The organism is Kiritimatiellia bacterium, assembly GCA_028715905.1.
Taxonomy (GTDB): domain Bacteria; phylum Verrucomicrobiota; class Kiritimatiellia; order JAAZAB01; family JAAZAB01; genus JAQUQV01.
Window position 1 is genome coordinate 57,177 of the sequence record JAQUQV010000003.1, and the last position, 57,671, is coordinate 114,847.

A 57,671-nucleotide genomic window follows, 5' to 3' on the forward strand; every position below is an offset into this window, starting at 1 on the left:
CCTGGATGTTTATTGCCAGGATTGGTTCAGAATTTACTCGCCCGGTTGTCCCGCTCCGGCCAGCCATGGCGCGGGCATCATTTCCGATGAAAATGATTATGAACGGGTCCGGCCGTATCTTTATCCCGCCAACGCCGTGGATTTGGGGATGTGGAAAAAATGGGCGGATGAGCAAAAAACAGGCCGGGTTGTCCTGTGGTTTACGGTGGATGGCTTTTTCTGGTTTCCAAGGCAGTTGCTGGGCATAGAAAGGCATCTCTACGCCTTTTACGATCAGGCCGGCCTGATGCATCGGATTAACGCCGACCTTGTGGAATGGATGTCGCGCATGATTGACGATGTCTGCTCCGTCTGCGAGCCCGACTTCATGACCTTTGCCGAGGACATGAGCTACAACAAGGGCCCGATGCTTTCAAAAGAGCATTTTGAACAGTTCGTGGCGCCGTATTACGCGCGGATCATTCCAAAACTGAAGAAACATAACGTCATTCCCATCGTGGATTCGGACGGCGATGTTTCCGTCCCGGCGGCCTGGTTTGAAGCGGCCGGCATAGAAGGCATTCTTCCCCTGGAACGGCAGGCGGGGGTTGACGTTTCGCAGTTGCGGCGGGAACATCCGGAAATGAGGTTCATCGGCCACTTTGATAAAATGACCATGAACAAGGGCGAGGCGGCCATGCGCGCGGAGTTTGAACGTTTGCTTCCCGTGGCGGCCAAAGGCGGATTCCTGCCGGCGTGCGACCACCAGACCCCGCCCGGCGTTTCCTGCAATGATTATCGGCTCTATATTTCGCTTTTCAACGAGTACGCGCGCGAGGCGGGGCTTATGTCGCAGAGCGCGGCCGGGTTGTCTTGAAACTTGAATATGACGTCAAAAGAAAGAGTGTTGACGGCGTTCGCGAGTCAGGAGCCTGATCGCGTGCCTGTCAATTATCTTGCCAACGCCGGCATAGACCGGCGCTTGAAGGAACATTTCGGACTGGGAGAGAATGACGGCGAGGGGTTGCGCCATGCGCTCGGCGTTGATTTTCGCGGGGCAGGTGCGCCGTATAAAGGCCCCAGACTGCACGCGGATATTCCTGAACGCAGCATCAAGGTGGATGATTGGGGAATTCGCCGGCGATGGATTGAGCACGAAACAGGCGGTTACTGGGATTATTGCGAATTTCCGCTGCAAAGCGCCACGGAAGATGAGGTGGCCCGATGGTCCATGCCGTCGCCGGATGATTTTGATTACAGCGTTGTGGCGGGAAATTGCCGGAAAAACCGGGAATATGCGGTCTCTGCCGGTGGACCCGGGGTCGGCGACATCATCAACAGCAACGGCATGCTGCGCGGCATGGAACAGACGCTGGTGGACCTGATAACGGACGATCCTGCGGGAATGCTGCTGGCCCGGCGCCGGACCGATATTTATCTTGAAATCATTCGCCGCACTCTTGAAGCCGCAGAAGGCGGGATTGATTTTTTATGGATGGGCGAGGATTTGGGCACGCAGATAGCGCCCATTATCAGCCTGGACTTTTATCGCCGGCAAATCCGTCCGTTGCATCAGAAGTTCGTTGATCTGGCAAAGAGCTTTGGCCTGCCGGTGATGATCCACACCTGCGGTTCCAGCAGTTGGGCGTATGAAGATTTTATCCAAATTGGCATTAAAGTTGTGGATACCCTCCAGCCGGAGGCAAAAGACATGGCTCCGGAATATCTGAAGAAAAAATTCGGCGGCCGGCTGGCGTTTCACGGCTGCATTTCCACGGCCGGTCCCGTTGCCACGGGAACAGTGGAGGATACCGCAGCCTATTGCAGGCACACGCTTGAAATCATGATGCCGGCCGGCGGGTATTGTTTTGCGCCCACGCATTCCCTGCAGGACAACTCTCCTGCGGAAAACGTGGTTGCCATGTATGAAACCGCAAAAAAGTATGGAAAATATTAATGGTGAAACCGCTGCAAAATACATGAATAAAACGTCATTGATGGAACAGGCCTGCTGGATCTGGCCCGGCGCTCTTCATGAAAATGGCAGGAACGTGTATGCTGATTTCCGGCACGATTTCCAGGTCAAGCGCCGGAAGGGAAAAGCCCGGCTGTTCATTACGGCCGACCAGTGTTACATGTTGTATTTCAACGGCGAATATGCGGGGCGCGGTCCGGCGCGCGGCTATCAGGCAAGCTGGCCATGCGATGAATTTGACCTTTCAGAATATGTCAGGCCCGGGCACAACTGGATCAGCGTGCGGGTTTACAATGCCGGTTGCAGCACCTTTCAGTATCTTCATCAGAGCGCCTGCGGCCTGATCTGCGCGGGCGAAGCGGGCGGGGTTGAAATTTTGAGCGGTGAAAAATGGCGGGGAAGACTTTCGCCCGCCAATCGCCGGGATACGGCCAGATTGAGCGTGCAGCTTAATTACCAGGAATGGATTGACGCGCGTCTTGATGATCAGGCCTGGATTAATTCGGCCCGCCGGCCCGCCGGCTGGAAATCTCCCGCGGTCAAACGCCCGTTTGGATGTATGCCCTGGCATTCCCTGGAGCCGCGCGGGATACCAAATTTAGGCCATGAAGTATTGGCATATCAGCGCCTTGCCGCGCGCGGCCTGGGCCGGGCTGATGCCCGCTCCGAAAATGACGCCAATTTGACCCTGCCCTGGTTCCGGGAGCTTGCCCGCATAAGATGGGAACGGCTGAACGCCGCCGGAGATTTTACCATTCTGCCGGCCCTCGCGAACGATGGGTTGCAGGCGGTTGTTTTTGACATGGGCCGGCCGGCTGTCGGAACGTTAATCGTGGATGCGGCGGGCGCGCGCGGCGGCGAGATTCTGGACTTTTTTTATTGCGAAGTTCTTTCGGCCGCCGGCGCGCCCGTTCTGGCCGATCCCGAAAAAGGAAGCGCTATGGCAATGTCAGGCCGGCTCATTTTACGCAAGGGAAGAACACGGCATGAGTTTTTCCAGATGATGGGGCATCGTTATGTAACGGTAATCGCGCGGAGGAACGCCGCGGCGTTGAAAATCGGCCTCCGGCTGCGGGAGACGATTTATCCGATGGCGGTCAGAGCCTTTTTTTATTCGGGCGATGAGAAACTGAACGCGATTTACGGGATTTGCAGACAGACCCAGCGGGTCTGCGCGCTGGATAGTTACGTTGACACGCCGTGGCGCGAACAGGCGCAATGGTGGGGCGACGCGCGCGTGCAGGCTCAGAACACCTTCCATTTGAGCGCCGATACCCGTCTGCTGGCCAGGGGCATTCGTTCAATCGCCCGCCAGGAGGTTCCGAACGGCCTGACTTACGGCCATGCTCCGACCGCGGCGCATGGCTGTATTCTTCCGGATTTTTCGCTGACCTGGCTCCTCACGATCTGGGATTATTATTTTCAGTCCGGAAACGTCTCGCTCTTCCATGAACAATACGCGCGGATTGAAAAAGTGCTGGATTATTTCCGCGGTGAAGGACGCTCCGCGAACGGATTGCTTCGGTTTGACCGGCGTTACTGGCTGTTTCTGGACTGGAGCGATCTTGACAAGGCCGGCAATCCGGCGCTTTTGAACTTGTGGTACGTCCTGGCGCTTGAAAAAACGGCAAAACTGGCCGGCCTCGCCAAAATGCCCGCTGAACAGCGAAAACTGGCCCGCGAATATGACGGGTTTTGCCGGAAAGTTATTGGCGCGTTCTGGGACGGCAAACTGGAAATGTTCTGCGACGGTTTGGACGAAAAAGGCCGGCGGGTTGGAAAATATTCTGTTCATGCCCAGACTTTGGCGATATTGTGCGGCCTGAAAAAGCGGCGGCACAAGGCAATGTTTGAAAAACTGCTCCTGCCTTATGCGCGCGGTAAAAATATTCCCGGATCAAAACCTTCCAGCTACTGGGTGAATTATGTGTATGAAGTTTTGAAGCGGGCCGGTTATGGCGCGGAAGCGGTGCGGCATATCCGCAAGAACTGGACGCCGATGATTCCCTCCGGCGGAACATGGGAGGTGTTTGCAAGCCGATCCGGCGTGCATTCGGTCACGCATGCCTGGGCGGCGCATCCCTTGTATCACCTGGCCGGAACCCTGGGGGGAATTCTGCAGAAAAGCGCCGGTTGGAAGGAAATAATCTTCCGGCCGGTCATTATGCCGGAATACGGGTTCATTGATTGCGCCGTGCCGACGCCGCTCGGGATAATTAAATCACGATGGGAAGCGAGCCGTAACAAAGCCGAAGTCGCGTTGGAATTGCCCGCCGGTGTCAGGGCCGGCGTGTTTCTGCCGGGCATAAAAGAACAATGCGGCGGAAAAAACAAGTGGCGGGTTGCGCTTGATAAACAGGCGTTCCCTTTTGCATAGCGCAGACTTCCGCGCGGGGCCGGGCCGATTTGCCGCGGAAGGCGGCTTGCGGCGCGGTTATTCTTTCCTGGCCTGTCCCTCTCCCTGAAATTTAGCTTGCGCCGGACCGGGCACGGTGCTAAACAATTTCCCGGTCGTTACATCGCAAATTGCAGGAAAGGCGGCGCGTATGGCGCATAATTTGATTGCCCGGAATATTGATTCGTTCAATCCGCAAAACCGCCTCGCGGCGCTGGCGGATATTTTGCGTGATTTGAATCTGCAACCGAATGCTTCCGCCGGTCCTGGCAGACTCGTTCCCGGCCTGATAAACATGCACATTCATTCCTTTTATTCCTACAATGCCCGGGGCTATTCTCCGGCGCATATCGCCCTGGAATGCCGGAGGAATAATTTTTATGCGGCCGGTCTGTGCGATTTTGACGTTCTGGACGGTCTGGAGGAGTTTTTCACGGCCGGTGAAAAGCTCGGCCTGCGCGTCGCTGTGCATCTTGAAACCCGCGCGTTTTTGCGGGAATACGCGGAAATGGATATCAATTCTCCCGGAGAGCCGGGCGTCGCTTATATCATGGGCGCCGGGTTCGGCTCGTTGCCGCCCGGAAATTCGCCGGCCGGGGAGTTTTTGCGGGAATTGCGCCGGCGGGCCAACGCGCGCAACCGCGCGCTGGTCGGAAGAATCAACGCCCGCCTGCCGGAAATAATGATTGATTATGACGCGCAAGTCCTGCCCCTTTCGCCCGGCGGATGCCCTACCGAGCGGCACATCGTGCAGGCCTACCGCGCGAAAGCGCAAGACGTTTTCGCAGACCGCGAAAAATTAACCGCATTTTGGTCAAAACTGATGCGTAAAACCGCGCCGGAAACCGCGGCGCTCCTCAATGATCCGCCGGTTATGGATGATAAAATCCGATCGCTCCTTGCAAAATCCGGCGGCATTGGATACGCGCAGCCGGATGAAAAAACGTTTCCTCCGGCCGATGATTTTATCCGCTGGGTCCTGCAGTGCGGCGCCGTTCCCATGGCAACCTGGCTGGATGGAACCAGCCGGGGCGAAACAAACATGCTGAAAATACTTGAATGTCTCCAGGCCAAAGGCGCGGCCGCGCTCAATATCATACCGGATCGAAACCACAATATAAAAAATCAGGACGAACGCCGCGTCAAACTGCAAAAATTGAACGAAGTGATATCGGCTGCCCGTAAATTGCAGTTTCCCGTAAACATCGGCACTGAAATGAACAAAAACGGACAGCTGTTTGCCGACGATCTGGATTGCGCCGCCCTGGCCGATTACCGGCATGATTTTCTGGAAGGGGCCGCGATCATGGTCGGGCAGGGCGTTTTGACCCGTTACGCCGGCTTTTCCTATTGCGGACCATCGGCGCAAAGCGAATTCGGCCGCGATACCGCGCGCAAAAACAGATTTTTTGCCCAGGCTGGTAATTTGCCGCCCTTGTCCGTCCGGCAAGCGGATTGCCTCCGGAATATGCCCCGCGAAAAGGCCTTCCTGGCCATCCGCGATTCGGCAAACCAGGGAAAGTGGCAGGTATAGCCCGCATATATGTGCGGCGTAATGTCTCTCTTGTTTTGGCCAGAGAGCGGCATATTGCCTCGCTTTCTGGTTTCCAAGCAAGCGTATTGTTATTTCCTGAATTTTGCGCGCAAAATTCAGGTGATATCTATATTGATGGACGGTTAATATTTTTTGGCATATAATCTGCTCTTTTTACAATTGAAATAAATTCTTTCCCTGCCGGATTGTTTTTTGATGGAAGTCTCAGAAGGAAAACCGAAATGGATTTAAACAAAACCACCCAGAAGGTCCAGGAAGCCGTGCAGGCGGCCCAGGCGCTGGCCGCCCGGCATGGTCATCAGGAGGTTGACGGCGAGCACTTTTTATCCGCTTTGCTGGAACAGGACGAGGGCCTGGCCCCGCGCCTCTTTGAGATTATGGGGGTCCCGGTTCCGGAACTGAAGGCGCGTGTCGCCCGTGAACTTGACAAAAGACCGCATGTCAGCGGCAGTGCGGCAGAATCCGGCAAGTTTTACGTTACCCAGCGTCTAAACCGTCTTTTTGTCAGAGCTGCCGATGAAGCCGCGCGGATGAAAGACGAATATCTCTCCGTTGAACATCTCCTGATGGCTTTCGCCGATGAGGGCAAGCCGACCCCGGCCGGAAAAATACTGCATGAGTTCGGCGTGACGCGCCAGAAACTCCTGGACGCTTTGTCGTCCGTGCGCGGCAACCAGCGCGTTACCAGCGCCACCCCCGAGGCGTCTTACGAGGCTCTCAAAAAATACGGGCTTGACCTCGTGGAACTGGCGCGCAAGGGCAAGCTGGACCCGGTCATCGGGCGCGACCAGGAAATCCGCGGCGTCATCCGCATCCTTTCCCGCAAAACGAAAAACAACCCGGTCCTGATCGGAGAGCCCGGCGTGGGAAAAACCGCCATTGTAGAGGGCTTGGCGCACCGGATTCTCCGCGGTGATGTGCCCGAAGGTTTGAAAGACCGCACGATTTTCGCGCTGGACATGACTTCCCTGCTGGCCGGCGCAAAATACCGCGGCGAGTTTGAGGAGCGCTTGAAGGCGGTCCTGAACGAAATCAAATCGGCCGGCGGCCGCGTCATTCTCTTTATTGACGAATTGCACACCATCGTCGGCGCCGGGCGCACCGAGGGCTCGTCCGACGCGGGCAATATTTTAAAGCCGATGCTGGCGCGCGGCGAACTGCATTGCATCGGCGCCACCACGCTTGACGAATACCGCGAGCACGTTGAAAAGGACGCGGCTTTGGAACGCCGCTTTCAGCCGGTGCTGGTGGACGCGCCCTCGGTGGAAGACACCATTTCCATTTTGCGCGGCCTGAAGGAAAGATATGAGGTTCATCACGGTGTCCGCATCCAGGATGCCGCCCTGGTCGCCGCGGCCGTGCTTTCCAACCGCTATATCAGCGACCGTTTTCTGCCGGACAAGGCCATTGACCTCGTGGACGAGGCTTGCGCCTCCATCCGCACCGAAATTGATTCCATGCCGGCTGAGCTCGATGAAATCACCCGCAGGCAGATGCGCCTGGAAATTGAGGAGACGGCCCTTAAAAAGGAAAAAGACGCCGCCAGCCGCGGCCGGCTGGAAGCCTTGCGCAAGGAACTGGCGGAGTTGAAAAGCGCGGCCGGCGCAATGCGCGCCAAATGGGAGCATGAAAAAAAATCATTGCTGCGCAAGCAGGCGCTGCGCGAAAAAATTGAAAAGGCGCGCCGCGAATGCGAGGAGGCGGAGCGGGCATACAACCTTGAAAAAGTAGCGGAGATCCGGCACGGCGTGCTCCCCGCCCTGGAAAGGGAAATGAAAGAAGCCGATGCGTTTGACTCGTCGGCGCAGTCGCCGCTGCTCCGGGAGGAAGTTACCGAGGAGGAGATCGCCGAGGTCGTTGCGCGCTGGACAAAAATCCCGCTGACCCGCCTCCTGGAGGGCGAACGCGAAAAACTCCTGCGTCTGGACCAGGTCCTGCATGAAAGGGTCATCGGCCAGGATGAGGCCGTGCAGGCCGTGGCCGACGCGGTCTTGCGGGCGCGCGCCGGCATAAAAAATCCGCAGCGGCCCATCGGCTCCTTTATTTTTCTGGGCCCGACCGGCGTGGGCAAGACCGAGCTGGCCAAGGCCCTGGCGGCCGCGCTGTTTGACAGCGAGGAAAATATGGTGCGCATTGATATGAGCGAGTACATGGAAAAGCACGCGGTTTCCCGCATGGTGGGCTCGCCGCCGGGTTATATCGGCTACGAGGAAGGCGGCCAGCTGACCGAGGCCGTGCGCCGCAAACCTTATTCCGTTATTCTTTTTGATGAAATAGAAAAAGCGCACGCCGACGTCTTTAATGTTCTCCTGCAGATGATTGACGACGGACGTTTGACGGATTCACACGGCCGCACCGTCAATTTCAAAAACACGGTCGTCATCATGACCAGCAATATCGGCTCGCATCTCCTGCTGGAGGGCATTGACCGCGATGGACGCATCGCCGATCCGGTCCGCGATCAGGTCATCCAGGCTTTGCGCGCCCATTTTCGTCCCGAATTTCTCAATCGGGTTGATGAAACCGTGCTCTTCAAGCCCTTGACCCGCGAAGAATTGGGCCTGATTGCAGACCTCCAGTTGGAAGATCTGCGCAAGCGTCTGCAGGAGAACAGGGTTGCCGTGGAATTTTCGGAGGCGGTCCGGCAATATATTGTCAGCCGCGGATATGACCCGGTTTACGGCGCGCGCCCCATGAAACGGCTCATTCAACAAAAGATTGAAACGCCGATTGCGCGCGCGCTGTTGTCCGGTGGGCGTTCGGAAAACACCGCGCTCCGGCTGGACCTCGCGGCCGGTGATGTTGCCGTTAAAATCTGCGATCAGGCGAAAGCCCGGTCCGGGGCAGGCGCGGGAAAACGGGGCAAAACCTGATTGCGCCGCGGCTGAATTGGCCCGCCTTGCAGTTTGAGTTTGATTTTCATAATGCGGGGAGTATTCTTGAACAGGCCAAAATCAATGAAAGCCCGTTTTTTCAAATGGGCATAAACGCCTGGTCATGAGTCTCCTGTTTAAAAACGGCGGGAAACGCGTTCTGAAGCCGTCCTTTGAAGAGTTGCGGCAAATTTGTCCGGATGTTCCGGATGGTTTGTTGCGCGCTCATCTGGAAAGGCTGGGTGAAAATTATTACGGCATTTTTACACCGGCGCAGGCGGGGCGCCACCTCCGGGCGCTGGCCGGGTTGAACAGCGAAAATCCGGTCCATGTTTTGTTTGAAAACGAATCGGACGGAAAAACGGTGTGCACTGTTCTGGCCTGCGATTATCCGTCCGAATTTTCCCTGATCAGCGGGGTTTTAGCCGGCATGGGCGGCAACATTCTTGCCGGCAATGTTTTTACTTACCGTCCTCTTCTGCCGGAGGAGCGCGATAATCCGCAGTCGGCCGTTATCCGGAGGATGATCATTGACCGTTTTGTCATCGCGGTGCAATCCGATTTGCCAGCGGCGGTCTGGCGGGAAAAAATCAGCGCTGTCCTCGGCGAGGTCATTCGCAATCTGGAAATGGGCGGCGGCGGGTTGGAAAACGCGCGCCGGATGGTGAACGAAATGGTGGCCGCCCGCTTGGCCGTCTTGAAACTTCAGGCCGGGACGGTGTTGTATCCGGTGGCCATTGAAGTAACCGACACGCCGGAATACACCCGTTTGACGGTTATTTCGCAGGATACGCCGGCTTTCCTTTACACTTTGAGCGCCGCCCTGGCGCTCCAAAACCTATCCATTGAGCAGGTGAAAATAAGCACCGCTGCGGGAAAAATCCAGGATGAAATTGACATTCTTGACAAACATGGCCTGAAAATCAGCGACGCGGCGCGGCTGGACACCGTCAAAATCGCCATCCTGCTGACCAAGCAATTCACCTGCTTCCTCGGCATATCGCCCGATCCATACGCGGCCCTCTGCCGCTTTGACAACATGCTGAAATCGGTGCTTGCCGTCCCGAACAGGGAAGAATGGATAAAACTGCTTTCCACCCCGCAGGCTTTGCAGAATTTGGCCCGCCTTCTGGGAGCCAGCGACTATGTCTGGGAGGACTTCGTCCGTTTGCAGTACGAGACGCTTCTCCCCATTCTCAATGCGGGGGCGGATCCGAAAATCAAAAACAAAACCTTCGCCACGCCGCCGGAAGGACTTGAAGGCAAGCTTGCCCGGAAACTGAAAAAGGCGGAAGGGATGGATGAAGAGCGCCGTATTTTGAACGAGTTCAAGAATGACGAGCTTTACCTGATTGACCTGGAACAGATTCTCAATCCGGCGATTGACGTCAAGATGTTTTCGCGGCGGCTGACCCGTCTGGCCGAGGCGGTGGTGCGCGCCGCGGCTGAAATCATATTCCGCAATCTGCGGGAAAAACACGGCTTGCCCCGCACCATCGCCGGCTTTGAGGTCCAGTGGGCGATTTTCGGCCTGGGCAAATTCGGCGGCGAAGCGCTGGGCTACGCCTCGGATATTGAACTCCTGCTGGTTTTCGGCGATAACGGCAAAACCGATGGCGCGCGCGGCGTCGCAAATTCTGATTATTTCTGCGCGGCGGCGGGGATGCTTTCGGACGTCATTGCCGCGAAGCGCGAGGGCATCTTCCGGGTTGACACCCGTTTGCGGCCGTACGGCGAGAGCGGTCCGCGCGCCTGCAGTCTGGAAAGTTTCTGCCGCTATTACGGATCCAATGGCAAAGCCCATTCCTACGAGCGCCTGGCGCTGGTCCGGTTGCGCGCGGTGGCGGGCGACGCCGAAATGGGCGCCAGGGTCGCGCGCCTGCGGGATGAATTTGTTTACGGCGCTTCAAACATCAAGTTTGACGAATTGCGGGCCTTGCGCGAAAAACAGCTTGCCGAAAAAATTTCCGGCGGACGTTGCAACGCCAAGTTCAGTCCGGGCGCCCTGGTTGACCTTGAATATGACATCCAGCTGCTCCAGGTCATGCACGGCCGGCATGACGCGCGCCTGCGCACGCCCCGCATTCACGAGGCCCTGGAGGAACTTTCCGCGCTCGGTGTGCTTGGACGGGAGGAGAGCCGGCAGTTGACGGAAGCCTATTATTTTTTCCGGAGATTGATCAACGGTTTGCGGATGCTGCGCGGTTCGGCGCGCGATCTTTTCCTGCCCCCGGTTGGTTCGCCCGAGTTCGTCCATCTGGCCCGGCGCATGGGGTACCAGCGCGACGGACGGCTGGAGCCGGAACAGAGCTTGCGGGTTGAGTTTGAAACCCGCACGGCGGCGGTGCGCGCATTTGTTGAACGGCATTTCGGACGCGATTCCCTGCCCGGCAAGCCGCAGGGGAATATGGCCGACCTCGTCCTTTCCGATTTGGTTCCGGCGCCGCTGCGGGAAAGAATTCTCGCGCCCGTCGGCTTCAAGAACGCGGAACGGGCGTATTTGAACCTGCGCAAACTCCGGTCGGGTGAAACAGACGGGGGGGGCGGAGGGCAGGAGTTTGCCGTCTTGGCGGTTCTGGCGGGCGATCATCTCAGGCGCTCGGTTGATCCCGACCGCGCGTTGAACAACTGGGAACGCTACGCGCGCGCCGCCGGCGGTGGCGGGAACCATTTCAAGCTTCTTCTGGCGCAGCCCAAACGGCTGGAAATATTGCTGAACATTTTCGCGGCGAGCCAGTTTCTGGCCGATACGCTTGTTGCCAATCCTGAATTCCTGAACTGGGTGACGGCCGCGGAGGTGATCAACGGGGCGCGCCCGCGGGGGGCGCTTGAATCGGATCTCCGGGATTTCAGCGGCGGCCGCAATCTCCGCGACTGGCTGAACGCGGTCCGGCGCTTTCGGTCCCGGGAAATATTGCGGATCGGCACGCGCGATATCTGCCTGCACGCGCCGATTTCCGGGATTACCGCGGATTTATCGTCGCTGGCCGAGGTGATGATCCGGGCGGCCATGGAACGATTCGGCCTGGAAACGGGGCTAAACCTGTCCGCTGATTTTTGCGTCGTGGCTTTTGGCAAGTTGGGCGGGCGCGAATTAAATTACAGCTCCGATATTGATTTGCTGGGGATTTTCAACGCGGCGGAGCCGGCCGCCGGCGATATGTTTTGCCGGGCGATGCGGCAGGTCGGCAAATATCTTTCCGGCCATACCGAGGAAGGCCACGCCTATCGCGTTGACTTCCGTCTGCGCCCCTATGGCCGCGCCGGACAGGTCGCTTGTTCTCTGCCGGCCCTGGCGGATTATTACTGCAAGCGGTCGGCGCCCTGGGAAATCCAGGCCCTGTTAAAAGCCAGACCGGTCGCCGGCAGCGAAGAGCTGGGCGGGCGTTTTGTTGAAATGGCGCGCCGGGTCATCCGGGAAAGAAAGGACAATAAGGAAATCATCGCTTCCATTGAAAAAACGCGCCGCGCCGCCGTCGGGGAGGCGCGGAACAACGGTTTGCTCGCGCGCGACATCAAAAACGGGCAGGGCGGTATCCGTGACATTGAATTTCTGGCCCAGGGTCTCCAGCTTGTCCATGCTTCCGCAATTCCGGAACTGATCAACGGCAACACTTTGGACGCCTTGACCGTTTTGGGCCGGCGCGGGCTCATCCCCCCCGAAGCGGCCGAGCAACTGAAACGCGATTATGAGTTTTTAAGGCGCGTTGAGCATTGCCTGCAAATCTTTGAGGACCGCCAGGTCCATGTTTTGCCCGGGCCGGGGCCGGAGCTTGAGGGGCTTGCCCGGCGGGTCATGGGGTACACGGCTTCTCCCGGAGAATTGCTGAACGAATTGGCGGTCTGCCGCGCGCGCGCGGAAAATTATCTGAAAACACACCTGACGCTCCGGGCGGCCGGCTGAAAGCTTTGTCTCCCGCCGGCGGCGCCGCGGAAAAAAAACAGCAAAATCGCTTCCTGCGTTTTGCATTTCCGGGCTTTGGTTTTTCATCCCAACCATGTAAGCTGTCCTTATGACGGACCAAAACATTCCCTGCCGGAACGGCCCGATGCGCCGGCCGTTGATTGGCATTGCGTTCTGTTACCTGGCTGGCGTCTTGTCCGGCGCCGGTTTTGGCGGTTTCCATTTCCCGATCGTCATGGCGCTGTCCGGCGCGGTGTTGCTCGTTGCCCTTGTTTTGCATTGCCTTTGCCAATCTGCCGGCGATATGTCCGGTTTTATTCCCGTCCGGCCAATCTCTCGTTTCCAATCTGGGTGTGCGGCCGGCCTCGTTTATTTTGCCGTTTTCCTGACGGGATGGCTTACGGTCTGCCTGCGCCTCCAAAATCCTTCCGGCCGCGCCCTGGCCGCCTTGATGGACCGGCCACGGGAAGGGGTTGAAATCATTGGCGTAATCGCGGACGATCCGGCGTTGCGCAAGAACCCGGCCGGCGATCGCCGGTATTGGTCGTTTGTTATGGAAATTGAGGCCGTGCGCAGAACGGGAGCTTTTCAGAGGGCGCGCGGCAAAGTCATGGCGCGGGCGCCGGCCGATGCGCTTGGGCAGCCGCATTACGGGGAACGTTGGCGGGCGGGCGGGGTTTTAATTGACAATCTCCGCCTCGCGGACGTTTCCGGGCCGGAGGCCGTTCAACACCTTTTGCCGCGCCGGTTTGTATTCCAGTTTGACGGGCCGTCTCCGCCCGTCCTGCTGGACGGGGCGCCGCGTTGGAACTTGTTCAGCGCGTGTTTTTCCCTGAGGCAGAAATGTGCCGACCTGCTCGCGCGCGGCATAAATCATCGTCCCGAGGCGGCGGGCATTATTCAGGCGCTGCTGCTCGGCCGCCGGTATGAACTGCATGAGGAACTGCGCGCGGCGTTTATGGCCACCGGCACTTACCATATTTTCGCCATTTCCGGCCATCACGTCGCCGTGATTGCCATTTTTGTCGTGGCCGTTCTGCAGGTATATGGCGCCTCGCGCATGTGCTGGTTTTATTATCTGGCGCCGGCCTTGATTGTTTTTACCATCATGTCCGGCATGAGCGCCAGCGCGCTGCGCGGCTGCATTATGGCGTTGGTTTGTTTTCTCGGTCCGCTGTTCAAACGCAAAACCGATATCGCCTCCGCGATGGCCCTGGCCGCCCTGCTGATTGTCGGCGCGGACCCCCTCCAGTTGTTTCAGGCCGGTTTCATAATGTCTTTCGGGATCGTGGCGGGACTGATTGTGTTTTGTCCGCCGCTGGTTGCGGTGATTGAAAAAGCGCTGGAGTCCGACCCTTTCCGGCTGGAACCCGAAAGCCGCCTGAAGCGGAACGCGCGCGGCGCGCTCCGCTGGATTCTCTTCATTATGGCCGCTTCGCTGACCGCGTGGCTGGTGTCAATGCCGTTGACGGCGCGCTGGTTTAACATGGTTTCGCTGATCGCCCTGCCCGCCAATTTGCTCGTGATCCCCATGGCGACCCTTATCCTTCTGACGGGGTGCCTTTCCCTTGTTTTTGGGTGGCTCCTGCCGCTGGCCGGCGAAGCCTTCAATTTTGCCAATGTTTTTTTTGTTGCGCTGACAACCGGCGCGATAAAATCGCTGGCACAGTCGCCCGGCGGGCATGTTTTCGTCAGATCGCCGCCGCTTTGGTTTGTTTTTGCGTGGCTCGCCGCCCTGGTGGCGTGGCGCGGCATTTGCGCGCAAAACAACGTAAGTTGCAAGCGCATGGCGGTCCGGCTGGTCGCGGTCCTGGCCTTGCTGTTCTTGGGCGGCGCGCTTTTATGGCGCGCGCAAAGCAATCCGTGGGAAATCCACGCGGTTAATGCCGGCAATAGGGCGGTATGTTTCCTCAATACGGACGAAGGCGCGGTTTTGATCAATGCCGGGGATGAATATCAAAGCCGTTATGTCTTGAAATACCTGCGCCGGCAGGGCGTCAACCGTCTGCAACGTCTGGCGTTGGTTTTCCCCGGTCCCGAAGACTTCAGCGGGGCAAACCGCCTGATCGCCTCGCTGCCCGTCAAAGAAATAATCCTGGCCGGCGCAGGGGGGGGATCAAGCGCGGAAAAGGCGTTAATGCGCACGGCCCGGAAACAGGGGATAACCGTGCGCGCCCTGAAAACGGCGCCGGCCGATTTGTTGTTTTCTTCAAGGCAGGTTGATGTTTATGTCCGGGAAAATCCAGCGGCTCCGCCCGGCTTTGCCCGGGACTTGCGGCGGAAAACCCGGCTTGGAACGATCCGCGCCGTCGTGCATGCCGCCGCCTTTGCCGAAGCGTTCCCGGGGCTCATGCTTGCGGCAAGCCCCGAAAGCCGCGCGGAAATTTCCGGCAGGATGTTTGAATGTATAATCACGGAAGGAAATTACGGTCCGGAGCAAAATGCCCTTGCGGCTGTTTCCGATCCGGCGCCTTGCCGGATTGTTTGCCTTCCTTTTTCGGCCGCCCGCGACCGCCGGCCGCGTTCTATTCCGGAAACATTGCCGGTTGAGCGCCGATTTGCCTTGGGGCCCGGGCAGGGCATTTTTTTTACACCCGGCCGGAGAAAAACAAAAATACAGCCGGTCCATTTGTATTTGCGTTAGGCAAAGGCGGGAAAGTTCTTCGCAGAACCGCTCAGTTTTCCCCGTGAACGATCTGGAAAAAGCGCGGCTTGTGTGGTATTACTAATTTTGCGCATGCGAGTGCGCAAAATTAACCCGCAGGGCTGCCACGTGAGTCGCGTTCCGCGGGCCGGTCACCGTGATGATGCCCGCGTTTTTACGCGGCCAAACGGCGTGCATCACGCATGGAAAATTAATATGGCTGAGAAGTTTGACGAGGATGCAGGTCGGGCGCTTTTCCCTCCGTTGAATCGGGTGTGGAACGGCGGAACGCGGGAGACTGCGCCCTGTTTTCCGAAAATAAACAATGCCGCCCGCCGCAAAGCGGCAAAACCTGATCTGCGGCGCGTGCGCTTGCGGGTTGAAGGGCGGGTGCAGGGGGTCGGTTTCCGGCCTTGCGTTTACCGCCTGGCCCGGCGTTGCGGTCTGACCGGTTTTGTCAGAAACACCGGCTTCGGAGTTCTGATTGAAGCGCAGGGCGCTTCCGGCAATGTGAACCGGTTCATTTCCGCCCTGCAATCTGAAAAACCGTCCCAGGCCGTCATAGAGGTTTTGAACTCAGAGGAAATCAATCTTTGGGAAGCGGAAAAAGGTTTTGTGATAACAAAAAGCGTCCGGTCGGGCGATATGCGCGCCGGAATGCCGCCGGACCTGGCCGTTTGCGCCTTGTGCCGCCGGGATGTTTTTGATGCCAAAAACCGGCGTCGGCGGTACCCGTTCACCAATTGCACCGATTGCGGCCCGCGTTTTTCCATCATCCGCGCCCTGCCTTATGACCGGCAAAGGACAACCATGGCGTCTTTCAAAATGTGTCCGGAATGTCTGGCTGAATTCCGCGATCCAGGTAACCGGCGCTTTGAAGCCCAGCCCAATGCCTGCCCGGTCTGCGGGCCGCGGCTCCGCCTGCTGGATGCGCAAGGCAACCCGGTTGAAGGCGAGGCGCTGGATGCGGCCGTCCAGCTGTTGAAAGCGGGGAAAATACTGGCGGTCAAGGGGATTGGCGGCTATCACCTCTGTTGCGGCGCTTTGAATGAAAAAGCCGTCCGCCTTCTGCGAGAACGCAAAAACCGCCCCGACAAATCGTTTGCGGTCATGTTCAATTCGCTTCGGCAGGTCCGGAAATATTGCCGGGTGACCCCCGCGGAGGAGGCCGAGCTGCAAAGTGTTACCGCCCCCATTGTTGTCCTGAAAAAAAGGAAGGGAAAAAAACTGGCCGGTAATATTTCGCCAGACACGGCCGATCTCGGCGTTTTCCTGCCCTATGCGCCTCTCCATTGCCTCTTGCTTGAGGAAATTTCGCCGTTGATAATGACCAGCGGCAACCGGCGCGACGAGCCCATTGCAATCAAGGAGGAGGATTTGAAGGGCATACTCGGCGGCATTGCGGATGCGGTCCTGGTTCATGACCGTGAAATTATCCGGCGCTGCGACGATTCCGTCCTGAAATTATCCGGCGGGGAAAGGATTATGTTCAGGCGTTCGCGCGGCTTTGTGCCGGCCGCGCTTCCGCTGCCGGTTGATGGTCCGCCGGTCCTGGCCTGCGGCGCCGAACTGAAAAACACGGTTTGCGTCACGCGCGGCGGACGCGCTTTCCTTTCCGCGCATATCGGCGACATGGATGATGCGCGCAATTACGCTTTTTTCCGCGAAACGGTCCGCGATTTCCTGGAACTTCTGGAAATCAAGCCGGCTGTGGTCGCCTGCGATATGCACCCGGACTATGTTTCAACCCGCTATGCGCTCGGCATGGACGGCGTCCGGCTGGAAAAGATTCAGCATCATCATGCCCATGTCGCCGCCTGCATGGCTGAAAATTTGCTGGCGGAAAAAGTGATCGGCGTGGCCCTGGACGGCACCGGCTTCGGGCCGGACGGTTCCATCTGGGGCGGTGAAATTCTGCTCGCCGACCTGTGCTCGTTTCAAAGGGCTGGGCATTTCAAGCCGTATCCCATGCCGGGCGGCGCACGGGCGATCATGGAGCCGGAGCGCATGGCGATGAGCGTCATTTTATCGGAATTCGGACCGTCTGCGGAAAAGATAATCAGGAAATTTCTGCCGTCCATTCCGGCGCGCGCGCTTTCGCCCCTGATGAAAATAACGCGGGAGCGTCTGCATTCTCCGCTCACCTCCAGCGCCGGCCGGCTTTTTGACGCGGTTGCCGCCCTGTTCGGGCTGGGGCAGGGGGTGTCTTACGAGGGCCGGCCGGCGGTGCGTTTGCAGGCGCTGGCCGACCGGACCATTTTTGAAAATTATCCTTATGCGGTTCAGGAGGAAAATGGTATATTCATTATTTCATTTGCGAAAACTATCCGCGCGGTGATTGCCGCGTTAAAACGCAAGACCGCCGGCGGGCGGATTGCCGCCATGTTTCATAACACGCTCGCCGCGGCGCTGGCGGAAGCCTGCGTTTTGATCCGGCGGCGGGAGGGCTTGAACCGCGTGGCGCTTTCGGGCGGCGTTTTCCAGAATGATTTCCTGCTGGAAAGACTGCTTGTTTGCCTGGAAAAAGAAAAATTTGAGGTTTATACTCACCGGGCTGTTCCGCCGAACGACGGCGGGATTTCCCTGGGCCAGGCGGTTGTGGCCGCCGCCAGGAGTGTGAAAAAGAATAGCGCGGGGTGGAGAGCGCGATAAAATAAAAAAATACTTGTGTGTTTCACCCGAAAGCCGCCATCCGCGACGATCTTCGTCTGCAAATATAACGACAAAACCACGATGGCGTATGAATCGATTTACCGCGAGGGGGCCGGCATGATGCGCAAAGACCACGAACCGCCAATTGCGACGGCCCGCTGGGGCTGGCGTTATCACCACACGGGAATACCGACAAACCAGATACGGAGTGGCGAGCGTTATCTGCCGCGCTACAAGATGCACGTTTCCGGATTTCGGAAAAGTCCTTACGGCATTGAGTGGATGCGGTTCGAAGCGGACAGTCCGATATCCGAACTTGTCAGGACCGTCCCACACCTGGCATTTGAAGTTGATGACATCGAGGAAGCGCTTAAGGGGAAGAAAGTATTGTCATTTCCCGGCTCACCCTCGGCAGGTGTAAGGACTGCGATGATCGTAGACAATGGCTGCCCCATCGAACTGATCGAATTCAAAATAAATTAATTGGAGTCTTGGCATATGTCTGTAAATGAATTGTTTTACGCCTCCGCCGGCAGTCTGGCGCGGCGCATTCGTGACCGCCAAATCTCATCCGAAGAGGTTGTAAAAACACATCTCCGGCGAATTGAGAGTATTAACCCGTGTTTAAACGCGCTGGTTCAATCTGCGGCGAAACAGGCCGTTGACGACGCCCGTGAGGCTGACACGGCAATTGCGCGCGGCCAACCGCTGGGTGTGTTGCATGGAGTTCCGTTTACCGTGAAGGATTGGATTGATGCGGCCGGATTGCCTTGTACAGGCGGCGACCCTGCCTTCCGTAATCGCGTGCCGGCCGTGGATGCCGCTGTCGTTGCCAGAATGCGCAGGGCAGGCGCTATTCTGTTGGGTAAAACCAACGTCATGGCCGACAATAAAATCTACGGGCGCACCAATAATCCTTATAATCTGACGCACAGCGCCAGCGGCAGTAGCAGCGGCGAAGCGGCGCTGATCGCGGCTGGCGGATCCCCGTTGGGACTGGGATCGGATTCCGGAGGCAGCATACGCCTGCCAACCCATGCCTGTGGGATCTGCGGACTGAAACCAACCACGGGGCGAGTGCCGATCTCCGGTCATTTCCCATTCATCAGCGCCATGCAAGATCCCCGCACGGCGATCGGCGCCATGGCGCGATTTGTTGAAGATTTGGCGCTGGCGCTGCCAATCCTCTGCGGAATGGACTGGAAGGACGCAAGCGTGGTTCCAATGCCGCTCGCGGACTGGCAAACTGTCGATGTAAAGGGGCTTCGCATTGCTTATTACACGTGTCATGAGGGAGCTGATCCCACCCCTGAAACTGTAGAAACATGCCGGCAGGCCGCGCGAATTCTGGCTGACCTGGGAATGCATGTTGAAGAGATGCTGCCGCCGCGCATCACCGAAGCTTCCGCCATCACGCGGCAGTACTGGCAACGGCCTTCATCCTTTTCCGAAGAAGAGTGGGCGCCAAACGAGAAGGTTCGCCTGAACAGCGAGGAAGTGGAACGGCACCTGTTCATGTGGGATAGATTCCGCCGGGCATTGATCGGTTTTATGGCGCATTACGACGTAATCCTGACTCCCGCCGCCGAACGCCCTGCGCCACAGCACGGCACAAAAGACGGCTGGGTTTATACCCTGCCCTACAGCCTGACCGGATGGCCGTGTGTGGTCGTACGCGCAGGCACAGCTCCTGATGAACTGCCTATCGGGGTGCAAATCGTTTCGCGTCCATGGCGGGAGGATGTGGCGCTCGCCGTTGGACATGTAATCGAGCGTTCGCTTGGCGGGTGGCAGCCGCCAAAGGTATTTGCGTTGAATCAAAATCCGGCGATATTCGGCATGCTCTGAATTTTTCTCGCAGAAAAACCTTGCAATTCAAACTGGGCGGCATTACAAATTGCCGTAGCGCCGGCCTTTCTTTTTGTTTTCCAACTCCCTGCATTAAAGCGGGTTAAAAAGAAATCGCCGTTCTTTTTCGTGAATTTTGCGGACTATCCGCTAAATGCTATTTGCTACCCGCTAATTTTTATGTGTCTGGCAATTCCGGCCAAAATAATTTCTGTTAACGGCGCCGAGGCTGTCGCCGAGGTCCAGGGTGTGCAGCGCAGGGTAAATGTGGCGCTGGTCAGCGCGCCGCGCGCGGGGGAATACGTGCTGATACACGCCGGTTTTGCCATCAAAAAATGGACGGAGGATGATGTGCGCGAGTATAATGCAATCACGCGCGATCTGGAAAAATGAACTGCGCTGACAAGTTGCCATCTATGGACACGCTCGGAAAACTCAGGGTTTTATCGGCGGATTCGCAATATGACCTGGCTTGCGCCTGCGGGACCGCGGAACAGGAACACCGGCGGCGGGGCGCGGACGGCAATTGGCTCTATCCGGTAACTTTGCCCGGCGGAGGGACGTCCATCCTGCTCAAAACCCTGCTTTCCAACGCCTGCGTGAATGATTGCAAATACTGCCCGCTGCGCCGGGACACGAACGTCAGGCGCTGTGCGCTTTCCCCGGACGAAACGGCGCGGTGTTTTATGGATTATCTGGCCCGCCGCAATATTTACGGGTTGTTCCTTAGTTCCGCGGTGATCAACACTCCGGATCAGACCATGGAACGTATCAACGCGGTTGCGGAAATTCTCCGGCGGGTCTATCGGTTCAAGGGGTATATCCACCTGAAAATCATTCCCGGAGCGTCCGATGCGGCCATCGGGCAGGCGGTTGCGCTGGCAAGCGCCGTGTCCCTGAACATTGAGACGCCCGGTGAAAAGTATTTCCGGAAATTGTCCGTCCGCAAGCGCTTCATGGAAGATATTGTCCGTCCCCTGAAACTTATGGCGCGCCTGACCGCCAAAGGCGAACAGTATGCGCGGGTCAAAACAACCACCCAGTTTGTCGTGGGCGCCGCGGATGAAACCGATGCCGAGATTGTCCGCTACATGTTCGGATTATACGACCGCCTGCGCCTGCGCCGGATTTATTTTTCGGCTTACCAGTCCGGTTTGGGCGCCCCCGATATTCCCGGCGAGGCGTCCGGCGCGGCCGCGCCGGACGCGCGTTGCCTCCGGGAACACCGGCTCTATCAGGTTGATTTCTTGATCCGTAAATACGGTTTCAGGGCGGACGACTTTAGCTTTGACGCGCGCTCCAACCTGAGCCTTGACCTGGATCCCAAGGAGTGCTGGGCCGCGCGGCATCCCGATTTTTATCCGGTCAATGTCAACTTGGCCGGCCGGGAAGAGCTTCTGCGCGTCCCGGGAATTGGCCCCCGGACGGCGGAATTGATGCTTATCCGCCGCCGCGCGGGGCGCTTGTCTTCTTTGCAGGAGCTGAATTTGCGCGGTAAACTGCTCCGGAAAGCCATGGCATATATCCGCTTTAATTGAATATTTTTTTATGGAATGGTCTGCAAACAGCAACCTGAAACAGCGCCTGGATCGCATTCATGACTTCATGAAACGGCTGGCGCGGCCGGTGCGGATCATGGAAGTCTGCGGGACTCACACGGTCACGGCCTGCCGTTCCGGATTGAGGGCGTTATTGCCGGACAACCTGGCATTGCTTTCCGGTCCGGGATGCCCGGTCTGCGTTACGCCGGCCGATTTCATTGACCGGGCGATTCTGCTTGCCCGCCGGCCGGACGCGGTTATTGCCACTTTCGGGGATTTACTGCGCGTGCCGGGTTCATTGGGCGCGCTGGAGCTTGAAAAGGCAAAAGGCTCCCGCGTGCGGATTGTTTATTCCGCGCTGGATGCGCTGGAGCTTGCCGCGAAAAACGGGGAAAGGAAAGTGATTTTCCTGGCGGTGGGGTTTGAAACGACAGCGCCCGGCATTGCCTGGGTGGTCCGGCAGGCGGCCGAACGGGGCGTTAAGAATTTCAGCATATTGGGCGCGTTAAAAACCATGCCGGCCGCCATGGCCGCCCTCTTGAGCGCCGGCGACGCCGATATAGACGGCTTTCTCTGTCCCGGCCATGTCAGCTCAATAATCGGAACGCATCCCTACGAATTCATCGGCCGGGATTATCAGCGCCCGTGTGTGATCGCCGGTTTTGAGCCCCTTGACATGGTTCTGGCAATAGAGATGCTTCTGGAGCAGATCGTTTCCGGCCGCGCGAAAGTCCGCAATGGATACCGCCGGGCCGTGGGCGCGGAGGGCAACCGGCCGGCGCGGGCTATTATCGCGGAAGTTTTTGCGCCGGCGGACGCCGAATGGCGGGGGTTAGGGCTTGTGCCCGGAAGCGGTCTGAAACTGAAAAAAAGATTTAAAAATCACGATGCGGAAACATTGTTTCCCGGTCTTGATGTTCCTCCCGGCGTTGATGATCCTGAATGTTTGTGCGGCGCGATCCTGCGCGGGCGCGCCGTGCCGTCCGCCTGCCCGTTGTTCGGCCGAAAATGCACGCCGTCCTCGCCGGTCGGGGCGTGCATGGTCTCGGCCGAGGGGGCTTGCGCGGCATATTACAAATATTGCAGATGTGGCGGCATAGCCAGAAAGGAATTGTTCTCAAGCGCACAGAGAGGGGCGAAAGCCGATAGATGCGGCCTGTAAATTATTTGATCGGAAAATGCAAAACAACAATATAATCCTTCTTTCCCACGGCGGGGGAGGTTTGCGCTCAAAGGAACTCATCCGGGACGTGATTGTCAAATATCTGGGCAATCCTTTTCTGAATGGACTGGATGACGGCGCCTGCCTTTCCATCCCGGAAAAAAATATGGTTTTCACGACCGATTCTTTCGTGGTCCGGCCGTTATTTTTTCCGGGCGGCGATATCGGGAAGCTGGCGGTTTGCGGGACGGTTAATGATCTGGCGATGATGGGAGCCGCGCCGCGCGCGCTCAGTTTGGGCCTGATTCTTGAGGAAGGGCTTCCGCTGGCGGACCTGGAGCGCGTGCTTTTATCCATGCGGAAAACGCTGGATGCGGTCGGGACATGCGTCGTTACCGGCGATACCAAAGTGGTGGAGAAGGGGATGGGGTTCGGCATTTTTATCAACACGGCCGGCATCGGCGTTCGCCTGCCGGGGGCGGATACCCGCGTCGCGAATGCCCGGGCCGGCGACGTTGTAATTGTTACGGGCCGGATCGGCGACCACGGGGCCGCCGTGATTTCCCGCCGGGAGGGGATCAGCCTTGCGTCCAAACTGGTCAGTGACGCCGCCCCTCTTTGGGGCTTGGTGGCGGCTTTGCTTAAGGAACGCGGCGCGGTGCATTGTTTGCGCGATCCGACCAGGGGCGGGTTGGCGGGGGCCGTTTGCGATATTGCCGAATCGTCGGAAGTCGGCATCCGCTTGTCGGAAAAGGCGCTTCCGGTTGGGAAGGAGACGGCGGGAATCTGTAATCTGCTCGGGTTGGACCCGCTTAACATGGCCTGTGAAGGATGCGCGGTTGTGGTTTGCGCCGAGAAAAACGCCGGCAATATTTTGAATTTACTGCACAACCATCCGCTCGGCAAGAATGCCCGGGTTGTCGGGCGCGTCGTTGCGCGGCCGGCGCGGCTGGTTGTGCTTGAAACCGGAATCGGGGGCGAGCGGATTATTGAGACGCCGGCCGGAGAAGAACTGCCGCGCATCTGCTGATCCCCCAAAAAAAACAAAAATATGCTTGTGTTTTTTAAACTGGACGGGTAAATTCAAACAAAACCCTATCAGGAGAATGGTTCATGAAAAAAATCGGTTTGTTTTCTTCCCTGCTTTTCGCGGCTGCTCTTCCATTGCTGGCCGAATCCGAATCCGTGCGCTCGCTCTTCTGCCGTGAAAACAGGTTTCCCGAACTCGGCAAGTGGGAGGTCGGCGGCTATGCCAGCTATCGGCAGTTGGATGAATATTACATCAATCAGATTGATCCGAAATGTTTTGAGGGGCGCTACGTTGATAAGAAAGACAAACGCTCGGAGACAACCTTTACGCCTTACGCCCGTTACGGGGTCTATGATAATCTTACCCTTTATTCAAAAGTGCCGATTGATTTTGTAAGCTCCGACGTCAAGGGCAGTCAGGCCGGTTTCAACGATATCGCGGTGGGCATGGAGCTTCTGGCCTATGAATACACTTATCGTTACCCCTGGGTGGTGCCGTATATTGAAGTGACTTTCCCGACCGGCAATGACCGGAATTACATGGGGCTCGGCAAGGTTGATCCGATTTTCGGCATCGCGGTCGGCACCACGACCTTTGACGTTTATCACTGGATTTTGGACGGACGTTACGACGCAAACGCCATCAATGACGGCCGCTTTGAAGGCGCGGCCGCCTTTATCTGGGACTTGAGCGACCAGTTCTCGGTCCTGGCCGAGGCGAAAATAATGGAAAAAACTCCCGGTTCAACCAAGGATGTCCCGGCTTATTTTAACGGAGGCATTTCTTACAGGCCGAGCGAGATGTTGACCGTGAATTTGTACGGCGGCACTTCCGTCAATGCGGATGAAAACGGGCGCGGCACGGTGAAGATTGCGTATAATTTTTAAGGCGCCGCCGTTATCCCAATCTTGCCGTTGACGGTTTGCGGGTCTGGTAGAAAAGCGGTTTGAAGTCTGGAAATTTTAAAAATGGCAATCACCTTCAATGCCGATGAAATTCTGCAGATAGCCGAACGGATAGAGCGCAACGGCGCCGCGTTTTATTCGCTGGCGGCCGAGCGTTTGAAAAATTTCAGGGATATTTTCCACCAACTGGCCCGCCAGGAGGAGGAGCACCTGGCCGTTTTTTCGGGCATGCGCGCCAACCTTTCCGCGGCCGAGCGCGAGCCGACCGTCTACGATCCGGAGCAGGAATCAGCGCTTTATCTGCAGGCCCTGGCCGACCGCGAGGTTTTCTTGCCCGGCCAGCATCCGGACGAGTTGTTTTCGCCGGACGTTTCCTTGGCCGATATCATCAAGATTGCCGTCGGCAAGGAAAAGGATTCCATTGTTTTTTATACCGGCATGAAACAGGTCGTTCCTGAAAAGTTTGGCGGAGAAAAAATGACCCTGATCATCCGGGAGGAATTCAGGCATATCACCGTCCTGCGCGGGATATTGAAAACCGGATCCTGATCGGTCCGGGCGAGGCGGAGCGGCTGTCTTCCGCAACCTGCCGGGCGGAGAGCAAAAAAGGATGCGCAGATCATGAGCAAAAAGTTTATTCTCGTCGGCATGCTGGCCGTGTTCGTCTTTTCCCTTTCCGGTTATGCGCGGGCCGCGGAACTGAAAATGGCGCCGCTCAATCCCGAGTTTGCGGAAATGATTGAAACCAGCCGCCGCGGCGTAAAAAAACCGCTTGCGCGCACCGTGGATGGCCACGGGCTGGGCTTACTGCCCGCGCCGCTGGATTTTTCGCGCCTTACTTCCGGGCGTGAGCCGTTTCCAGGCGCCTTGCGCGCGGTTACGAACGTTTCCTACGACCTCCGCGAGTTGGGCCGGCTCACTTCCGTAAGGGACCAGGGCGATTATGGCACCTGCTGGGCTTTTGCAACTTATGGATCGCTGGAGTCGTGTCTGTTGTATTCGGGCGGCGGCTCCAATGATTTTTCCGAAAACAACCTGGCCAACCTGGCCGGGTTTGACTTTGGATTTGACGACGGCGGGTTTGCCGAAATGTCCATTGCCTACCTGGCGCGCTGGGGCGGGCCGGTGAATGAAGCCGATGATCCCTATCCGAATCCCGGCGGCAGTTCGGTGCTCCCGCCGGTGAAACACGTGCAATCGGTTGAAATAATCGGCCGCCGCATATCGTCGCTTGCCAATGACGCGATCAAGGCGGCAATCGTGGACCGCGGGCCGCTCTGGGTGGGAATGAGCGCGAATAATTTTTACTTTTATTATAATCCCGAAACTTATGCTTTTTTCAAGGCGACTCCGGAAAGCACCGATCATGCCGTGGCGGTCGTGGGATGGGATGATGCCTTTTCCCGCACTAATTTCGCCGAGCCTCAGCCGAGCAATGACGGCGCCTTTATCGTCAGGAACAGCTGGGGCACAAACTTCGGCGACAACGGGTACTTTTATGTTTCCTATGACGACCGGGTTTTTGCACGCAGCGCCAGTTATCTTTTCCTGAACGGCGAAAGCACCGGTATTTACAGCCAGGTCTATCAATATGATCCGCTCGGCTGGGTTTCCAGCATGGGCTATTCAGCAGACACCGCCTGGGGGGCAAATGTTTTCACGGTTACGAACAGCGGAGAATTGAAGGCGGTCAGTTTTTACGCTTCCTCAACCAATGCCAGCTACGGCATCTACATTTATACGGACGTTGCCGCAAGCCAGCCGCGTTCCGGTACCCTGCACGCCTATCAGACCGGATCGCTGACCAATGCCGGTTATTACACGGTCGTTCTTTCCAGCCCGATCGGCCTGGCCGCGGGCCGGAACTTTTCCGTGGCGGCCAGGATTTACACGCCGGACTACACCGCGCCCGTGCCGGTGGAGTACGCCCTTGATGGATACAGCAGCCGGGCCGCCGCCTCGCCGGGAGAAAGTTTTATGAGCGCCGATGGCGCGGTATGGCTGGACACCACCGATTACGAGGCCACCATGAACGTGTGCATCAAGGCGTTTTTGCAGCCGGCGAGCGCTTACCCATATTCGCCTCCGGCCACATTCACGGCGACCGACGACGCATATTCCAATAAAATTTACCTCGCCTGGTCGCATGCGCACAGTGCAACCGGTTACGCGCTTTACCGCAACACCAGCGACAGCCTCCTGACTGCCAGCCGGGTGGCGACACGCGGGGAACGTTATTACGAGGATTATGCGGTTACCCCCGGCGTCGTGTATTATTACTGGATAAAAACGCTCGGCGCTTCCGGGAGCAGTTACTACAGCCTGCGGGAGAACGGTTCCGCCAGCCTCCTGCCGCCTTCAGTGGTGTCGGCTTCGGAAGGCGCCAGCGCGGACAAGGTGCAGTTGAGCTGGAACGCCGCCTCTGGCGCCGCGGGCTACATTGTTTTCCGGAACCAGACCGACAGCAGCAATTCGGCATCCGAGCTGGCCCGCTCAACCGCGCTGGCTTACAACGACACCTCCGCCGCGCCCGGCAGTATTTATTATTACTGGCTTAAATCCTATTCGCCCGCGAGCACAAGCTCTTTCAGTTCCGGCGCCGCGGGTTACCGCAAGTTTGCGGCGCCAACCGGCGTGGCCGCTTCCGATGGGGCTTATGCGACGGGGGTCAGGATATCATGGAATGCGGTCGGCGGCGCGCTAAGTTACCGCATCCTGCGCGGCCTGCAGCCCGATTCGTCTTCGGCCGTTGTCGTCGGCGAGACGGCGGACGCCTCTTATCTGGATACGTCGGCCTCGGCCGGCGTTCTTTATTACTACTGGGTCCAGGCCAGGAAGTGGTCCGTCACCGGATCGATCAGCGCCGGCGTTTCCGGCTGGCGGCGGAGCATGGCCGCCGGCAACAACGCAAGAGGAGATTTTGACGGCGACGGGCTCATGGACCTGGCCGTTTACCAGCGGTCAACGGGCAGATGGCTTGTGCGCTTTTCCGGCAGTTTTTATGCGACCGGCACATATCAGCTGGATGCCGGTTGTCTGCCGGTGCCCGGCGATTATGACGGCGACAGCCGCACGGACCCGGCGGTTTATCAGTCTTCCGACGGCAAATGGACGGCTTTGCTTTCCACCGGCAGCTATTTGCCTCTCTCGGCTTTCATGGGCGGAGACGGTTTTGAGCCGGAACCCGGCGACTACGATGGCGACGGGTTCTCCGATCTGGTCGCTTATCAGGAAGGAATGGGGCTCTGGAAAGGAATGCTTTCCGGACGGGGTTACGCCCTGATATCCACTGTTTACGGCGGCCCGGACCGGAAAGCCGTCGCGGCGGATTATGACGGCGATGGATTGATTGACCCGGCTTACTACTACGAGTTGCCGGCTTATGACCTTGGATACTGGTATATGGCCTTGTCCGGCAGCGGTTATGCTTCCTACTGCAAGACCACGACCGGCGTGGGATATGTTCCCGTGCCGGCGGATTATGACGGCGACGCCAAAGCTGATCTGGCTGTTTACGACCACGCGGCGGGCGTCTGGAAATGCTGGTCTTCGGCCTACAACTACCCCTTGCCGGTGTCTTTTAATCTGGGCGGCGAGGGATATACCGCTGTTCCCGGCGACTATGACGGAGACACCTGCGCCGATATCGCCGTTTATCACGAGGCTTCCGGCTGCTGGCGCTTCCTGCTTTCTGCCTATAATTACGCTCCTAATTCCCTTGAGCTGGGCGGTCCCGGTTACGAACCGGTCGGCGCCGCCCGATAGGCGCGGTCCCGGCGTGAATCAGCGCGCTTAATTTTTTCAGAATTTCGTCCTTGATGCTGAGCGCGCCGTCTCATGTTGTGCTGATAACCGTCATGACGGCCTGCGGCCGCCTCTTTTGCTCTGCCCTGGCGCTGGGACTGGGGGGGGGGGCGCTTATAGGGGCCTTAATTTTGCGTTGGGTCAGTTTGGCGCCGATGCAAGGCGGCAAGGGGCCCGGGGTATTAGTATACTCCAAACCCTTGCCAACACAACAGATGCGCCAAAATCACGCAACCACTTGCTCTGGCGAACATAAGCGTTTTTGCTTTTGGCATTCATAACCCGTTGGGTTAAAAACAAACATGATGCAAAAAATTGTTTGCACGTTGCAGGCATTGAAAAAAAATGATTTTAACGCTTATGTTCGCGCAAAATTAAGGTAGGGACTTGGAAGATGCCGATCCTGCCGCGTTTGATGCTCGCCGGCGGAAGAAGAGAAGTATTCCCGCGGTTAATCCCAGAGCGGCCGGCCATAGAAACGAATGCGGCGATGTGTAGAACATTGAGCGCGCCAGATGGCCCAGCATCCCCCCGAGTATGCCGCAGGCGGCCATTCCCGCCATGGTCCAAAAGGAATATCGGCCGGCCGCACCGCGTCCGATTTGGTGTCCGAATCCGACGCCGGCCGCCGTGAGGCCGAGGCAAACCGATATGCCCATGGCTGAAACCGACAGCGGAAGCCCCCTGATGCCGGCGATGGCAAGCCCCGCCAGCAAGCCGGCGACCCAGCCCGCCAGGCCCCAGCGTCCGCCGGCCGCCAAATGATTCGTCAGGCGGTTCAACCACAGCAGAAGGCCGATCAGCATCATAAGCAGCGCAAAAAACACGGGCACATAAACCGGAGACTGCCAGACGCAGGGAATATAAAAAAGCGTGTCCATGGTTGCCAGGCTTTCCGGCCATTTCAGCCATGTCCACAGGCTCACGTAGTAAATGATGTCCCAGAGTCCGAAAACCCACAGGAAAGCTCCGACGCGTTCGCGCCGGTTCCGGCCGGCCGCGGCCGCAAAGGCGATGAGCATTATCAGCGTGGCGGCCTCGCGCGTGATTTCAATCGTTTTCCAGTCGGGCCGGCGCAAGAGGATGGTGCGCAGGTAAACTACCACCACGCCCTCCAGCCAGCCCATTGCCGCCGCAAACAACGTGGAATTGACAATAAAAAACCAGATTCTTTTCATTTTTCCGGCGTTGTGGCCGCCGGTATTTGCGCGATGCGCGAATTTTCCGGCGGCGGGGTGTTAAAATTGTTTTCAAAACGCGCCGCATCTGCTTTATACTCCCTCGCCCTGCTTTTTCAACAAAATTTTGCTTGCATTTTTAAATAATACATGTAGTATACAAGTTATAAATAAATGGCGATGTTGGAATTTTCGGGCGGGACGGTAAAAAAATGTCTCTTAAAAAGAACAGCGAATACGTATCGGCGGCCATGGAGAAGGAACTGGCGGAACAGATCGGCCGCGGCGCGCTCCGGCCGGGAGACTGCATTCTCTCCGAAAACGAACTGTGCCGGAAATACGGCATCAGCCGCGTGTCGGTCCGCCGGGGCTTGGCCCGGCTTGTGCAGCGGGAATTGTTGCAGCGCGCGCCGGGCAAAGGAACTTTCGTGGCCGATCCGAGCGCGAAAGAAACATCTTTACAAGGGAAGAAAACGTTGACCTTCATTGTTCCCGACATTGAGGATATTTTTATTTCCGAGCTGCATCGCGGCATGGAAGAGACCTGCGGCCGGATGGGGTACGAGTTGATCGTCCAGACCTGCGACTGCCGCCCGGAGAAAGAGAATCAGCATCTCATGCGCCTGAAGGATCAGCCGGTGGCCGGGGCTATAATTTTTCCGAATTGGGGCAGGTCCAACACGGACGCCGTTTTTAATTTAAAGCAGAGCAATATGCCGTTCGTCCTGATTGACAGATATTTTCGCGACATAGACACGGATTACGTCGTGGTTGATAATCGGAAAGGCGCCTGCGCCGCGGTGACCCATCTGGCAAAACTCGGGCACAAAAGGATCGCCCATGTCTGCGGGGTGCCCTGCAGTTCAAATGAGGAGCGCGACGAAGGTTACAAACTGGCTCTGGCAAAGGCGAAAATATTCTATGATCCGGAACTGGTCAGACGGATTGAGCCGTGCCGCACCGCCGGAAGCGCCAGATTTGAGCCGGATGATGTGGGCGGTTATGTTGAGACCAGAAAGCTTCTGGCGGCGAAAAAACAACCGACGGCCATATTCGCCGACAACGATTGTCTGGCCATCGGCGCGTTGAAGGCCATAAAGGAGGCCGGGCTGCGGGTGCCAAAGGATATCGCCGTGGTCGGTTTTGACGATCTGAAGATTTCCGCCATGCTGGAAACGCCGCTGACGACTGTGCGGCAGCCCAAGCGCGAGATCGGAAGAAAGGCCGCTGAAATTTTGATTGAAAAGATACGCTCCGGACGGAAAAACGCGGCGGCCGCGTTCAGGCACGTCGTGTTGAAGACCGAGCTGGTGGTCCGGAAGTCCTGCGGAGCCGGCTGACAAGGCGCGCTATCCAGGGGCGCGTGTTTTTTTATTTTCGCGAATAATACAGGTATGATACAGGTAGACAAAATATGGAGGGAAAATGAAGGCGGTTATATTGTCGGCGGAGTGGTCCCCGAAAACTGATTTCACGCTCGGGAAAAAAGACATGGACGGAAAGCTGACCTATCTGGGCAGCAAGGTGTGGCGGCATCCCCGCGTTGAGATTGCGGAAATTGGGAAGCCGGCGATAAAGGAGGACGAGGTGCTGGTGCGCGTCAGGGCCTGCGGCATATGCGGGAGCGACGTGCACATGGCCCAGGCCGACCGGGACGGCTATATATTTTATCCCGGCCTGACCGCCTTTCCGGTGGTTCTGGGACATGAATTCGCCGGCGTTGTGGCCGAAGCCGGGAAAAATGCGGTCAGCAAACGCACCGGCAAAAGATTTTCCGCGGGCGAGCCGGTCTGCGCCGAGGAGATGATCTGGTGTTCGTATTGCCGTCCCTGCGCGGACGGATATCCGAATCACTGCGAGAATTTGCAGGAACTCGGCTTCAGCGTCGCCGGCGCCTTTACGGAATACGTGGCGATTAACGCGCGATATCTGTGGAGTCTGGATGAGATGAAGCGAATGTATGGCGAGGGAGACGAGCTTTTCGTGGCCGGCAGCCTCGTTGAGCCGTGTTCGGTTGCCTACAATGCGGTCATTGAACGGGCCGGCGGTATCCGCGCCGGAGACAACGTGGTGATTCTCGGCGGCGGGCCGATCGGCCTGGCCGCCGCGGCCATTTTGAGGCGCTCCGGAGCCGCCAGGGTGATTCTTTCCGAGCCTCAGCCGGAAAGGGCGCACATGGCAATGAAGATGGGTGTGACAGATATAATCAATCCGGAAAAGGATGATTTTGCGGAACGGATTCTTGAATTGACGGATGGTTACGGCGCTAGTCTTTATCTGGAAGCCACCGGCATGCCGGACAGGGTGTTTCCCGGCATAGAGCGGGCATTGTGGGAGGGACGGGCGTTGAACGCCAGAGTGGTCATCGTGGCCAGGGCCGACGCAAAAATTCCGGTCACCGGCGAGGTTTTCCAGGTGCGGCGCGCCGCGATCATCGGCGCCCAGGGGCATTCCGGACACGGAACGTTTCCGCGGGTGATTGCGGTCATGGCCTCCGGCATGGACATGCGGCCGATTGTGACAAAGCGCATAAAGCTGGCCGATGTGCCCAAGAACATAATCGCCCTGCAGACCGACCGCAAGGAATGCAAGGTGACGGCGATAATTTAATGTATATCAAACAAAATACGGGAGAATTGAAATGCAGAAGAAGAATGTAAAGGCGGTTGTGATGGCAGGGCCGGGTAAAATAGAGGTACGGGAATTTCCGGCGCCCCCCCTTGAAAAGGGGGCGCTGCTGGTGGAGATTCTGCTCTCCGGCGTTTGCGGCACGGACAAGCACGGGTACAAGGGCGAGGCGGTTCAGTACGCCGGAACGGAACGGGAGATCAACGGGCCGTATCCAGCCGTTCCAGGACACGAGAATGTGGGGCGCGTGGTAGAGATCACGCCGGAAGCGGCGCGGCAGATGGAATTTTCGGGGAAGGAACTGAAGGTTGGCGACCGGGTCATCATAAGTCCCGATATTCTTTGCGGAGAGTGTTATTACTGCCGGAACGGATTCGGTTACACGTGGTGTTCCAATATCAGGAGTTACGGACATCTTCTCTCCTCCGAGGCGCCGCATTTGACCGGCGGCTGGAGCAAATACATGTATGTTTATCCGAAGAGCCACGTGTTCAAGATCGGGGACGACGTGTCGGATGAAATGGCCGTTTTGGCCGAGCCCATGTGCGTTACTTACGGCCTGGACATTGCCAAGGGGCATTCCTCGCTCCCCAACGAGGGTTTCATGGCGGGAGACACGGTTGTGGTGCTTGGGGTCGGGCCGCTCGGAATGTGCCATGTGATGAAGGCGCGCATGCTTGGGGCCGGCAACGTCATCGCCACCGACATGTCCGATTATCGTTTAAAAATGGCCCGGGAATTCGGGGCCGACCATGTCTTTAACGCCGGGTCTCAGAAACCGCAGGAAATCGGCGCGGTGGTAAAGGATATGACCGATGGCCGCGGCGCCGACGTGGTAGTGACGTGCACCGGCATGCCGAAATCGCTGATCGAGGGAATTGAGATGCTGCGCAAAGGCGGCACACTGGTTGAGGTCGGCAGTTTTGTTGACAAGGGGGAGATTCCGATCAATCCCCACAAGCATCTGTGCTCTAAAAACATCCGTTTGATCGGGATGACGAACCTGGCGTACGTGGGGTATTTGCCGGAGTTGCGGATGATGAAGGCATGGTCGAAATATTTTAATTTCAACAAGCTGGTCACGCACAAATATGCCATGGAAGACGCCGAAAAAGCCCTGCTGAAATCCATGGAGCCGGATTCAATGAAAGTGGCGATCAAACCAGATTAAAAACATGTTGCCGGCAATCAACGGAGCGACGACGTTAAAATCATCCCTGGAAGCCGATATCGCGGCGGCCGGTCGGGTAGGGTTCGGCTGTCTGGAAATAACGCTTGCCAAGCTGGAGGAATATCTGCGGCATAATTCCGTCCGCGATCTTTTGATGTGTTTTGAGAAAAGCCGGGTCCGCCCCTTCTCAATCAACGCCTATGACGGCGGCACGCTTTTTGACAACCAGGCGGAGCGGGACACGGGCCGGCAGCGCTTTCGCGATATCTGCGCTCTGGCGAGAAGTATTGGCTGCCGTTACGTGGTGGCGATTCCTTCGTTTCTGGAGCGGGAAGGGACGGTCCCCGAAAAGGAAATCGTCCGGAAAACATCGGAGGTTTTGGAGGAATATTGCGCCATCGCGCTCGGATACGAAGTGCGCGTGGCCTTTGAATTTCTGGGGTTTCGCAAATGTTCGGTCAATAACATGCGGATGAGCGCGCAGGTTGTCAAGAAGGCTGCGGCGAAAAATCTCGGTCTGGTGCTGGATACATTTCATTTCTTTATCAGCGGTTCCGACCCGTCCGCGCTTGAAAAGGAGTGTGTCGGTAAAATATCCATCGTGCACATCAATGATTGCGAGGATTTGCCGAAAAACACGTTGGAGGACAAACACAGATTGTTTCCGGGGGACGGCGTTATTCCGCTGGATAAAATTCTGGCGGCGCTGAAGGCCGGCGGATACGAAGGCGTTGTTTCCGTGGAACTGTTCAGGCCGGAATACTGGGCCTGGCCGCCGGAGAAAACAATGCGCATGGCTTATGACAGGATGAGCGAAGTGTTAAAAAATGTTCGCTGGAAATAACGATCGGTAATCATTAACGGCATTACAATGAAGTTTGGACTGGTCTTGTCAACGAATACGACGCGGTTTTCAGCCGTCAGTTACAGCGGCGACCTCGCGCGCAGCATCGGCCGGGCGGCCGCGCTGGGATACGACGGTATTGAACTGGCCGTGCGCGACCCGGCTCTGGTTGACTCAAAACGGCTGAAAAAGATCATCAGTTCGGCCGGCATGGAAGTTCCCGCCATCGGCACCGGCCAGGCATTTCTGGAGGAAGGCTTAAGTTTAACCGACCCGCGGAAGGAAATCAGGAAAAAGGCCGTTGAGCGGATCAGGGCCCATGTTTGTTTCGCGGCTGAATTCAATGCGGCGGTAATCATCGGGCTGATCAGGGGCCGCGGCCGTGAAAACGGCGGCGAGGAGCGCGGGCTTTTTGAGGAATCCCTGGCCGTGTGCGCGGGATTTGCCGCGAGAAAAGGCGTGAAACTTTTTATTGAGCCCCTGAACCGTTACGAGACAAGGCTCATAAACACCATTGAAGAAGGCGGCGAGCTTGTCAGGAAGATCAAACATGACAACCTGAAGCTTTTGATAGACACGTTCCATATGAATATTGAGGAGCCTTCCATTTGCGGGAGCATTGTGAAGGCGAAACCTTTTCTCGGACATGTGCATTTTTCCGACAGCAACCGCCGCCCCCCGGGCTGCGGCCACCTGGGGTTTTTAGATGTCATGGATGTGCTCAAAGGCATTGGTTATAATAAATATATCTCAATGGAAATGATGCCGTGGCCCACGCCCGCCGAAGCGGCGCGGCAAAGTGTTGAATATATAAAAGGCATTTTAACGAAAGGAACAACGAAATGAATAAAAAACATGACAGGGGCGAGAAGATTGTAAAAGAACTGTTTGCGACGGCGGAAAAAGAATTCCGGCATGAAAAATGTCTCTCTCCCTACGAATACATAATGAACCACGGCTATGACAATCTCGGCGAAGATGACATCGAGGCCGTGGCCGCGTATTACGGTTATCCGCACCCGAACCGTTTGAACGATCCGAAATACTTTTTCTGCCACGCCCCCTTCGGCGACGTTTATCCGGAGATATTGAAGACGCGCAGCGTCATTTTTGTCACCGGCTCCATGGAACTGCACGGCGCCATGAGCAATCTGTTCCAGGACGGCCACCAGTGCCTGGCGATCGCCTATGCCATGCGTCAAAAAACCGGGATCATGCTGGCTTTCCCGACCGGCGCCGGCTCGCACCCCTCGCACCATTGTTACATGCCGGGAACCACGATCATCCCTGAAAAAACGCACATAAATACCATTTTCTGGAACATGGTCGGCCTTTACAATATGGGCTTCAGGAATATCATCAACCTGCAGAACCACGGACAGGAATACGTGAACCAGCACGCCATTCATAAGTTCGGCAAGACGACCGGCTGCCCGGCGATCATCATGGAGACGGAATGGTATACCTGGCAGATGAAGGGGTTTGACCCGAGGCGCAAATCCTGCAAATTGAAGTCGCCCTTCATCCATGCGGACGAGGCGGAAACTTCCTATCAGATGGCAACCGGCCCAATGGAAAGCGTCAACATGAAGTATGCCGTCAAAACCGAACCGGCGGGTTCGTTGAGGTATAGTCCAACCACCAAGGCCGGCGCGCTCACGCCGGGCATTTCGGTCTGGCACCAGTTTTATCCGCAGGGCATGGAATGGAAAAAAACTCCGGCCGGCGTGGTCGGAGACCCGACCGGCGCTTCGCCGGAAAAAGCCGTGCGCCCCTTGTGCGTTTATTCCATGCAGTTGCATTTCTACATCAGGGAATCCATGAAGGTGGTGCGGGACGATAAAAAATTCCTGAGCGACGATTTTTGCCTTGCGCCGATCGGCGAGGTGCGGGATTATGCCCTCATGCCGCCTTATGAATCCATGCTGAAGGAAAACAAAATCCCTTCAAACTCAAAATGGAAATCCATCTACCGTCATCCCTCCATCATGGCCATGATGGGTGTTGATTGAACCAGATGATTATGGCAGAATATGATTCAATTCGCGGGAGGTCTTAAATGCAGGAAATTGCAGGAAATACTATGAATAATTCAACGTTAAGCCGAAATCAGATAAGAATCGGTATAGTCGGTTTGACCGGCCGCGGCATAATCGCCAGGCATTTCCATAAACCGGCGGGGAAATCGGTCGTTACAGCCGGCATGGATACAAGCGACAAGGCCTTTGCCATTTTTAAGCGGGAAATAAACAAAGACGCGTATCTTACCAAAAATATTGACGACCTGCTCTCCAGGGATATTGACGCGGTCGTCATAACCAGCCCTGATTTTACTCATGCGGAATACGCCATCAAGGCTTTGCAAGCCGGAAAACATGTCTATTGCGACAAGCCCATGGGCATTACCATTGCGCAATGCGACGAAATGCTGGAGGCATGGCAAAAGTCCGGGAAACATTTCATGGTCGGATTCAACATGCGTTACATGAACATTTTCCGTGTAATGAAAGATATTGTGGATTCGGGGGACATCGGCGAAGTGAAGGCGGTCTGGGTAAGACATTTTGTCGGACCGGGCGGCAACTGGTATTATCATGACTGGCATGGCGCCAGGAAAAATTCCACCAGCTTGTTGCTGCAAAAAGCCTCGCATGATATTGACATGATTCATTGGATAACCGGCCAGTATACGAAACGTGTTTCGGCTATGGGCAGTCTGGATTATTACGGCGGGGACAAACCCAACGACTTGCGTTGTCCCGATTGTCCGGACAAGGATACCTGCGTTGAATACCAGCATATCGGAGACAGTCTGCGCTCCAATCAAATGGATATGTGCGTGTTCAGGAAGGAAGTCGACGTGGAAGACAACAGCGCCGTCATGATGGAACTGGCGAACGGCATCAAAGCCACCTATCAGCAGTGTCATTACACGCCGGATTACTGGCGCAATTACGTGTTTATCGGCACCGAGGGGCGACTGGAAAACCTTGACGATAATTGCCGGGTCGCGGTAAAATTGCGGCAGAGGTCCAAGCGCTGGAAAAATCTGGCGGCCGACCGTGTTTACAACATCAGGCAGGCGGAAGGCGGGCACGGCGGGGCCGATCCGATCATTTGCAATGATTTTCTGGAACTGCTTCTGACCGGTAAAAGGCCGGTTTCCACACCCCTGGCCGGCAGGATGAGCGTTGCGGTAGGCTGTAAGGCAACCGAGTCAATGCGCAACAAGAGCAGGGCGCTGGATATCCCCGAACTTCCGGCGAGTATTCGGGACAAAGTATATTAGACACATGAAAGCAATGTTTAATAATCCATTCAAAAAAGAAGGCAACTGGTACAAGGGCAATCTGCATACGCATACGACCAATTCCGACGGCCTGCTTTCGCCGCCGGAAATGATCGGGCAATACAGGAAGAAAAATTACGACTTTGTCTGCATAACCGATCACAACCGAAGGACTGATGTTGCCTGTTATTCGGATGAAAAATTTCTTGCCATCTGCGGGGAAGAAATAGGTGCTTATAGAGACGGCAAGGAAAAGGATCGCTATGATTTTGATATTGTAGCCGTCAATACCAGGATGCCGCTTGCCGGAAAATGCCGCAATATGCCGGCCCAAAAGGTTATTGAAATGATCCGGCATGACGGCGGCGAGGCCATCATCGCGCATCCTTATTTCATGGTCGGCTGCAGCACGGCCCAAGACATAATGGCCTTGGAAGATTTCATTGGCATGGAGGTATACAATACCAGCGTTGAAATGTGTTCCGGCAGGGGCTACTCCGGCGTTTACTGGGATGAACTGCTCTGTGCCGGAAGAAGAGTCTGGGGAATTGCCGCGGACGACGCCCACTGGCATTTCAACGAGTTCAGGCCGAACGACACGGCCGTGAGCAGCGTCATGGTAAAGACGGAGAAATTGACGGTGGAAAACATCATGGATTCCCTGCGGCAGGGATATTTTTATTCAACCAACGGTCCGCTCATCGGAGATTTGGCAATTACTGGGGATACAATCCGGATCAAGACCGATCCTGTAAGAATCATAAATTTCATGGGCGGACGCAGCTTCAGGAAACTGACGGCTTCGGCGGACAAATTGTTGACCGAGGCCGAATGTAAACTGACCGGAAAAGACAATTTCGTCAGGATCGAATGCGCCGACGATAAAGGGCATACCGCATGGACAAATCCAGTCTTTCTGAATTGAGCCGGTTGTATACCATGAAGAATGTTTTGATCGATATGGATGGCACCATAACTCAAAGTCGGGTCGGCTATGAGGAGGTTGGATTTCCCGAGTTTGTTCTGCGCGATTTGATCATGGAGGAAACGGGAACCGGGGAAAGTAAGGCGCTTGAACAGGTGTTGCGGATGGAAAGCACTGTTCCGGCCGGCGACCCTTTTCTTGCCCTGGCAAAACACAGAATCGGAATCACAGGGAAAGATTTGTGGAAAAGGATCGCCAGGGATGCTTTAAAGTATTTTCGTCCTTACGATGACGCCATGGACATGATAAAGATGTTATCCAAGGTCGGTTTCCGGCTTTATATTGCATCCAATGTCAGCCGCAGCCGGATATTGGCGATGCTGGCGAGCATCGGACTGCCTGCCGACTTGAAACGTTCGCGTGTTTTTTGCGAAGTGTATGGACATGAACTGGTCGGTTGCCTGAAAAGTTCTCCGGAATTTTACAGGAGAATGATGGCCAGGGAAGGATTGCTTGGAAAAGAGACTGTCATGATCGGCGACAATCCGCATGACGACTGTTTGTCCGCACTCGCGGCCGGTATCTGCATGTCGGTAATCGTGAATAGGAAGCAGAAGGAAGATATAAAAAAGGCGGAATCGGCCTATTACGTTAAAAGCCTTATGCTGGTTCCCGGACTTCTGAAGGCAAGAAGTGGCTCGTGATCCGTGGCGGCATGGTGAACGATTATGAGTGCTTGGATAATTCCGTAATTTAAATCAGCAGGAGAAGAGGAAACGTTATGCAAGCGATCGGGAAGGCTGGAATTATTTTCCTTATTTTGATGGGCGTTTGTCTGGCGGGATGTTCGGATAAAGAGGGACATTTTGCGGGTGCGGCGGTGTCTCCGTCCAAGCCTGCATCGGTTGTTTTGATTGATGCTCGTGACGTTCAGAAATGGACCACGGAAACGCAGGAATTATGTGCTTTATCGGAGGAGAGTGGAAGTGCTGGCGGGCGTTCATTGCTTCTGGCGATACCTGAGGGCGAAACCAACCGTATGCGAAGGGCGGTCTGGTCTTATTCTGTGGCCGAGGAAAGAGAATATGCCGGCAGACTCAGGGTTTATTTCCGATATAAGACGGAGAATGTCGCCCCTATGACGGACTATACCTGGAACATGCCTTTAATGCAAATAAGAGGCATTTTGACCGACAGACAATCAAACCTCATCGCGAACATCCCTGGTAAAAAGGGAAATAACGATTGGACGGAATGCGAAAAGACGATCGTCCTGTCCGAAGGCGTGCGAGGTTTCCGCGTCGATATAATATTGCAACAGAGCACCGGCAAGGCCTGGTTCGACGATTTGCGTGTCGATTATGTTCCTTTTTCCGCAAAGGACAAGGCGCGAGCGATTGAACTTGACTGCGGCGGGCGGAAAATGAAAGTTTATTGCGAGCTGTCATGCAAAAAGGCCGACGATCCTTTACCGCAGAGGATCGTAAAAAAATGGGGGCACTATGGATTCGCCCCCTATATCCGCGAAGATCCGCGCGATGTTTGTCCAGAAAGCATCCCGCGACCGGATGAGATTGGCAATATAATATCGCTTTTTGCCGCAAGGGGGGAATATGAGCCGTTCTGGATCAGTGTTTATTCATTTAAAACTCTGAAGAAAGTAAGGATAAAGCTGGCTGAACTGGTAAACGCGAACGGCGACAAGATATCCCAAGATAATGTCGATGCGCGTATTGTCAAATGCTGGCCAATGGGGAACGCGGGGCTTTTCGAGGGGTATGACCGTATCTATATTGTGAAGCCCGAGCTGCTTCTTAAAAAAAGTTCGCTCGATGTTCCGGAAAATACCAGTCAGTCGTTTTATTTTACGATCAAGATACCGGAGACCGCAAAGCCGGGCACATATCGAGGGAAATATGTTATCGAGTCGGACAGCGGACGTTCCCGGTCGGTGCCGGTTTGTATTGAAGTTTTGCCGTTTTCCCTGGATGCGCCTGACAACATGAACTGGTTCATGCATTGCACCGGCAATTTCGAAGCACTTCGCAAGCCCGGCATGAACATGATTGAAGCCGCAACTGTTGCCATGCGGGACATCAAGGAACACGGGATAGAGGGAATAGTTCTGGGGTGCGGTTACGGTCCGCCCGCGAAACTCAAAGTCGTGGACGGGAAACTGGTGTTGGTGGGATTCCCCAAGGTTGAGATGGTGATTCCGGCCATGAAGCGGGCCGGATTAAAAGGCCCCCTGATAATTCACTGCGGAACCATGCTTGAGAATCAGGTGGCCGAGGCATTGGGCGTTGAGAAACCGCCGGTTGCGGATCAGGGCCATGGCGGAAAAAGTAAAACAATGGAAACGCCTGAATTCAAAGAGGCATTCAAGGCCGCCCTTCGGGAGATTGACAAATTGGTCAAGAAACTGGGAGGGAAGGATTTTGACTGGTATTATGAAGGCATAGATGAACCGGGCGGCCGGGCCGCCGGGGGCAGGCCGGAACGCGCCCTTTGGCAATGGCCGTTGGCAAAAGAAGCCGGATTTAAGGGTGCCGCGTATATTTCCGGAGATTTTTGGAAAAAACTTGCGCCGTTCAATACCATACAAATTTTTAGCGGCGATGTGGTGTATTCAAGCGGGAAAAATGCCGAAATTTTACGCGACATCTCGCAATATAAAAATGTTCCGTTTCATTACGGTTATTCCGGATGTTATGACGGTCTTCCCGGGGGGCTGATGCCCAGCAGATGGGGGGCGGGATTTTTGAGTTATATTTCGAAAGTGCGGGGGGAAGTGACCTGGCTGTATGAATTAGGTTCCACAACCGATCCGAATGGCGTCAATCAGTTAAAATTTTACCCTAAAATTACTTATTGCGTAACAAGTGGCGAGATCACGCCAACCTTGCAATGGGAAGGCGTGCGCGAGGGCATAGACGATTATCGTTATGTGTATACATTGAGAAAGCTGATAGAAGAAAATTCCAAGTGTCCGGGAAAGCGAGAAAAATCTTCTGAAATCGATGCAAAACTTGAGACGATACTGGCCACGGTGCCGTGGGGCGAGGATTTTGGCAGGGTTACCGATGTTTTTAATAACGCTATGGCCGCGAAATATCGCAGGCAAATAGCGGATTGGATTTATGCGTTGATGAAAAATTAAAATTTATAACGGTTTCATTTCCAGGATATCACGAAATGAGAAGAATAATATCGCATATATTTATTCGCAATGAAGTTCCGGAAGGCTGGACTTTTCATGGTTTTGGCAAATCGTCATATATTTTTCGCGCTGACGGGTTATTGATTAATGGTGTTTTGACAATTCCTTTTTACGGGAGGGCATGGGATAAGTTCAAAGTTGCGCTTGAAGTTATTCCCGTTGCCTCAAAAGTCTCGCTGGATTGCGGCGATGAATCTCGTGCCATAAATATGGGGCTCAAAAGTCCGGATTGTATGTTCCATAAAATTTATCGAACTGCCGGTGGCTGTTCTCTTGCGGAGATCGGCGCTAAAGCTGTTCCCAATCATAAAAACCATCTGGTTGTCTTTGAATTTGATAACGGGAAAATACGAGGTTTACTTGATGGCCGGGAAGTCATTGCAGTCACAGATCCTGCCCCTAAACCTATTTTCGGCCGGGTCTGGTTGAATTTTTCGGGAGAAACACTTGTAAAACGACTGGATATTTTTGCGGATGACGCCTTGAATGTGCCGCCCTTACCTTCGCGCAGGAACGGCGAATTTGATCTCGAAGTGGCAGTTGATTTTCCAGACGATCTTTGCCATGCGGCCTATGACCAGGATATGTTCGACAGGCTTTTCCGAGAATTTAAGAGCTGGGGGGTTAAACGTGTAGAGTGGCTTCATTATCCTCCGGATTGGTATGTGTACATTCCCGCGAGCCGTATGGCGTCAAACTATCGCCGTACCATGAAGGCTGTTGGCGATGTGTTAAAGGCGGCAGTGGATGCGGCCCATGCGCATAATGTTGAGCTGTACGGCGTCTTTAAACCTTTTGACGTGGGTCTTCAATATAGCTTCGGTGATGGTACGCCAGAAGCCGTTCAATACGGCAAAGTGTCGCGAATCGGTGGACCGGTTGCCCATATTATGGATTTTGCGGCGAAACATCCGGAATATCTCATGGCGCGTAAACCCGGCAACTATGGCCAGGCAAAGAGCAAGGTTGTCAACCGGATTGATCTTGTTAAGGAAACCGATACGCCTGCGGATATTTCAATTGACGATATTGAAATCTGGGTCAGTAACAATAACGTTGCCTATCAACTTTATCAAGGAACACTGGTTAAACGGGAAACGATCGAGGATTATCCCGTTTGGGAACATACATCGTCCGGTGACCGTCAGACCGCAGAAAAGAAACGGTGCGTGGTTTTTCGCTTCGATAAAATGATGATAGACGAAAAATATATTGCGCTCAGTTGTCGGAAAGTTGCAAATTCCTTTGGCAACACGCTGGTGAATCTAATTCACGTGTTTGGAGAACAAGGCGAAGAACATCTGGTTACCTATGGCGCAGTACCGCGCGCCAAAGGGGCATATTCCCGTGAAAGAGCTGGATTTCAAGATGGCGGCATAGAGTTTGATAAATATCCCGACAGTCCAACCGGAGCGCGTCCCTGCCGAGATGGCATGGTAAGGCGATTTGTGATTGATTCTGCTCAGGGTTTATTGGCGATCGCAATGGGTAAAGACCGTGGAGAACTGGCGGCGCTCTCCCCCTCGTTTGCCGCTGTGCGCAATTTCTGGCTTGAGATGGTTAGAGAAATGCTGACGGCGGGGGTGGATGGAGTGGATCTGCGTTTTTCGAATCATCAATGGACATTCGCATGGGATGAATTCGGTTTTGAGTCGCCGGTGGTTGATGAATTCATGAGGCGCTATGGAGTGAATTTGCTGGTCACGGATGATTTCGACCGAACCGCGTTGCGTCGGTTGAGAGGCGAGGCATATACGCAATTTTACCGAGAATGCAGGAATCTGGCGAATAGATTTGGCAAGAAGATGGGGCTTCATATCGCGCATTTGATGGACATTGAACCGGAGATCGGCGGTGCTATGGGAATGCATTTGGATTGGAGAACTTGGCTGAACGAGGGGTTGGCTGATTTCGTTACCATGAAGGATGTACGTCCATCCTCGCGTTTTGCGCATGAAGTGCTTGCGCAGACCAGGCCGCGCGGCATACCGGTTGTGTATTCAAAATGGAACAGTCTATGGAGGGGAGACGATAACGTCCAATTGACCCGGAATGCCATTACGGAGGCGTTGGAAGGCGGATATGACGGCTTCCAGTTTTATGAATGCAGCGCCGTGGTGAAAGGGGGGAAGGACGGCAATGTCATTATGGAACAGCCGGCATTGCGTAAATTGTTTCAGGATATTTTCTTGTGAAACAATCCGTTTTTTTGGTTTGAACTTGTTTTTTTGTAAAAAAGTCATAAAGTTTAATAGTTTAATTGTTCGTTAAAGCGCGATTGGACTTTAAAATTAAACGTGTGGCGCTAAGTGTTTGTCATGAGAAAACAATTGACAATGGCATTGGCCGCATTGGCCGTGGAATCGGCGGTTGGCATCACTATTTGTGTCTGTCCGCCGGGACAAGGGGCAAATAATCCGCCCTATACGAATTGGGCCGATGCCTCTACCAATATTATCGAGGCCGTGAACAGTGCATCCGACGGAGATGTCGTTCTGGTTACCAACGGTACTTACATTTTAACGAATCAAATTAACGTCGTGCAAAATATTACCATGCAGAGTGTTAACGGCTGTTCCAACACGCTTGTGAACGGAAATTATCCAAATGTAACCAATCGTTGTTTTTATGTCACCAACGCCGGTTGTGTTGTGAATGGCTTCACTATCACAAACGGAGCATTGCCAAGCGGTGGTTCGGGGGGTGGAGTGTATCTTGTGCGCGGAACGGTCAAAAACTGTCTGATTGTCAACAACACAATTGAAGGAGGAGGAGTCAACGGGTTGGGGGCCGGATTATATATCGAATATGGAACGCTGACCAATTCAGTCGTTATGAGAAACGGTGGGGCCAGGAGTGGAGGTGGTGCATACCTCAGTCGTGGATACGTATATAACTGTCAATTTTCAGAAAATACCAATACCCCTTTAACCGGAGCGGCGGGAATTCGGAATAAATACGGCGTTGTTTATGATACCGTGATTTCTGATAATTATGGCTATGGAATGAGCATAGAAAACAATGCGTTCGCTTTGAGATGTATTATTAGCGGTAACACATTCATGGGACTATACTTTATGGATGCGAACGCTGCGGCCAGCGTTAAAGGGTGTCTTGTGGTTAGTAATGAGGTTTACGGGATCAGGATTTATAATGGCACTGGTTGTGTGGAAAACTGCACGGTTGTGGATAATAACATCGGAGTGTGCGCCACCGGTGCAGTAATTCATGCGGCTTCATTTCTCAATACGATTATTGCTGACAGTACCAGCGGTACAAATTGGTTCCTTGAGCCGGGCAAGACATTTTTCACAAATTGTTGCACGACTCCTTTGGTCACCAACGGCCCGGGTAATATTGATTCGCCGCCGTTGTTTCAAAATGCTGTGGCAGGCAACTATCGTTTGGCGGGCTCGTCTCCCTGCATCAATGCCGGTCTGAATCAAAATTGGATGACGAATGCCGTGGATTTGGACGGCCGCATCAGAATCCGTTACAGGGCCGTGGATATCGGCGCCTACGAGGGAATGCATGAAGGCACGATTTACATAGGTTTTTAAACGATTGGTTCATAAAGTCGGCATTCTCATGCATGACATCCTAAGACAAAAAAATCGGATCATGTGATTTAGGCAATAGAGAGGAGAAATATGGTCTTTAATGACATTCATATTCATTCCCATGCTAAAAAGGATGGTCAGATATCCACGGCTGACTTGCTAAAACGCATGGATAAGGCAGGCTTGGAGCATATCGCGGTTTTATCATGGTATGGTCGTGATCTGCGGGAACAAAGGGATAATATCATTCAGACTGGAAAGTTGATTGCTAAAGCGCCGGATCGTATTTACGGTTTGGCGTGGATTGAGCCTCGACATAAGATGCCGCTGGGGCTTCTGGATTGGGCGGTGGAAAAATATCGTTACCGTGGTTTTAAAATGATACCAAACAATTGGTATCCTTATGAAGAACCTATTTTGAAATATTGCGCCAAAATGGCTGTTTTAAAAGCGCCATGTTTGTTCCATTCCGGCATTTTATATTTCGAGACATTTTCTTCACGGTTTTGTCGCCCGGCATATTATGAGGCGTTGTTACAGATACCGCGTTTTCGTTTTGCTCTGGCGCATATTTCATGGCCGTGGACTGATGAATGCCTTGCGCTTTTTGGCCACGCCCGTAGTGCTCGTAACGCCGGATATTCGACGGCCGAGATGTTTATTGACATCACGCCGGGTACTCCGCCGAATTACCGGGAAGATGCGTTGCGGCGGCTTATCGCGTTTGGCGCGGAAGATTTTATGATTTATGGTACCGATTCATCGCTTTCGAACGTGGGGACACGATCCATGAAGGGGATGAAGCGTGAGTTGGCTGTATACAAAAGGGCGGGGATATCCTTCAAAACGGCGGAGAAAATTTGTCGTTCAAATTTTGAACTTTTTTTTTCTGATACGGCCTGCCAAAGAACAGTGTGATTTAAAGATTTGATTCGAGTAGCAGGCCGGGTGGGGTCGCTTGACAGACAGGGGTAAAACGGCTTATTTTGAAAGCAGTTTGTAGGGAAAATTGCTGTAAAAAAATTCTCTGCAAATGATTGTAATCTTCAAAAAATCAGTTCAAAAATTCAGCAAGAATCGCTTAACTCATGTGAGGAAAACATATATTCCGGGAGCATTCATGAGACTCCGCCAAAATAAGATCATGAACCGTGTGATGCGGGCGTTCGTTGTAATGACGGGCGCCTTTTTTATTTTGGGGATGGGGGAAAAGGGCGGCGCGGAAGAGGGCGTTCCGGCCGGCATGGCTGAGTTGGGGGCGGAAACGGCGCTGGGTTCCGAACAATATCCGGACGAAAACTTCGGTTTGTTGGCGGGATGCGGCGGGCGGAGGGACCGCGATTATGACGGATTTACGGACGAGGAAGAGAGAAGAGTGGGGACAAATCCGCGGGATGCAAACAGCCGCCCGACGCTGGCTGACAATCATGACAAAATTTCAGCGTGGTGGCCGCTGGTTAATAATGCGGACGAGGCGCTGGAAGGGGAATTGAACGGGACATTGCTGAACGGCGCGAAATTCAAACAGGGAACACTGGAGCTGGATGGCCGCAGGGCATACGTGAACTTTGGTTCATCACCGGCTCTGAGTTTCTGGGGCGATTTTTCATATTGCCTGTGGCTCAGGCCGAAAGACGGTAAAAATTTTGAGCGGGTGCTGGGGAAGGTAAAAAGCCGGAGCGGAGAGAGCGAATATTGTCTTTTTATCGGATATTTCGGGCGGATCTGGAGCGCGCTTTCCCCGGACGGCAGTCTTGACTGGGACAAGGCGCTTTGGACGGGAACGGTATTGCCGGTGGTCAAGAAGAACAAATGGCTGCACATTGGGGTGAGTTGGCGGCCGGATACGGACGGCGTGCTGATGTATGTCAATGGACAAAGGGCCTGGACATGGAGCATAGGTTTTAACGGCTTGACCAACATTTTCCTGGGCGGCGCGGACTTGACCCTGGGCGCGTTTGACGTTCAAGGTGCCCAGGCGGAGGATGCGTTCAATGGTAATATTGCGGGGATGATTTTCTGTTGCGAAACGATGAGCGATCTGGAGATGAAGGAGATTTGCCTGCTGGGCCCGGGCGGCGACTTGATCGCATATGTCAACCGTGACAGCGACGGCGACGGATTGATTGACTGGTGGGAGCGTAAATATTTTTCCGATATAAGGCAGAACGGTCTGACCGATTCGGATGGCGACGGATTGAGCAACGCGCAGGAACAGCAGTTGGGAACAAATCCCGCTCTGGCGGACACAGACGGCGACGGGTATTCGGACGGGGAGGAAATTGCGGCCGGGAGCGATCCGCTGGATCCAAAATCAACACCGGCGCCGAAAAAAGTTGCCTTACAAGTTAATTCAGTTCATGGAAGTTGTATGCCTTCAGTCGGAACGCATGAATACTCGTGCGGCAGCACGGTAGTCTGCTATATAGCAGAATCTCCCTTAATTCAGGGCAACACGCAATATGTTTCCACTGGCTGGATCGGCGCAGGCAGTATCCCGGTTTCAGGAACAAATCTTGAAGTTACGGCAATTCTACAGACAAATTCGGCGATCAATTGGCTCTGGACAACCAATTATTGGCTGGGGTTGAATGCGTTTGAGCACGGACAAGTTGCCGGAACTTCAGGCTGGTATCGCGCGGGTATGGTCGTGAACGTCGGGGCCATGGCGGATGAATACTGGCGGTTTGCGGGATGGAGCGGAGACGCGTCCGGCTTGGATACCAATGCAAACCCGCTTTCAGTTTTGATGGATCGCGGCCGTAATCTGCGGGCGAATTTTGAGACAACCCTGCCGCCTGATCCCGCCGACGCGGCTCCGGCCATACGAAAAGGCGAAGCAGGAATTCTCGGGAGAAATATTTCATTCCTTTATTCGGGTGAAAATCCAATTCAGACCGGAGCTGATACGAACGCTTTTGAGGTTAAACGTTTGGCAGTGGTGCGCGGTAAAATTCTTGACCGGGAAGGTCAGCCGTTACCCGGTGTAACCGTGACGATCAGCGATCATCCGGAATACGGTCAGACCCTGAGCCGGGCTGACGGCTGGTATGATCTGGCAGTGAACGGCGGAGCGGCCGTGGCGGTTGATTACCGGAAGAACGGATATCTGCCGGCGCGGCGGACGATTGACACCGCCTGGCAGGAATTTTCAATTTTGCCTGAAGTGCGGTTGATTTCATTCGATCCTGTTGCAACGCCGGTTCAGTTCGGGGCCGGCGCGACCAATGCGCAGGCGGCGCGGGCGAGCGCGGTGATGGATCAGGATGGAACGCGTCAAGCCACCGTGGTTGTTCCTTCCGGGGTACAGGCGTATCTGGTGGATGATGCGGGAGTAACGCAGGCGGTGAACCAATTGACAATGCGTTTTACCGAATACACGGTCGGATCAAACGGTCCGGCCTGCATGCCGGCGGAACTGCCTTCCAGCTCGTTCTACACTTATTGCGTGGAACTGGCCGCTGACGAGGCGGAAGGGAAGGCGGTAAAATTTGACCGGCCGGTCAGTTTTTATGTGGATAATTTTATGGGTATGCCGGTGGGATTGAACGTTCCGGCGGCATATTACGAGTGGAAAGGATGCCCGGGCTGGATGGCTGAGCCGGACGGCGTGGTTCTGCAAATATTGGCAGTCAATGAGCTTGGTTTGGCAGAGATTGATCTTAACGGCGACGGCCTGGCTGAAGACGAGGCCGGGTTGGAAGAATGGGGAATTGCGCCGGAAGAACGATCGGAGTTGGCGAAATTATATGCGCCGGGAAAAAGTTTGTGGCGGGTGCAGGTTGCCAGGTTCAGCCCGCATGACTTGAATTATCCCTTTTATGTCGTGCCGGAAGGAGCGGAACGTCCGGTGGTAAAAGTCAGTGAAAAGAGCAAAAAAGTTGCGGGCGAATCGCGACAGAACACGGGCGGGACGATCGGGATAGAAAGCGGTTCATTCAGCGAGATATTGCCGGTCAGCGGAACGGGGTATGCGCTGAATTACACAAGCGCCCGCGCTTCGGGATATAATCGTTTTCTGACTATTCCCGCAGCGGGGGCTGATATTCCCGGCCTGATAAAACGGGTGGATATTGAAGTGAACGTGGCCGGGCGGCAATTTGTAAATAGTTTTCCCGCGCAGACCGGTCAGGAGTGGAATTTTGAGTGGGACGGGAAGGACGCCTATGGACGCGATTTGACCGGCAAGCAAAAAGCCGCCGTAAAGACGGGATATGTCTATGACGGATATTATGGTTTGACAGACCGGCAGAACGGCGGCAGAACATTCGGGACAATGAGCGGCGTTAATATTCCCGGCGGGATCAGGGGGCGCGCGGAAGTGGCGATGAGAACAGAGGCGGAAGTAAAACTGGGCGGGGCGGACGGTCGTCAATGGGGGTTGGGCGGATGGATGCTGGGGATTCATCACGCGTATGATCCCGTAAGTCAAATTATTTCTTATGGGGATGGCCGGGAAAGTGGCGAGGGAACCCATGCGGTTCTGCGTTGTATAAGAACAGTCGCCGGACCCGGCATTGCCGGTTATTTTGGCGACGGCGGCCCGGCAATGGATGCCGCGTTGAATTGTCCGAGGGATGTATGTGCTGGTCCGGATGGAGCGTTTTACATTGCCGATGCCGGCAACAACCGGATTCGGAAAATAAGTCCGGAAGGAATAATCACAACCGTGGCCGGGAGCGGAACGGCGGGATATTCCGGCGATGAAGGCTTGGCAATCAACGCGGAATTGAATAATCCGGCGAGTGTGGCTGTTTGCCGGCATGGCGTAATCTATATTTCCGACAATGGAAACAACGTTATCCGTAAAATTACGCCGGACGGAATCATTCACACCATAGCCGGAACCGGCATTGCGGGATATTCCGGTGACGGCGGCCCGGCAATATCGGCGCAGTTGAATGCGCCGCTGGGAATTGCGGTTGACAGGGAATGCGCCATATATATTGCCGACAGCGGTAATTACCGGATGCGCCGGATTGGACCCAATAAACGGATTAATACGATTGCCGGCACAGGTGAGGAATTGGAATATTGGGAAGAAGCCACAGGCGATGGCGGGCCTGCGATTGAGGCGACGTTTAGAACTCCGATGGACGCGGCCGTGGCTGATGATGGAACTGTTTTTGTTGCCGATCTTTATGACAGCCGGATACGGCGGATCGGCAACGACGGAATTATTACCACAGTCTATCAGGCAAGCGATCCCGGTTTTGGTTGCCGTGCGGTAGCCGCAAAACCGGATAGTTCCTCGTTTTACGTGGTTGAATATATGACCGGCATGTTGGTGTGTCCGGCCATGGTCTGGGAAGTTTCGCCGGATGGAACGGCTAAACGTGTGGCGGGGATTTATGACTGGTCAGCGCCGCTGGGTGACGGCGGTCCGGCAACCGCGGCATATATAGACGATGCGGAAGGCGCATGTTTCGGGCCGGATGGCGTCCTATATATCGCCGATACCCAACAACACCGCATTCGTTCCGTGAAGGTTGATTATCCCGGCTTCAGTAATGAAGAAATTGTCATTGCCTCGGAGGATGGAACCGAAATATACGTGTTTGACGCGGTTGGCCGCCATCTGCGGACATTAGATGCCGCTACCCGTTCTACGCTCTACGCCTTTTCTTATACCTCTGACGGTTTGCTGGACAAAATCACGGATGGCGGCGGATTGATTACCACGATTGAACGCGATTCATCCAACAATCCGACTGCCATTGTTGGCCCATACGGCCACCGGACGGAAATGAAGCTTGATTCCAACGGCTGGCTGACTGAACTGACCAATCCGGCCGGGGAAAAGAATCTGATGAGTTATACCACCAACGGACTCTTGACCAATGTGGTCAGCCGTCGGGGCTATGAATTTCATCAGGAGTATGACGCGGAAGGAAAAATAGTCGGCAACACCGATCCGGCAGGCGGGAGGCATTGCCTCTTTCACGAGGAATTAACCAACGGATGGGTTGTGGCGATCGCGGACAGCTTGGGCTGGACAAATACCCATATCGTTGAACGGTTCTCTGACGGAACGGAAATAAGAAGAATCATTGATCCGGTCGGGCTTGAGGTAACAAAAACAGAAACGTCGGAAGGTAATGTTACCATCAACCACCCGGACGGCACCCAGATAACAATGCAACAGGGGCCTGACCCTCGTTTCGGCATGCAGTCGCCGATTGTCAAGCATAGGGAAATATCAACGCCCTCGCATTTTAACGTGACGGATTTTGAACGCATTGCCGGCTTGTCCGGTCCCTATGATCCCTTGAGTATGACGAATATGATTGAATATCTGACCGTGAACGACCGGACATGGATGAGTCAATACACGGTTGCAGATAAAACTACAATCAATGTTACGCCCATGGGCAAACAAAGTGTGGTGCGGACTGACGCGCTGGGGCGTCTGGTGTATCTGCAGTCCCCCGGCATATGTGCAGTGAACAATGAATATGACGCGCAAGGCAGATTGGTTAAGACCATTCAGGGTGATGGTTCCGATGTTCGCGCTGTCAACTTTACTTATGCCGCCGACGGCACCTTGCGTTCCGTGAATAATGCTCTGGGCGAGCAGGTTTTGACGTTTTCCGACAAGATCGGCCGCCTGACCAATCAGGTATTTACTGACGGCAATGCGCTTAATCTCTCTTATGATCGCTCTTCCGATCCGATAAAATATCTCCTGCCTCATGGGAAGGAACATGGTTTCGGATATAATCCGGTCGGTCTTACTGAACGTTATAGCACCCCCGCTGTTGATTCCGAGCCGACAAATACGTCCTGGCATTACAATTCCGCACGGCAGATGGATTATTTGATCAAACCGGATGGCACGATTATCTCCAATGTATATGACAATGCCGGAAGATTGATTACCATGAAGGCCATGAAGGAAGGCGGAAGCGAAGAGATTTCATACGCGTATGATGAAGCTGGAAGAATTGGCTCGGTTACTCGCGCAGGCGATGCAATCCAATATTCCTACGATGCCTTCCTGCAAACCGGTGAAACGACGCCGACTGGAACAATCTTGCGGGAATATAACGATGACTTCCAAGTCGCGGTTTTGTCATTGGCCGGTGTCATGGGCGTCTCTTATGCCTATGACGATGACGGACTTCTGACCCAAGCCGGGGATCTTTCATTAACCCGTGATTCCGCCTCCGGCTTCCTGACCGGGACGACGCTGGGGAATATCACTGACCAGCGAACCTATAACGGCTTTGGCGAGGTTGCAAATTACACGGTAAATGTTTCCGGTAATCCGGTTTATTCGGTTTCCTACGAATACGATGCCCTTGGACGGATCATTAATCAGTCAGAAACGATTGACAGCAGCACGATAAACAAATCTTACGTTTATGACACGCGCGGACGGTTAACGCAAGTAACGACGAACGGCGTAGTCAGCGAGTTCTATTCCTACGATGCCAATGGCAATCGCATCAGTTCGGATGTAGGAGCCGTTCCCCGAACGGCGATCGTTGATAATCAGGATCGTCTGCTTTCCTATGGCGATCTGTTCTTCGGTTATTCCATGAATGGCGAACAAACCAATCGCGCGGTCAACGGCCAAACAACGTCGCTTGCTTATGATCTCTTCGGCCAGCTGTCATCGGTCGCATTACCTGATGGACGGATAATCAGCTATGACAAAGACGCCCTTGGCCGGATTACTGCTAAACGTGTCAACGGCACAATTATTAAAGGCTGGATTTACAAGGATGGCTTAAAGCCCATGGCCGAGACCGATGCCTCCGGAAATATTATAAGCGTCTTTATCTACGGTTCCAGTCCGCTCACGCCTGACTACATGGTTAAAAATGGCAATACTTACCGTCTCATTCGCGATCATGTCGGCAGTATTCGCCTGGTTATTGATGTGGTCACTGGCGCTATTGTCCAACGCCTCGATTATGATTCCTTCGGCAACGTTTTACAAGATACGAATTCTGGCTTCCAACCCTTTGGATTCCAATCCGGACTCTGCGATTCTGATACCGGCTTTGTCCAGTTCGGCGCGCGTTGGTATGACCCACTCACTGGCCGGTGGTTAAGCAAGGATTCCCTATTGTTGGCTGCGGGATGGAACGTGTATGCGTTTGTCGGAAATAATCCGATAAATCTCATTGATCCGTGGGGCCTTTGTGAAGACATGTCGCAATGGCAATTATATCAACCATGGATTGATGGGATACATGAGTCATGGTTCGGACCTGAAAGCGGTATCAACTCCATTGATGAATACGCTGCATTCTATTTCTTTGGCCAAGCTGGTGTCCCGAAGGATCTTTCGATCGCTTTCTATCAAGCGGCCTATGGTGCATTCTTTGTGGGAAGTCATACTGCGATGCTTATGGGCAGCTCAGTAATGGTCTACGGAGGAATTGAGACTGGGGTTAACATTTGGGCAAATACCTCAACTTTTGCAAAGTGGACGATATTAAATGCAACAATCCGTCTTACCACAGGTGCTGGGGGTAAACTGCAGGAACCGATACGATTGCCAGCACCACCTCCACCAGGGATCGAGCGTCTATGGCCATTCTAAAATGAATATTTCACACATAGTTCTTTTTACCTTGATATTTCTGGGAGTTCTTTTTATCCTCCGTTGGATTTTTTATGCTTTCCATGCTCGTGATTACTTGCGCTATATCAATAAAAATCCAGATAAGGCATACGATTTCTTTACTTCCGATCCTGAAATGTGGACTGTTTTTGAAATCGCCGAACCAGAGTTAATACGAGATCATCTGCCCAGTTCGGCAGGTCTACCACAAGGAAAGTTATTAGGTCCATTTCAATTTAGAGTCCCGAAACGTCATAATCGTATCGTTACTGTTTACGGAAAATCAAGAAAATGTCTTGATGCCTTAGATCAGCTCGTAAAAAACGGTAAAAATGGGGCAGGGCTGATGACTTGGTTTCTGCGGTGAAAGATGGTGCATAATGTTTAAGCGATCTACAATCCTAATTGTTCTTCTAATGGCAGTGATGACGGCGCTCGGAAACGTCATTGATTCTGATCTTGTTAAAAATATTCCGGCTACTGAATGGTTCGATTCCGAGCCGACAAATACAGCTTGGCATTACAATTCCGCCCGACAGATGGATTATCTGGCGGGTCAAGCCTGATGGGACGATCATTTCCAACGTGTATGACTTTGCCGGATGTTTGATTGCCGTTCGTGCGGAAAAGGACGGAATGACTGATGAAATCAGTTATACGTATGACAGTGCAGGGCGGTTGGAAACAGTAAATCGCGGTGGCAACGCGATTCAATATTCCTACGACGCCTTCCTGCAAACCGGAGAAACGACACCGACTGGAACAATCACGCGAGAATTATCAATCATATAGAGGCTTACGTCGGCATCAAGGATGTTGAATTAAATGCGGCCTGTGACAAGCGCAAGGAGCGGTTGGACGACTATGGAAGAAAGTATCGGATCCCGCGCCTTTACGAGGACCTGGAAACAATGTTGGATAGCGAAAAGCCCGATCTTTTGCATATTGTTACCCCGCCTGCCATCCGCGAGGAACCGATGGAACTGGCGGCGCGGTGCGGAGTGAAGGGTATTATCGTGGAAAAACCGATCGCGCTCAATCCGGCCCAGGCTGGCCGGATCAAGGCCCTGGCCGACCGGACCGGCATGAAGATTGCCGTGAACATGCAGAGGCGCTACTTTAAAACCTGCCGGGACTTGAAAAAAATACTGGATGAAGGAACCATCGGGGACCTTCAATGGATTCGTTGCGTTACCAAGGGGAATATTCTTTCCATGGGGCCCCATCTGGTTGATCTTCTCCTGTTTTTTATGAATAATGTCAGTCCCCTCCGCGTATGGGCCATGGCCGTTGGAATGAACGGATATGACTACGGTCACCCGGCGCCTGCCAACATGCTGGTGCAATACGTTTTTCCGGGCGAAAAGGTCGTTTATTTTGAGGACGCCGAGGACGCCGTCGGCACGTCGGACGAAAAGGATTTCTGGCAGCATCTTGAGTTTGATTTCTGGGGGACGAAAGGCTGCGCCTGGTGGGCGCAGAACCGTGATTGGGGCTATCACGCCGAAGGCATGCGACAAACTTTTACTGAGAAATGCTCCTGGGCGGAAAGCGATGTGCCGGGGCAGAGGGAATTCACCCGTGCCATGGCCGCCTGGCTGGATGACGGCGAAAAATTGCACTTGAACTGCCTGGAGAACACCCTGAAAGGGTTCAACCTGATTATGGCAACGCTTCAGGCGGCATATACCGGCAAACGGGTGGAATTGCCGTGCGCGGTTCCGGATGATATCGTGAACAGACTGGAGGCGAAACTTAAATGAAAAAAAACACGATCAGGGTTGGAATTGCCGGTTTGGACGGACACGGTCCGGTGTTCACGCGGCAGGTCAATGAGGCGCGCGCGGTCAAGGGGATGAAAGTTGTCGTCGCCATGCCGTTTCCGTCGGTGATGGTTTCAAAAAAACAACTGGCGGCCAACGTGGAGACCGTGCGCCGGCTCGGCGTCGCGGTGGTGGACGATCCGGATGATCTCGCGCAGGGGGTGGATGGTATTCTTATTTTACATGATGACGGTTCCAAACACCTGGAACTGGCGCGGATGTTCGCCGATAAGGGCAAACCGCTCTTCATTGACAAACCCCTGGAAGCCGGCGTGGTCAGGGCCAGGGCACTGGTGGATATGTGCCGCCGGCGGGGTGTGAAAATTTTCAGCGCCTCGTCACTGCGTTTCACGCCTGAAATGCAAAAAACGCTCTCCGGCCGGGAAAACGGCCGTATCCTCTCGGCCATGACTTATGCCCCTTTTATATTGCGGCCGACCATGCCGGGCTGGATTTATTACGCCATTCATGCCGTGGAGCCGCTCTATGCCCTCATGGGGCCGGGTTGCCGCGAGGTGCGCTGTCTGGATCACGGGCACGGTCCCGTGGCCATCGGAACATGGAAAGACGGACGGCTGGGCATGGCCCGGGGCGTGAAAAAGGGAGCGCATGAATACGGCTTTACCGTCTGGAAGGAAAAGCGCGCTGAATCGGCGGTGATTGATGTTGCGCGGATTTACAATGAATTATTGAAGCAAATCAGACGGTTTTTTGAGACCTCCCGCCCGATCGTGCCGCCGGAAGAATCGCTGGAGGTGATTGCGTTCATGGAGGCCGCCAATAAATCCATGGCCGCCGGCGGACGTCCGGTCAGGGTAAAGGCGGAAACTTGAAGGCGGAGGATTTAACCACGGAAGACACGAAGGACAGAAGGTGTGTTGGTATGCAGGCGGGATGGTGCAGACGAGGAGTAATTTTTAAACATCAAGCTCCGGTGGACTTTTGAAAGTAAATCAAGGAAATGAACAGGGAGGGAAAAATGTCGCGACATTTTCACAAGCAGATTATCATGGGATTTTGTCTTCTTGCCGCCTGCACCCGGATTGTATGCGCTGATTGGCTTGGCCCTTATCAAGTCTTGAAGACCGAGACGCCAATTTCAGTTGACGGCAAACTGGATGAACCGGTCTGGCAAAAAGCCGGAGTCATACACTTTAAAGACATAGCCACCGGAGAATCTCCCGCCCTGGAATCCGAGGCCAGGCTCGCCTGGGACGATCAATATTTTTATGCCGCCATGACTTTCAAAGACCCGAACGTATGGGGCACGGTGGATATTGCCAAACCAGGAAAATGGCGGGACATGCAGCATCCGCGGGGGGAATATGAAATGATGTATTGGGACTGTTTTGCCAAATTTTTCTTTGATCCGGATGCCGATGGCAGGAATTATCTTGAGTTTCACATCAACCCGCTTAATTCAATGTTTGATGCTTTTATCGCAAAGGGTATGGATTCGTTGTATCGTCCCCTTCGGACGGGCTGCTGCGGGGTAGGCTATACCGTTAACGTGGAGTGGAAAAGCAGGGGCGTGCTTCATGCCGTGCACGTTGACGGCACACTCAATGATTTCTCTGATGCCGACAAAGGATGGTCGGTTGAACTGGCCATTCTCTGGGAAGACATTCAGACTTTTATCAGAGAAAATTGTCCTCCCAAAAACGGAGATATCTGGAAGTCGCATCTGGGCTGGGTCTGGCGGAAAGGGCCGGGCGGTGACCGTCACTACTGGACATGGCCTGTCATGGGAATCATCGCCTGTCATACTCCGGACAAATGGGAGACCATTCAATTTGTTGATCCGAATGCGTCCCAATCGGCGGAAAAAATCTGGCGCGGCGGCTGGGCAGGTAAGGAAAAAGACCCTCAGACTCTCGTTGACACGGCTAAAAAGCTTGGTTTTTCCGCGCTGATCATTCACGCCAGCGACGATTTCAACTACCTGAATGATCTTTGTTTAATGGCTGGGAAGTCCGGTATTGATGTTTACTACTGGTTCCATATTATTGGAAATCAAAAGAACAAGGACTGGTGGCAGGTTGTTACCCCCGGGGAGGCTGAAAAGGCAAAGCGCATAAAAGAGGATGGGTCCCCCGGCAAACATGGCTATCAAAGCGGCGGCGAACCGGTCAATGATGAGACCGATGTCCATACCGGCGAATTCCTTTGCTTCCACCGTCCGGAGGTGATG

General features: G+C 54.7%; 37 protein-coding genes (2 of these 37 cut by a window edge). 36 read left to right on the plus strand and 1 reads right to left on the minus strand.

Annotated elements, in window-relative coordinates; all coding sequences use genetic code 11:
- From PHP98_01590 to PHP98_01670, 17 genes are all read left to right on the plus strand, one after another.
- A protein-coding gene (locus PHP98_01590) for a uroporphyrinogen decarboxylase family protein (GenBank protein MDD5482334.1) crosses the window boundary here: on the plus strand, positions 1-856 show its 3' portion. It extends 164 nt beyond the left edge of the window; 856 of the gene's 1,020 nt are visible here — the last part of the coding sequence; its start codon lies off the left edge, out of view; its stop codon occupies positions 854-856.
- A 9-nt stretch (positions 857-865) separates the two neighbouring features.
- Positions 866-1,936: a uroporphyrinogen decarboxylase family protein gene (locus PHP98_01595; protein ID MDD5482335.1), complete on the plus strand. Its 1,071-nt coding sequence runs from the start codon at positions 866-868 to the stop codon at positions 1,934-1,936.
- Positions 1,937-1,958: 22 nt separating this feature from the next.
- Entirely contained in the window at positions 1,959-4,331 is a 2,373-nt protein-coding gene (locus PHP98_01600) for an alpha-L-rhamnosidase C-terminal domain-containing protein (GenBank protein ID MDD5482336.1), read from the plus strand.
- A 169-nt stretch (positions 4,332-4,500) separates the two neighbouring features.
- Entirely contained in the window at positions 4,501-5,883 is a 1,383-nt protein-coding gene (locus PHP98_01605; protein MDD5482337.1) for a hypothetical protein, read from the plus strand.
- A 242-nt stretch (positions 5,884-6,125) separates the two neighbouring features.
- Positions 6,126-8,777, plus strand: coding sequence for an ATP-dependent chaperone ClpB (gene clpB / locus PHP98_01610; GenBank protein MDD5482338.1), 2,652 nt, complete (start codon positions 6,126-6,128; stop codon positions 8,775-8,777).
- Between the two features lie 124 nt (positions 8,778-8,901).
- Positions 8,902-12,681: a glutamate-ammonia-ligase adenylyltransferase gene (locus PHP98_01615; protein MDD5482339.1), complete on the plus strand. Its 3,780-nt coding sequence runs from the start codon at positions 8,902-8,904 to the stop codon at positions 12,679-12,681.
- A 109-nt stretch (positions 12,682-12,790) separates the two neighbouring features.
- Positions 12,791-15,325, plus strand: coding sequence for a ComEC/Rec2 family competence protein (locus PHP98_01620; GenBank protein MDD5482340.1), 2,535 nt, complete (start codon positions 12,791-12,793; stop codon positions 15,323-15,325).
- Positions 15,326-15,541: 216 nt separating this feature from the next.
- Complete coding sequence (gene hypF / locus PHP98_01625) at positions 15,542-17,977, plus strand: carbamoyltransferase HypF (GenBank protein MDD5482341.1); 2,436 nt, start codon at positions 15,542-15,544, stop codon at positions 17,975-17,977.
- A 15-nt stretch (positions 17,978-17,992) separates the two neighbouring features.
- Positions 17,993-18,460 carry a hypothetical protein gene (locus PHP98_01630; protein MDD5482342.1) on the plus strand — a complete coding sequence of 156 codons (468 nt, stop codon included), beginning with the start codon at positions 17,993-17,995 and terminating at the stop codon, positions 18,458-18,460.
- A gap of 15 nt (positions 18,461-18,475) precedes the next feature.
- Positions 18,476-19,825, plus strand: coding sequence for an amidase (locus tag PHP98_01635; protein MDD5482343.1), 1,350 nt, complete (start codon positions 18,476-18,478; stop codon positions 19,823-19,825).
- Positions 19,826-20,005: 180 nt separating this feature from the next.
- Positions 20,006-20,218: a HypC/HybG/HupF family hydrogenase formation chaperone gene (locus tag PHP98_01640; GenBank protein ID MDD5482344.1), complete on the plus strand. Its 213-nt coding sequence runs from the start codon at positions 20,006-20,008 to the stop codon at positions 20,216-20,218.
- Complete coding sequence (locus PHP98_01645) at positions 20,215-21,363, plus strand: radical SAM protein (protein MDD5482345.1); 1,149 nt, start codon at positions 20,215-20,217, stop codon at positions 21,361-21,363. The genes PHP98_01640 and PHP98_01645 overlap by 4 nt, the downstream gene beginning before the upstream one ends.
- A gap of 10 nt (positions 21,364-21,373) precedes the next feature.
- Positions 21,374-22,528: a hydrogenase formation protein HypD gene (hypD, locus tag PHP98_01650; protein MDD5482346.1), complete on the plus strand. Its 1,155-nt coding sequence runs from the start codon at positions 21,374-21,376 to the stop codon at positions 22,526-22,528.
- A gap of 16 nt (positions 22,529-22,544) precedes the next feature.
- Positions 22,545-23,558, plus strand: a complete 1,014-nt coding sequence (gene hypE, locus PHP98_01655) for a hydrogenase expression/formation protein HypE (protein MDD5482347.1) — start codon at positions 22,545-22,547, stop codon at positions 23,556-23,558.
- An 83-nt stretch (positions 23,559-23,641) separates the two neighbouring features.
- On the plus strand, positions 23,642-24,445 hold the full coding sequence (locus PHP98_01660) for a transporter (GenBank protein MDD5482348.1): 804 nt from the start codon (positions 23,642-23,644) through the stop codon (positions 24,443-24,445).
- A gap of 81 nt (positions 24,446-24,526) precedes the next feature.
- Positions 24,527-25,012 carry a ferritin family protein gene (locus tag PHP98_01665; protein MDD5482349.1) on the plus strand — a complete coding sequence of 162 codons (486 nt, stop codon included), beginning with the start codon at positions 24,527-24,529 and terminating at the stop codon, positions 25,010-25,012.
- 72 nt (positions 25,013-25,084) lie between these two features.
- Positions 25,085-28,228, plus strand: a complete 3,144-nt coding sequence (locus PHP98_01670) for a lectin like domain-containing protein (GenBank protein ID MDD5482350.1) — start codon at positions 25,085-25,087, stop codon at positions 28,226-28,228.
- Positions 28,229-28,641: 413 nt separating this feature from the next.
- Here PHP98_01670 and PHP98_01675 read toward each other — a convergent pair whose 3' ends face one another.
- Positions 28,642-29,445, minus strand: a complete 804-nt coding sequence (locus tag PHP98_01675; GenBank protein MDD5482351.1) for a hypothetical protein — start codon at positions 29,443-29,445, stop codon at positions 28,642-28,644.
- Between the two features lie 212 nt (positions 29,446-29,657).
- On the opposite strand from PHP98_01675, the gene PHP98_01680 reads away from it, so the two are divergent.
- The 19 genes from PHP98_01680 to PHP98_01770 form a co-directional block, all read left to right on the plus strand.
- On the plus strand, positions 29,658-30,785 hold the full coding sequence (locus tag PHP98_01680; GenBank protein ID MDD5482352.1) for a GntR family transcriptional regulator: 1,128 nt from the start codon (positions 29,658-29,660) through the stop codon (positions 30,783-30,785).
- Positions 30,786-30,870: 85 nt separating this feature from the next.
- The gene (gene iolM / locus PHP98_01685) at positions 30,871-32,055 is read left to right on the plus strand and encodes a scyllo-inosose 3-dehydrogenase (protein ID MDD5482353.1); all 1,185 of its coding nucleotides are present in this window, start codon (positions 30,871-30,873) and stop codon (positions 32,053-32,055) included.
- A 31-nt stretch (positions 32,056-32,086) separates the two neighbouring features.
- Complete coding sequence (locus PHP98_01690; GenBank protein ID MDD5482354.1) at positions 32,087-33,244, plus strand: zinc-binding dehydrogenase; 1,158 nt, start codon at positions 32,087-32,089, stop codon at positions 33,242-33,244.
- A 4-nt stretch (positions 33,245-33,248) separates the two neighbouring features.
- Positions 33,249-34,088: a sugar phosphate isomerase/epimerase gene (locus tag PHP98_01695; protein MDD5482355.1), complete on the plus strand. Its 840-nt coding sequence runs from the start codon at positions 33,249-33,251 to the stop codon at positions 34,086-34,088.
- A gap of 27 nt (positions 34,089-34,115) precedes the next feature.
- A complete protein-coding gene (gene iolO, locus PHP98_01700; protein ID MDD5482356.1) occupies positions 34,116-34,934 on the plus strand; it encodes a 5-keto-L-gluconate epimerase in 819 nt (272 codons plus the stop codon).
- The gene (locus PHP98_01705; GenBank protein MDD5482357.1) at positions 34,931-36,100 is read left to right on the plus strand and encodes a creatininase family protein; all 1,170 of its coding nucleotides are present in this window, start codon (positions 34,931-34,933) and stop codon (positions 36,098-36,100) included. Before iolO ends, PHP98_01705 begins: the two co-directional genes overlap by 4 nt.
- A gap of 71 nt (positions 36,101-36,171) precedes the next feature.
- Positions 36,172-37,377, plus strand: a complete 1,206-nt coding sequence (locus PHP98_01710; protein MDD5482358.1) for a Gfo/Idh/MocA family oxidoreductase — start codon at positions 36,172-36,174, stop codon at positions 37,375-37,377.
- A 4-nt stretch (positions 37,378-37,381) separates the two neighbouring features.
- Entirely contained in the window at positions 37,382-38,302 is a 921-nt protein-coding gene (locus PHP98_01715) for a CehA/McbA family metallohydrolase (GenBank protein ID MDD5482359.1), read from the plus strand.
- A gap of 14 nt (positions 38,303-38,316) precedes the next feature.
- A complete protein-coding gene (locus PHP98_01720) occupies positions 38,317-39,006 on the plus strand; it encodes an HAD family hydrolase (protein ID MDD5482360.1) in 690 nt (229 codons plus the stop codon).
- 434 nt (positions 39,007-39,440) lie between these two features.
- Positions 39,441-41,462 carry a DUF6067 family protein gene (locus PHP98_01725; GenBank protein MDD5482361.1) on the plus strand — a complete coding sequence of 674 codons (2,022 nt, stop codon included), beginning with the start codon at positions 39,441-39,443 and terminating at the stop codon, positions 41,460-41,462.
- Positions 41,463-41,497: 35 nt separating this feature from the next.
- Positions 41,498-43,717: a hypothetical protein gene (locus PHP98_01730; GenBank protein MDD5482362.1), complete on the plus strand. Its 2,220-nt coding sequence runs from the start codon at positions 41,498-41,500 to the stop codon at positions 43,715-43,717.
- Positions 43,718-43,840: 123 nt separating this feature from the next.
- Positions 43,841-45,082, plus strand: a complete 1,242-nt coding sequence (locus PHP98_01735) for a right-handed parallel beta-helix repeat-containing protein (protein MDD5482363.1) — start codon at positions 43,841-43,843, stop codon at positions 45,080-45,082.
- A gap of 90 nt (positions 45,083-45,172) precedes the next feature.
- Entirely contained in the window at positions 45,173-46,000 is an 828-nt protein-coding gene (locus tag PHP98_01740; protein MDD5482364.1) for an amidohydrolase family protein, read from the plus strand.
- A gap of 202 nt (positions 46,001-46,202) precedes the next feature.
- Positions 46,203-53,636 (plus strand): hypothetical protein, encoded by a 7,434-nt coding sequence (locus tag PHP98_01745; GenBank protein MDD5482365.1) that lies wholly within the window; start codon positions 46,203-46,205, stop codon positions 53,634-53,636.
- A 1-nt stretch (position 53,637) separates the two neighbouring features.
- Positions 53,638-54,024, plus strand: a complete 387-nt coding sequence (locus tag PHP98_01750; GenBank protein ID MDD5482366.1) for a hypothetical protein — start codon at positions 53,638-53,640, stop codon at positions 54,022-54,024.
- A gap of 80 nt (positions 54,025-54,104) precedes the next feature.
- Entirely contained in the window at positions 54,105-54,449 is a 345-nt protein-coding gene (locus PHP98_01755) for an RHS repeat protein (GenBank protein MDD5482367.1), read from the plus strand.
- Between the two features lie 14 nt (positions 54,450-54,463).
- Positions 54,464-55,420 (plus strand): Gfo/Idh/MocA family oxidoreductase, encoded by a 957-nt coding sequence (locus PHP98_01760; protein ID MDD5482368.1) that lies wholly within the window; start codon positions 54,464-54,466, stop codon positions 55,418-55,420.
- Complete coding sequence (locus PHP98_01765) at positions 55,417-56,313, plus strand: Gfo/Idh/MocA family oxidoreductase (GenBank protein ID MDD5482369.1); 897 nt, start codon at positions 55,417-55,419, stop codon at positions 56,311-56,313. Before PHP98_01760 ends, PHP98_01765 begins: the two co-directional genes overlap by 4 nt.
- Positions 56,314-56,459: 146 nt before the next feature.
- On the plus strand, positions 56,460-57,671 hold the 5' portion of the coding sequence (locus tag PHP98_01770) for a carbohydrate-binding family 9-like protein (GenBank protein ID MDD5482370.1). The gene runs 657 nt beyond the window's last position; the window shows 1,212 of its 1,869 coding nt (coding positions 1-1,212); it begins with the start codon at positions 56,460-56,462; its stop codon lies beyond the right edge, outside the window.

What these genes read in the sequence shown, in the direction of transcription:
- PHP98_01710 (MDD5482358.1), top strand. Translation starts at nt 36,172, where the DNA reads ATGAATAATTCAACGTTAAGCCGAAATCAGATAAGAATCGGTATAGTC.
- PHP98_01745 (MDD5482365.1), top strand. Translation starts at nt 46,203, where the DNA reads ATGAGACTCCGCCAAAATAAGATCATGAACCGTGTGATGCGGGCGTTC.
- PHP98_01720 (MDD5482360.1), top strand. Translation starts at nt 38,317, where the DNA reads ATGAAGAATGTTTTGATCGATATGGATGGCACCATAACTCAAAGTCGG.
- hypE (MDD5482347.1), top strand. Translation starts at nt 22,545, where the DNA reads ATGCAAAACAACAATATAATCCTTCTTTCCCACGGCGGGGGAGGTTTG.
- PHP98_01645 (MDD5482345.1), top strand. Translation starts at nt 20,215, where the DNA reads ATGAACTGCGCTGACAAGTTGCCATCTATGGACACGCTCGGAAAACTC.
- PHP98_01670 (MDD5482350.1), top strand. Translation starts at nt 25,085, where the DNA reads ATGAGCAAAAAGTTTATTCTCGTCGGCATGCTGGCCGTGTTCGTCTTT.
- PHP98_01715 (MDD5482359.1), top strand. Translation starts at nt 37,382, where the DNA reads ATGAAAGCAATGTTTAATAATCCATTCAAAAAAGAAGGCAACTGGTAC.
- PHP98_01640 (MDD5482344.1), top strand. Translation starts at nt 20,006, where the DNA reads ATGTGTCTGGCAATTCCGGCCAAAATAATTTCTGTTAACGGCGCCGAG.
- PHP98_01730 (MDD5482362.1), top strand. Translation starts at nt 41,498, where the DNA reads ATGAGAAGAATAATATCGCATATATTTATTCGCAATGAAGTTCCGGAA.
- PHP98_01725 (MDD5482361.1), top strand. Translation starts at nt 39,441, where the DNA reads ATGACGGACTATACCTGGAACATGCCTTTAATGCAAATAAGAGGCATT.
- PHP98_01675 (MDD5482351.1), bottom strand. Translation starts at nt 29,445, where the DNA reads ATGAAAAGAATCTGGTTTTTTATTGTCAATTCCACGTTGTTTGCGGCG.
- iolO (MDD5482356.1), top strand. Translation starts at nt 34,116, where the DNA reads ATGAAGTTTGGACTGGTCTTGTCAACGAATACGACGCGGTTTTCAGCC.
- PHP98_01765 (MDD5482369.1), top strand. Translation starts at nt 55,417, where the DNA reads ATGAAAAAAAACACGATCAGGGTTGGAATTGCCGGTTTGGACGGACAC.
- PHP98_01620 (MDD5482340.1), top strand. Translation starts at nt 12,791, where the DNA reads ATGACGGACCAAAACATTCCCTGCCGGAACGGCCCGATGCGCCGGCCG.
- PHP98_01690 (MDD5482354.1), top strand. Translation starts at nt 32,087, where the DNA reads ATGCAGAAGAAGAATGTAAAGGCGGTTGTGATGGCAGGGCCGGGTAAA.
- PHP98_01695 (MDD5482355.1), top strand. Translation starts at nt 33,249, where the DNA reads ATGTTGCCGGCAATCAACGGAGCGACGACGTTAAAATCATCCCTGGAA.
- PHP98_01740 (MDD5482364.1), top strand. Translation starts at nt 45,173, where the DNA reads ATGGTCTTTAATGACATTCATATTCATTCCCATGCTAAAAAGGATGGT.
- PHP98_01665 (MDD5482349.1), top strand. Translation starts at nt 24,527, where the DNA reads ATGGCAATCACCTTCAATGCCGATGAAATTCTGCAGATAGCCGAACGG.
- PHP98_01600 (MDD5482336.1), top strand. Translation starts at nt 1,959, where the DNA reads ATGAATAAAACGTCATTGATGGAACAGGCCTGCTGGATCTGGCCCGGC.
- PHP98_01635 (MDD5482343.1), top strand. Translation starts at nt 18,476, where the DNA reads ATGTCTGTAAATGAATTGTTTTACGCCTCCGCCGGCAGTCTGGCGCGG.
- PHP98_01735 (MDD5482363.1), top strand. Translation starts at nt 43,841, where the DNA reads ATGAGAAAACAATTGACAATGGCATTGGCCGCATTGGCCGTGGAATCG.
- PHP98_01705 (MDD5482357.1), top strand. Translation starts at nt 34,931, where the DNA reads ATGAATAAAAAACATGACAGGGGCGAGAAGATTGTAAAAGAACTGTTT.
- PHP98_01660 (MDD5482348.1), top strand. Translation starts at nt 23,642, where the DNA reads ATGAAAAAAATCGGTTTGTTTTCTTCCCTGCTTTTCGCGGCTGCTCTT.
- PHP98_01615 (MDD5482339.1), top strand. Translation starts at nt 8,902, where the DNA reads ATGAGTCTCCTGTTTAAAAACGGCGGGAAACGCGTTCTGAAGCCGTCC.
- PHP98_01595 (MDD5482335.1), top strand. Translation starts at nt 866, where the DNA reads ATGACGTCAAAAGAAAGAGTGTTGACGGCGTTCGCGAGTCAGGAGCCT.
- iolM (MDD5482353.1), top strand. Translation starts at nt 30,871, where the DNA reads ATGAAGGCGGTTATATTGTCGGCGGAGTGGTCCCCGAAAACTGATTTC.
- PHP98_01750 (MDD5482366.1), top strand. Translation starts at nt 53,638, where the DNA reads ATGAATATTTCACACATAGTTCTTTTTACCTTGATATTTCTGGGAGTT.
- clpB (MDD5482338.1), top strand. Translation starts at nt 6,126, where the DNA reads ATGGATTTAAACAAAACCACCCAGAAGGTCCAGGAAGCCGTGCAGGCG.
- PHP98_01605 (MDD5482337.1), top strand. Translation starts at nt 4,501, where the DNA reads ATGGCGCATAATTTGATTGCCCGGAATATTGATTCGTTCAATCCGCAA.
- hypF (MDD5482341.1), top strand. Translation starts at nt 15,542, where the DNA reads ATGGCTGAGAAGTTTGACGAGGATGCAGGTCGGGCGCTTTTCCCTCCG.
- PHP98_01680 (MDD5482352.1), top strand. Translation starts at nt 29,658, where the DNA reads ATGTCTCTTAAAAAGAACAGCGAATACGTATCGGCGGCCATGGAGAAG.
- hypD (MDD5482346.1), top strand. Translation starts at nt 21,374, where the DNA reads ATGGAATGGTCTGCAAACAGCAACCTGAAACAGCGCCTGGATCGCATT.